We start from the raw sequence: 57671 nt of genomic DNA on the forward strand, positions 1-57671 counted from the left end.
TTGATTCAGTGCTATTCCAGTCCTACTGTGGAAGAAAGTATCAAAAAGGAATAATCATGAAATTCAATCAACTATTGACCGATGAACTAAATCTACTTCTTCAATTCGATTTAAACAGTGCTGCAACCGGTATCAAAGTACACAGCGACGCAGAAGAACATGTACAACTGGCAGTCAGAAGACTTTTCGATAAGGGTTTATGTACTCTAAATGATGGTGGCTATCTAACGGATGAAGGCATTGAAATCGCTGAGCACGCCGAAAAAGTATTGAGAGCCCTTAGTCACTAAATATGACTGCAGTCTTAATTATAGGCGCAGGTTGGCTTGGTCGCCCATTAGCCAAACAACTTAGCGCCTCAAACCACACTGTTCACGTGACAAATTCGAGTCATGAGAACACCGAAGAAAGCCTTGAATTCGGTTTATCGGCTCATCAATTACAACTCCCCCTACCTTGCATACAACCTCTAGCATCGCTCATTGAGCAATTGAAAATTGAGGTGGTTATTGGGTGTATTACCCCAGGCTTCAGGCGCAGTGCAACTCCCGATTGGGACAGTTATGCCAATAACTGGCAGCAAATCTGTGACGCAGCAAAGCAAGGTGGCGCCCGTAAAGTCATAATGATTAGCTCTACCGCGGTTTACCCTTCTGTATCGAAAGATATGAAAGAGGATGACGCGAGCCTAGAGTTAGCCCTTGGCAGTAATGATTTTTCCAAAAAAAGCCTCGCTCTGTTGCAAGCTGAGCAAAAAATTATAGAGAGTGGGATGGATTATGTGGTGATCCGCTGCAGTGGATTGGTGGATGAGATTCGCCATCCCTCTCGCTTTGCTATGCGATTACGCTCAGTGAGTCGCAATGCTCCTGCAAACATGCTGCATAGGGTGGATGCTGTTGGTATGGTTGAGTATGCTATGACTCATATTGGGCATGACATCATTAATGCCTCCACGCCAAATACCTGTGATAAAGCGCAGTTTTATCAAGCGGCGATAGACGCTCGATCCCTCAACATTTCCTTGCCTGAAGTGGTTGATACTCCAGACAAGCAAATCGATAGCTCAAAATCCGTCAAACTTGGATATCAGTACCATTTCCAACATACGTTAGATTTGTTGTAAGAGATGGGGATTAACTGGCTTACTACTTACCCAAACTAGGCATCATATCTGCGTTCTTTTTCGAGCAACTGAAGAATAAGGCTGGCAAATAGATTCCCACTAACAACAGTGGGAATGACTCTGCTTTTAGTGTGTTACTATTGATATAAAGATAGGCGTCATGTCCGAGGGTTTTCTGGGCCGGCACTCCGGTCGGGCATCTCTGAAATTCAGCGGAAAGGTAGATCCCCACTAACCACTGTGGAAATGACTTTGCTGTTAGTCTGTCACTTGATTCCTCAGATAAAACGCTATGTACTGCGTTTTATCTGATATCTTGAACTGACTAAACCACCTCAGCCTCATCAATCGTCTCTGAGCCCACCGATTGTTGACCAAAGCCACGCAAGCCAACCACATGCACGTGCTCGTGGTCTTTGAAGACCTTACGCACTAGCTTGTAGGTGGTTCCCTTCTCAGGGCTGATGTTTTCAGGAGCGGCAATCAACAATTGCATATTCAAGCGATCACACAGCTCAAACAGGGTCGCAATGGATTTTGCATCAAGACGCGCTGCCTCATCTAAGAATAACAAGCGACAAGGAACAATATCCTTACTGCGTAAGCGACGTGATTCTTCTTCCCAGCTCTGAACTACCATCAACAAGATAGATTGACCAGTACCGATCGCCTCACCTGTAGAAAGTGCGCCAGATTCCGCCTGTAGCCAACCCTCTGAGCCACGGTTTACCTCAACACCCATTTCTAGGTAGTTGCGGTAATCCAACAGTTCTTCACCCATCACCTGCGGCGAGCGTTGTCCCATGTCGATATGAGGATTCACACGCTGGAATAACTTAGCCATGGCCTCGGAGAAGGTCAGTCTTGAGTTATCAAACAATTGCTGATGAGTCTTGTCTGGACAAGCCAAACTATCCAACAAAATTTGATGACTCTCACGGATCTGCACATTCAATCGCACACCCTTAACCTGACCAAAGTGAATGTTGGACAAGCCTTGGTTCAAGATACGAATACGGTTTTGCTCACGCTGAATGGTTTTCTTGATAATGCTCGATACCGATTCTGAGCTAATCGCCAAGCGGTTCTCACGCTGATTCAGCTCTTCAGTCAGACGGGCAAGCTCTACCTCCATCTCTTCGATAGCTTCTACAGGATCATCGGTGTGGATAATGTCCTGACGAATACGCTCTCTTAGGTATTGGTAGACCGCAATGTAAAACAGCACCTTACGCTCAGGATATGCGGTATCTTCCGATGCGCGCAGTGAATCACGCAAGTCATCTTCATTAGCAACAGCCAAGCGAAGCGCACCCAAAGACTTATCCGACATAGAGCGAAGCTCGCCCTCTGAAAGATACGCCAGTTCACGCTTGTGCAGTCTGCGTTCTACATCATGCTCTCTTGCAAGCTTAAGCACTGAACACCAGCCGGCTTTTGCCGTTACAACAAAGGTACGCAGCTCTGAGTACTCTTTCTGCTGCTTCTTAAGCGCTTTGGTAGAACTGCGAAGCTCCATCTCAGTCGCTGTCAGTGTTTTTTGCATCTGCGCTTGAGCAGTGCGAGAGGTTTCAATGCGTTGATGCAGGCTTTCTTTGCGCGTTTGTGCACGCTCTAGGATGCCCTCATCTAGCGTAATGCCCGCATCCGTCAACTCTTGGCGGAACTCTTGAACGGTTTCCGATTTCGCTTGATGCGAGCTTTTCAGCGTTGCCAGTAGCTGATTGTATTGCTGGAACTGTTGCTGAGCCTGTTTGGAGCCCTCACGGGCACGATCTTTCTCTTGCTCTGCAGTCGCAAGCTTCAGCTTCAGCTGTTCGCTTAGCTCACTGCTTTTATCAAGAAGCTTCACCGAGTCTGCATAGGCAAAGTGCGCTTTGCGCCCCAGTACATTCGACAATGCAAAGGTCTTTTGTTTGTTGAACTGTAGTGCTTGGTCTAAGGCTTCATATTCCGCCTGAATAGCATCAAATTGCTCAGGATCCGCCTCAAGGGCATTCGCAATCGGCTCAAGCTTTTGTAGCGTCTGACCGAACTGGTCTAGGTATCGCTTGCTCTCAGACAATAGCTCTAGTTTTTGCAGAACTTCTTCTAAACGCTCGCTTAAGGACTCGTCTTCAAGCAGGTGCAGAGACGGCGCAATCTTATCAAGCGCTGACAGCGCCTTCTTAGCTTTAGCTAGTGCCGCCTTGTGCTCTGCTTCTGCAGATTGCAGCGCTGATAGTTTTTCAATTAGTGCACTGCGCTGGCTTCGCAATGAGTTAATGCTTTGCTCAGGATCATCCTCGAATGCGACTTGGGCATGGTGTGCCACAAAGTCATTGTATGCTTGGTACAGACGCTGTGCTTTTTGCGCATCAAAAGAGGCTTTAGCGTAGTCTTCGATTAATTGGTCGCGCTCTTCACGAAGCGTCTCCAAACGAGATTCACGTGCCGCTCGACCAAACAGAGGCACTTTAGGGAAGCGTGAGAAACGCAGTTGCTGTTCGCTAACTTGAACACACACTGCACCTTCAAACTCTTCTACCTCAAATTGGCTATCATCGAAGGCATCTACATCACCCTCTAGGATATAAACGTCATCAGGGCAGTCATCAAACTCGACTAGACGCTCCTTCACACCGCTCATGTCCGATACTACGATAGCGTGACGAGCCGGACCATACATAGCGCTAAAGTACGGAGCATCTTCTAGGGTGATGTCGTCATAGATTTCAGAAAGAAGCACACCGCCTAAGCTATCAGCTAGAGCCTTAAGTCGAGCGTCATTGGCGCCGCCTGGTGCACCTAATGCTTCAATCTCTTTTTCAACTTGAGTGCGGCGAATCGCCAGCGCATCCTTACTTGATAGCAAGGCTTTCTCAGATTCCAATACTGATTGCATTGAAGCCATCACTGACTGCGCACTGTTCAGCTCAGCATCCGTTTGGTCACTTAGCTGAGTGAGTGCATCGCTCGCCTTGATCCAGCGAGGCGCTATGGATTCAAAGCGTTGAATCTCAGAATTGATTTGCTGTTCATTGCGACGCATCTCTATCAGGTTTTCACGATCCGATTCAATGCCCATCTCCGCCGTCTCAATGGCCCCAGATTGGCGCTCATATTCCACTTCAAGGTCGGCTTCATCAACCAACAACGTAGCAAATTGCTGCTGATATTCACTCACCAATGTGCGAGCGGCTTGCTGCTTCGCGACGGCTTTGGTCAAGTCTTGTTTCTGTGACTGCCAGTGAGAAAGTTGCTGCACATCATTATTCGCACTCACCGCTTTTGCCAATGCATTCTTCGCAAAGCTGGCAGCGCCACTGCGTTCACAACCTGCGTCAAGACGCTTAACCAACTCAAAGGCCTTATTGAACTGCTCAACACCCGCTGAATTAATATCTAGTTTATGTTTTAGCGATAAAATCTGCTGCGTTTGTGCTTGTTGCTGCGCCGTTAGCTCTGCAATTAATGCTGGGATCTGCTCAACAGACTCAATCTCTAAATCACAAAGCGTGCGTGTTTCTTCAAGGGCTTTTATGGCTTGTTGATATTGCAATGCGCGTGTCTGCTGAACATCAAGGGCTTGTTGGTAATCAGCAAGTTGAGACTTAAGGCTATCCACCTCTTGCTCTGTCAGTTCGCTTTGCTCTTCGGCGGTGATAAGGGCTTCTTGAGCCTCTTCCACGACCATGATTTGCTCTTCAAGACGCTCACTAAGCTCGATCAAGTCTTCTTCATAGCGCGCTATTTTTTGCTGTTGCTGAAGCGCGTTTTGAACCAGTTGCAGATAATCAATAGCCGACTGATGGTCTTGCTCTAGTGCTGAGTGCTCTTCTAGCACCGCCTCAAGCTGCTGTTGAGTGCTATTAAGCAGTGCATTGTTGTCAATGATCTGCTGACGGTTGCTAAACAGCTCAGCGCGTAAACCCAAAGTGGCTTCTAGCTTTGAACGACGCTGATTAGCATGGCGCATGTAATCTGCTGCCACGTAGTTGGTCGACTCGGTTAATAGATGCTTAAACAGGTCACGATCCGCTTGAGTATTCTTGATCGCTTCAAGGGTGATGCGGTTCTCACGCAGCGCTGATTCCATATCTTGGAATGCTTTCTTAACGCCGCCATTTTGTGGCAACAAGTAGTCACGCAAAGAACGCGTAATGGTGCTTGAGATACCACCGTATAGTGATGCTTCAATTAAGCGATAGAACTTCGAACGGTCACTTGAGTTACGCAGTTTCTTTGGCACAACGCCAAAATCAAACATCTGAGCATGGTAATCAGTAATCGAGTTGAAGGCCTTAAATTGAGCACCCTCTATTTGAGCGACACGCTCTTTCACCTCATTTAACTGACACACCTTTGCCTGAGTCTCATTGACTGTCTCAATAAACAGCTGTGCTGCTTTAATTGAGCTTGGCAGTCCTTGGATCACGAACGGCTTGATATCTACTTTCTTGTCACGGCCGGCTATCTGCTGCAACTTAACCGCAAATACCAAGCGCTGATTACGTGAGTTGACAACCTCTAGAGCGGAGTAACAGACACCGGGCTGCAACTTACCGTATAAGCCTTTGTCTCGAGAGGCTTGCGAGCTACCCGCTTCCGTGGTGTTTCTAAAGTGCAGTAGGCTTTGATCTGGGATCAAGGTGGTAATAAACGCCGCCATAGTGGTCGACTTACCCGCACCGTTACCACCAGAAAGTGTGGTCACAAGACCATCGATGTCAAAGGTACGCGCGAAGAAGCCGTTCCAGTTAACCATCGTCAGTGATTGATATTTTCCTCTTTCAATCATGCTTGTTCCTCACTCTCAGACTCATCTAGCAGGGTTCCTTGCTGTACTTCTTCTGAAGGTACGGCCTCACCATCTCTAATTAAACGCATTTGTGCTTGCTGAACATCGTCACCAACACGAACATCAGCGCCAAAACGGAACACCGCTTCACTGATACGGAATTTATCACCCTCGCCCATCGGCAGAAGCATCCCAAGACGCTTCAAACGACGCAGTGACGTACGAACCTTGTCGTACAGCTTTTCTTTATCCAGATCGGTACCTGTTGCCTTGTTGGTCACAAACTTCATTAGTGTCTTGTGATCGGCAATAGACAGCAGTTCTTCAAACATCTCTTGATTGCTAAAGATACCCTCTTGAGCCAAGCGCTCAGGGCTTAGGTATAAGAAACACAACACCTTGCCCACCAGCATATCCAATTCAGATAGCACGCTGCGGTTAATCAATGTTGTTGAGCGGGGCCGTAAGTAGAAAAAGCCTTCTGGGGCGCGAACCAGCTCTGTGTTGTAGCGTTGATAGAACAGCATCAGATCCGTTTCGAAGTCGCACAAAAGCGCGTGGTTATCCATATCGTCTTGAGTAATGTGACGACCAGAGCGAAGCAGGCTATCCAATACTGGAAACAGCGGATTTGCAATCGCTCGTACCAGGTTCTCTGGCATATACAGTTCAGAATTTGTTGATGACATTTGCTTGTACCTTTGCACCATATTCGTTAATCGACTGCCAATCTGGTTGAATGGCCGCGTAGTCTTGTTCTGAGTAACCCAAGCGTACTGCTTGGTCGACTACCATTCGGGCCAAATCAAAATGGCTCGCTTGTGGGTGAGTGGCAAGATAGTTGCGCAGTACCTCACCGAGGTCGATTCTCGCTCCCTGGTTTTTATGATTTTTCAGCATACCTTTAACCTGCTCAGCTAACTCATTGGTTACCTGTAGCATCTCTTGGTACTCGACCTCTGGCGGCAGTTCTCCTAACGCTTCATCGTTCTTGAGCACCATAGATTCATCTCTTAGGTCTCGTAGACGCTCAGCATCCGCAAAGGTCAGCAGCCATGCGTTCGCTCCAAAGTCTTGAATAGACTGGCGAAGTCGTTGGCTAAAGGCGCGGTTTTTATCCATATCGATAGCGGTACGAATAAATTTATGTACGTGGCGGTCATACCCAATCCATAGATCAATGGATTGCTGACCCCAACTAATAATTCGGTCAAGTTTTACCTGCAAGCTAAACAATACTGCATCGATATAGTCCAGCTCTTCATTGCCATACACGATTTGTTGCAGGGTCAATAGCTGAGACTGCAACTCATCGCCAGCAGCCTGCAAGGATGATTGCAGCTCGGTAAGGGTATTTGAGGTTGCCGATAGCAAGGTCTCACATTGACTGATGGCCTCGCGCCAATCTTGATTCAATAGCTCTGCTATTTGCGTTTTTACTTGGCCTTGCTCTTCATCCATGACCCTTTGATTAAGGTCAATCTGATCAAAGATCTCAGCTACCGAAAACTTAAGCGTGCCGTAGATATCTCGTCGCCAGCCTTCAGAGCTCGGTTCGTCTTCGGCAATGGTAACTGCATTGGTGAGCTCTTTACCGGCTAAGGTTAGTTGAATGGATAACTTAAGCTTAGAAAATTGGCGATGCCTCAAGTAATACTCAGAAATACCCACGGCCAAAGGAGACAGGCGATAAATGCTGCTGCCTTCTTGTCCTTCGCTGGTAAATCGACTGAGTAGTCGTTGTGCCACCAAACTGTTAATCGCGTTATTGGCTTTGAATGCTGCGTTGCCAGAGCTTTCAGTACCATTAAACTCGCGCTGAACAATGGCAAATGCGTCGTGCAGTTCGCCTTCACCCAGCTCTTCATCAAAACGCTCTTGACTCAACAAGGCGATACCGACCAAAAAGCTTAAGTGTTCGCTGGTTAAATTAAGGGAGAAATCGTGTTGTTTAACCCACCCGACCAACTCATCTACTGTGACTTGGTCGTTTTGTTGCCCTTCTTGGGAGAGTTGACTCATCCAGTTCCCTACTGTTGTTCCTTCTGAACCCATACATGAATGTATCTTCCTAATGAAAGGTAGGGTTCAGTTCTGCATAATTGCTGTTCAAGTTGCATCAGATCTTCTTGACTGTAATCACCCACATACTGAGTAAATCCAATATAGTCATGAAAAGACCGGATCCCAGATTTACCACAAATGCGCAAATCGCACTGTTGTAGCCATTGGTATACGTCTTCTGGTAACAACCCTTTCTGAGGTTGCAACTTAAACCGTTTACGATGGGGCATTCCCTGCAATACATGAGGTATATTGCCGCAAATTACGTTTTTCATCACCAATCCGTGGTGGTTATAAAACATAATCGAAGCCATGCCGCCTGGGGCTACATGGCTCATTAATTTTTGAAGCGCTTGCTTTGGATCTGCTAGCCATTCCATTACCGCATGAAACAGTACTAAATCTACTGGCTGTTCAAGATGTTGATCCAACTCTTGAACCGGCGCATGAATAAACTGATACTGCTCTAGCAAGCCCTTTTGCGCAATATCTTGCTTAGCTAACGAAAGCATTTCGTTAGACACATCACACAAAATAATTTTGTGGCCTTGCTGCGCCAACTTTTGTGACATTTGAGCTAACCCACCTCCCGCATCAAGTACGGTAAGGGGTTTCGAGTCGCCACCAATCTGGGTTATGATTTGCTGCAAATCCTCCCAGACGATAGTCTGACGTATATTGCCTTTGTCCGAGCCATAAATATTTTCGGCAAATTTGTGGGCAATATCGTCGAAATTACGATCTTGTGTCACTTTTAATTGAGGTATGATGTTATTTAAGAGTGTTTCGTATTGTGTCACAAGGACGTCAAGAATAAAGCGCTGTCGTTGATTTGACTCTTCGATCGACTAAAAAAACGACCAAATGCGGGGCATTTATTCCCGTGACACATTTTTTGCCCCACCTAACCTAGGAATTGGTTTATCCCAACATGTTTGAACTGAAAAAAATCATCACTGCTTTTCTTATGCCACTGCCTGCAATGTTGCTGGTTGGCTTCGTAGGATTGGCACTCGTTATGTTTACCCGAAGGCATAAAGCTGGCTGTATTTTCATCTTTATCTCACTGATATCGATCTTTACTATTTCATTCCAACCCGTTTCAACCTCTCTTCTTAAGCCTTTAGAACGAAAATACACCGCCTTTTTACCACCGTCAGAGAGCCTAGATTATGTCATGGTCCTTGGCAGTGGGCATGTGGTTGACGCTGAGATTCCTCCTACCTCAGAATTAAGCCGAACCGCATTGATGCGCCTAAGCGAAGGCATTCGTATTTTGCGTATGTACCCTGGAGCGAAACTCATTTTATCTGGCTATGACGGAGGCTCAGAAATGAGCCAAGCGCGCATGATGGCAACGGTCGCTTTAGCATTGGGCGTGGCAAAATCCGACATCATTCTATTAGAGACCGCCCAAGATACCTGGGAAGAAGCAAGACAAGCTGCTGGGTTTGTGGGTCAAAAGAGCCTAGCCCTTGTGACTTCAGCTAGTCATATGCACAGAGCATTAGGAGAGTTCCATAGCGCCGGCCTTGAGCCGCTGCCTGCACCTACCAATTACTTGGCACAGTCGAATATCAATCAAGCCTGGGTCAAATACACGCCACAGGCTCGATATCTCGAGCAAACTGAGCGCTATTGGCATGAAACCATGGGAATTTGGTGGCAGAAGATACGAGATCTTGTCAGCTCCAACTAACTGATTCATAATTTAAGATACTATTTAACACGATAAGGCTATCTATACAGATAGCCTTTTCATTTGTGTCAAAGAAACGGATTTATCTATGCAAGAACTAAAACAGTTCAACGAACAACGCGCTGAAATCTACTGGTGGTTTTCAAGCCTGTTCTCTAAAGAACTGACAGAAGAAGATTTGAAGGCCTATCAATCTGCCGAAGTACGTGGATTTCTAGGCGGGTTGGCTGAAAATGAAGAACTGGTTAAGTCTGTAGAACGCGTTGTTGACGCGCTCAACCGTCTTCAAGATAGAGAAGATGCTCAGCTCGAACTCGCTGCAGATTTTTGTGACCTATTCTTAACGTCAGACAAGTATGCTGCACTGCCCTACGCCTCTATCTATCTGGATGACAGTAAATTGCTCAATGGCAAGCCTGCTCAAGATATGGCGCAGTTAATGTTGGAGAAAGGCATTGAAGTGGATAAGAACTTCAACGAACCTGCTGACCACCTCGCCTTAGAATTGGATTTCCTTGGTAACCTGATTATTCGCTCCAATGAGCTAGAACAAGAGTCTCACCTTGAACAAGCACTAGCGGAACAAAAGGCGTTAATAGAAGAGCACATCCTTTCTTGGGTACCGCAATTTTCTGAAAACTGCACTCAATATGATGAGTTTGGTTTTTATTCTTCCGTCGCTGAATTGCTCGTTAACTTCTGTGAATTAGATTGCCGCTATCTGGGCAATGAGTAATAGATTCACATTATGGCCATAAATGCATTGTCAGCACTTGCATTTATGGCTAGACTGCCCGGCGCAATCGTTTGCAGTATAGGCTAAGAGTGCTAACCTCTTCCTAACTTTCCATTTTCAATAACCCTCAGTTTTCTTTACAAGGTATAGCATGGCAACCATTAAAGACGTCGCAAAGCTAGCTGGTGTGTCCACTACCACTGTTTCCCACGTGATTAACAAAACTCGTTTTGTTGCAGAAGCAACGCAAGAACGTGTAATGGACGCAGTAAAAGAGCTTAACTATGCACCAAGTGCAGTAGCTCGTAGTCTTAAATGTAACACCACTCGCACCATTGGCATGTTGGTAACTCAGTCGACGAACCCATTCTTTGCAGAAGTGGTCGACGGCGTAGAAAGCTACTGCTATCGCCAAGGCTATACCCTAATCCTATGTAACACTGGTGGGTTATATGAGAAGCAACGTGACTACATTCGCATGCTTGCAGAGAAGCGCGTTGACGGTATTTTAGTCATGTGTTCTGATCTGACTGAAGAATTGCGTGAAATGTTAGATTCTCACCCAGGTATCCCGAAAGTAGTGATGGACTGGGGCCCTGAGTCTTCATCTGCAGACAAGATCATCGATAACTCAGAGGAAGGTGGCTATCTAGCGACTAAATACCTTGTTAAAAATGGTCATAAGCGAATTGCTTGTCTGACAGGTCAAGCTGAGAAACTGGCGTGCATCGAGCGTATTTCCGGTTATAAGCGTGCTCTAAAAGAAGCGAACATCGATTTTGACGAGAAACGTATTTTTGAAGGCAACTTCGAATGCGATACCGCTGTTGAAACTGCTGACAAGCTGTTTGCTATTCCAGAAGAGCAGCGTCCTACTGCTGTGTTCTGTTTTAACGACATTATGGCATTAGGCCTGATCAGTCGCCTACGCCAACATGGTCTGTTGGTTCCTGAAGATATTTCGATCATTGGCTATGACAATATCGACCTTGCAGCCTACTTTGCTCCGCCACTGACTACGGTTCACCAACCTAAGCGTCGTGTGGGCAAGACTGCATTTGAGATCCTTCTTGAGCGAATCAAAGATAAAGAGCACGACCGCCGTGTCTTTGAAATGCACCCAGAGCTGATTGAACGTGCGAGCGTTCGTAATCTTAATGCTGGGTAAGTTGTAAAATATTTGAGAACGGCAGCCCTAGGGCTGCCGTTTTTGTTTACTAGGCTAAACCCTTACCCATAGCAAACGTCACCCTTGATGATTCCAAACGTATCACCCTAGAGCTTCCAACCCCGTCCTCGAGCGCTTCTATCTAGGGTCTACTACCTTTGGAGCTCTTTAGGTTCCCGATAAAAGCACTCGGGAACGACGGTGTGTTTTGGTTGGTGCGTTTATGGTGTAATTTGAGTTCGAACAGTATCAAAACGGAGCGCCCAAGGGCTCCCAACACCGTCACCCTCGATCGCTTCTATCGAGGGTCTACTACCTTTGAAGCTCTTTAGGTTCCCGATAAAAGCACTCGGGAACGACGGTGTGTTTTAGTTGCTTCGCTTATGCTGTAATTTGGGTCCGTTCAGTATCAAAAAGGAACGCCCAAGATCTCCCAAACACGTCACCCTCGAGCGCTCCTATCGAGGGTCTACTACCTCTGAAGCTCTTTAGGTTCCCGATAAAAGCACTCGGGAACGACGCTGTGTTTTGGTTGATTCGTTCATAGTGGAATTTGGGCCCGTTCAGTATCAAAACAGAACGCCCAAGATCTCCCAAAACGCGTCACCCTCGAGCGCTCCTATCGAGGGTCTACTACCTTTAGAGCTCCTTAGGTTCCCGATAAAAGCACTCGGGAACGACGGTGTGTTTTGGTTGATTCGTTCATAGTGGAATTTGGGCCCGTTCAGTATCAAAAAGGAACGCCCAAGATCTCCCAAACACGTCACCCTCGAGCGCTCCTATCGAGGGTCTACTACCTTTGGAGCTCCTTAGGTTCCCGATAAAAGCACTCGGGAACGACGGTGTGTTTTGGTTGGTTCATTTATGCTGTAATTTGAGTTCGAACAGTATCAAAAAGGAGCGCACAAGATCTCCCAAAACGCGTCACCCTCGAGTGCTTCTATCGAGGGTCTATTACCTCTGGAGCTCTCTAGGTTCCCGATAAAAGCACTCGGGAACAACGGTGTGTTTTGGTTGGTTCGTTTATGCAGTAATTTGAGTCAACCCAACATTAAAATAGAGAACACAGTGCCCCAAAACACATCACCCTCGAGCGCTTCTATCGAGGGTCTACTGCCTTTGGAACTCTTTAGGTTCCCGATAAAAGCACTCGGGAACGACGGTGTGTTTTGGTTGCTTCGTTTATGGTGTAATTTGGGTCCGTTCAGTATCAAAACAGACGCCCAAGATCTCCCAACACCGTCACCCTCGAGTGCTTCTATCGATGGTCTACTGTCTTTGTAACTCTCTAGGTTCCCGATAAAAGCACTCGGGAACGACGGTGTGTTTTGGTTATTTCGTTTATGGTGTAATTTGGGTCCGTTCAGTATCAAAACAGAACGCCCAAGATCTCCCAAACCCGTCACCCTCGAGCGCTCCTATCGAGGGTCTATTACCTCTGGAGCTCTTTAGGTTCCCGATAAAGGCACTCGGGAACGACGGGGGAGGTACACTAAAAAACGACGGGAGTGTGACTTAAGAGAGATTGGCGTGTTCACTCGCGAACAACGAGCATGCGCACACGACTTGATACAAGCTTAACCATCTCACCTTAAAATAATTAATTTGAAAGTTTTTTATTGCTTGTCGTGTCTCTATACTTACTCAGGATGATAAGGGCAGAATCATGAATAAGAAATTGATAATCGGGCTAATTTTAGTGGTTGCTATCGTGCTACTCGGTGCGAATTTTGGTCAATATCTAACCCTAGAAAATGCCAAGGCACAGCAACTGGCATTGAATGCTCAGATCGAAGAAAACTTCGTGCTTTCTGCTGCTCTGTATTTTATTGGGTATGTATTCATTACCGCTTTTTCTATTCCTGGTGCTGCGGTGGTTACGCTGTTAGGTGCTGCCCTGTTTGGCTTTTGGAGTAGCTTATTGTTGGTGTCTTTCGCAAGTACCATTGGCGCTACCTTGGCGTTTTTGAGTAGCCGTTACTTACTACGTGATTGGGTTCAAGCGAAGTTTGGCTCTAAGCTAGAGACCATCAACAAAGGGGTCGAAAAAGATGGCGCATTTTATCTCTTCTCTTTGCGTCTTATCCCTGTATTCCCATTCTTCTTGATCAATTTGCTTATGGGACTTACTCCCATTTCTATCGCCAAGTTTTATCTATTCAGCCAGTTAGGCATGCTTGCAGGGACTATGGTGTATCTAAATGCGGGCACACAATTAGCAGAGATAGACAGCTTATCAGGCATCGTATCACCTACTGTATTAGCTTCATTCGCTTTGTTAGGACTGTTCCCGCTGATTGCCAAATGGGTAATGGGCAAAATCCGCCCGCAGAACGGCTCAAGCGCGGCATAACTGAGGGTCACAATGAAACTATTTGTCGCGCAAAATCCCCCACAAGCTCACATACTTTGTGAGCTTTTGCTTAGTCACAACATTCAAGTTGAAGTACGTGGTGAAGGTATGTTTGGCCTGCAGGGAGAGCTTCCAATGGACGATTCTAGCCTGCCCTATCTTTGGCTTATTGACCATCATAAGCAGGAACAAGCTAAAGCGATCATTGCGGAGTTTGAACGTAATGGCAGTCATTTAGCAAATAGCGAATGGCGCTGCGCTGAGTGTGGGGAAACCAACGAGGGTCAGTTTGCTCTGTGTTGGCAATGTGGTAGCAGTTCGAGTTAGCGAGCGTTTATACCAGTCGTACTAAATAACTGGTCATCCTAGCTTGTTAAAATGCTCGATGACTGCGTTAGAATTTTTGATTGTAGAATAACTACTTATCGAAAAATTCTGCCTTGTCCTCGAGAATTTTTCCTACGCTATTTCTGATCACTTACTTAGTGTGATTGGTCTTACTTTATAATGCTTAACAAACTCTATAAATAACTTCACCCGCGCAGGCAATAGATCTCGGTTAAGGTAAACCATGAAGATGGGGCGAACCATTCTCTGCTCTGCTTCTAATATTTGAATGAGATCCTTATTCGCAATATCTTCTGCCACTAGTGCCTGTGGCTGCAGGATAATCCCTGTCCCTAGTTTCGCTAACATTCGTAAGCTGTTGCCATTATTGCAACTGACAGGGGCAGAGCTTAGATTCAGGGGCTTAATGTTGTAATGGTCTGCAAACGAGGAGCTTGTTCCCCAAGGGGAAAAGGCTAGTACCTTGTGCTTGGCTAGATCGTCTAAACATCTTGGTGTTCCATATTCTTCAAGGTATTGGGGAGAGGCGCAAAACACCATTACCTGCTCATCGACTCGCATGCTGATGAATCCGGAATCCGCTAACTGCCCTACTCTAAAATAAAAATCGAACTTATCATCGATAATGTCAGAAAGCTCATCTGACAGAGTGAGCGCAATCTGTATTTCTGGGTAGTGTAGATTGAACTGGTGAATGAGCGGGCATAATTCGTAGGTACCATAGTTGGTAGGCGCACACACCCGAATAAGGCCGTCAGCATCCGTTGATTGGTGGTTAAGCTCCTGCTCAACCGCTGACAGCTCACTCAGAATATTTCGGCAACTCTTTAAGTAAAGTTCACCCGCCTCTGTAAGGGTTTGCTTGCGAGTATTTCGATTGAGTAGCTTTAGTTTAAGCTCTGCCTCTAGCTGGGAAATAGACTTACTCACCATAGCCACTGAGATGCTCAGTCTATCAGCCGCCTTAGTGAAACTGCCTTCGTCACATACACTGATAAAGGTTTCGATAGCCTTAAACTTGTCCATAAGTCCTCTGCAGTGCCTTATTATTAACTGATAGTAAAAAGTCTTTGAATTGTACTGAGCTTACTCTGAATTCGACCCATTGTTAGTCTTATGACTCTTCAATAGCAAAGGTCTTTTATCAATGAGCTCAATATCAACCTACTACATCATATCTGCACTTACGGTTGCAAGCCCCGGAGCAGCCGTAATATTCACGATTACCAACACGTTAAGTAAAGGATATAGGTCAGCCATTCGAGGCTACCTAGGCGTTGCTATTGGCATTTTAATCGTAGGGTTTATTGCTCATGAGTTACTAGTGCGGGTTGGTGAAAAGCTTCCTGGAGGCGTTGCCACCGTGACAGTGTTTGGAGGTTGTTACTTCTTGTGGCTGGCTTTATCGAACCTTAGAAGACAGCCGGTAAAAGAAACGAGAGTGAAAAAATCAGAGACAGAATTGCTGTCCGGGGTATTGATTAGCTTAACCAACCCTAAGGCACTGCTTTTCTTTACCTCAGTCTTTCCCGTTTACATGAAGGGTAGCGTAGAATATCCGCTGCTAATTGGCATATTTGCCATCAATGTGCTGCTCATACATTCGGCTTACACCTATTTCACCTCGCGAGCACAAAAGAAACTGTCCCTAGGCAATCACCACTGGGAAAAAATCACAGTATTACTGTATCTATTCTTATCTGGGTCTTGTTTTATGTATGCTTTCGAAACGCTGAGGTCAACAGGCTAACTGCTAAGCCATCTTGCTGTCGGTGTTAACCATAGATTGGATAAAGGCAATAGACTTCTGATTAAACTCTTGAGGACGCTCCACATTACACACATGGCCGCAGTCCTCTATTTCAACCAATTGGCTGTTTTGATGAACAGACACCATCTCTTTAACCGGCTTAATGAACATGTAGTCCTTATCGCCCATCAAATAAAGTGTAGGGATATCGAGTTCTTTATCTTTGAAATAGCGCATGATCGGGTTAACGTCAGCCGCAAGCTTAAACCAACGTTTAAACTCTTTTTGGCATAACTTTCTTGCTTCACGAACAAACATTAAGCGAGATTCAACCTGACCTTTCTGTGGCATCACGATCCAGGCAAACAGGCTGTACAGCCACATATAAGGGATGATGTTCTTAAACAAGCCCCCTAGCTTTACCAAAATCTGTGAACGAGTATCAAAGCGTGTTACCGCGCCACCCAGCACCATAGACTTAACGCGCTCTGACGCCATCTCGGCCAAGGTACGCACAATAATGGTCCCTAGCGACATACCAACAAAGTGTGCAGACTTAATCTTCAAATGATCCAAGACATTCACAATGTCTTTAGTCACAGTCTCGAAGGTGTAGCGCTTGCTAATGATGTCTTGAAATAGGGTATTGGATTTGCCATGACCACGAAGGTCAATAAGCAGAATGTTGAAGTGCTCTTTGTAGGCTTTGATTTGCTTAAACCAAATAGAAGAACTGCCACCTGCGCCATGCACAAACACCACCCATTCCTTAGACTCAGGATGGTGGTACGTTTTATGGAATAAGAGTGGGTTAGTTTCAGCTATTGCAGTCATTAATCACTTTGTAAATAAAGCCTATAGTGGCTCGATAGTATCATAATCAGACGCGACACAGACGCATCAGCCGATGCAATTTGTAACAAACGGTGATCTGCTGCACAAGTTAAGGCTAATCATTGCGTTGGAAAAAGAGCGTTAGCGTGCCGAACTCAATACCGAATTTCCTGATGGAAGTTAAATTAAACAGATGCTTCTCATCTTGACGGTAAAGCCAATCATCGAACCCCACCACAACCGTTGAATCGCCGCGAGGTAGCTCAAAGTCATAAGTCCAGCGAAGCGCGTTGCCCACCTCTTCACCGCTAGCGACCCCTATGATGTCGTCAGCCCTGCCTTCATAGGTCCCATCCTCTAACCGAGTAATGACCCACACCCGAGTCGATTCTTCGCCATCGTCAAACACAAAATCTTCGTTAAGAGTTAACACGTTGCCATCAACGCTTCCGCTCAAATCAACTTCAAAACGACGAGTTTGCTTGCCACTGCGGTCTTGCACCATTCCCCAAGCAGTAACGCTTCCTTCAAAATAACCAAACAGATCGAATTTAGGGCCATCCTGCTGGTAATCACTTAGATCAGCACTGCACCCCATGATATGAAGAACACCTATGAGTGCTAAAAACGCTTTAATCTTTCGAGAGATCATCGTTGATTCATCCCTATCAGTTGCTGGCGATGCTTAGGATATTCGGTATTTGGAGATAGCCAGATAGCAAGAAAGGCATCATTCAAAGCCTCATCAGTAATAGTGCCGCGAAGCTGAGTTGAACCGTCTTGCGTAATGTACAAAAACGAACCTGTTTGACCGTCTGTGATATAAACCAGTTGCTCTCCTGTAGCCACATCCGTATAGATCGCATCTAGCCTCTGGGTCCATTGCTCAGACTCCGTTGGAGAATAACCAAGATGAAGCCATTGTTTCTTCGTTTCTTTGAGAAGATGCTTTTTAGAAATATTTCGCTCGTAGGTTATGGCCAATGCAACAGGGTGAGGCGTAATGTCATTGTCTACGGTATAAACACCGTCTGGTGCACGAAGCTCCGAGGTATACACATCAAAGAACATGAAGTTAAGGTCAGCTGAACCCACAGTTGGCCAATGAGTCCATCTATCGACTACGTCAACGTTGTTAGAGCTGTCTTGTACCTCTGAGGCTACTGCTCCAAATGACGATAAACTGGCCAGTAACAAGGCTTTAAGTGTGATGAGTCTCATGATGGTTATGTCCCTTTCCTCGTTTGTCCAACGCTTTAAGGGAGTAGATGATCAGTGCAAAAATTAGGAACCATTCTACGGTCAGAACAACAAAAGTCAGTCCGTCAGAATATGGCCATTGCACCGCACCTAGTTTCAGCCCTGCAAAATAACTGCCGGCTGCTCCAAGCGCTCCTACCATACTTACGATAGGGAGAGGAAAACGGGTCAAAACTGTTTTCATTTGGTAGGCATACCATATAAAAATCACCCACAACAACACCAGCCAGGCTGGTATCCATGGCTGTGGAAACAGGAACAAGCCAATAAGGCCATGAAAGGTATCCAAGACGATGCCGGTAATAACAAACGCTGATAACCAAGCAAGGTTGATCTCTTGTTTCTTGATTGAATAAACAAGCGTTGCCCCCACAGAGAGGAGCAATAGAAAAAAGGTGTTTTCTCTGCCAATGACGGCAAGGAACCACAGGCTTTGAAACCATATGGATTTAATCAGCAGCCCCTTATCCATCATCAATTACTTTGGATTGCGAAATGTTAAGTGGACGGTACTGATGCGTTGAGCAAGAAAGCCGCCCTCACAGTAGCATAGGTAGTAGCGCCACATACGCATGAAGCGTTCATCATAACCAAAGGTCTCTAACTCTTTTTCAGAGAGGTTAAAGCGATGCAGCCACTCGCGAAGGGTCTTGGCATAATCCATCCCTATGTCATGCAGATCGTGCAAAATAAGCTGGCTATGTTCGGTGGTTTGTTGCAATAAGTGTGTGACAGAAGGAAGGAAGCCCCCAGGGAAGATGTATTTTTGGATAAAATCAACGCCCTTGCTGTACGATTCAAAACGTTGATCGGCAATCGTAATAGCCTGAATCGCCATAAGACCACCAGGTTTAAGAAGACTCTGGCACTTTTCGATGTAAGAAGGTAAAAACTCTTGCCCCACCGCTTCTATCATCTCAATGGACACGAGTTTATCGAACTGGCCCTCAAGGTCTCTGTAATCCTGCTTCAAAAGAGTAACTTGATCAGAAAGTCCTTGCTCCTGCACTTTTTGTGCTGCGTAGGCAAACTGTTCTTCTGAAATGGTAGTAGTAGTGACATGACAGCCATAGGCTTTGGCCATGTATATTGCCATGCCGCCCCAACCTGTACCAATTTCAATGACCGAATCACCCGGCTGCAACCTCAGTTGCTGACAAAGCCGGTCCATCTTATTGATTTGAGCTTGCTCTAAGGTGTCTGAACTATTGTTGTAAACCGCTGCAGAGTAGAGCATGTTACTGTCAAGAAAACGAGTGTATAGCTCATTACCCAAGTCGTAATGTGCTCCAATATTTTTTTTTGAATTACTGAGGGTATTTCTGTTTAGCCAGTGACCCACCTTGTACGCCGCTCTTTTGATGAGGCTTTGCTTACTGTTCATATTATCAAGAGAATTGAGGTTCAATGCCATCAACTTCATCACTGCGGTCAGGTCGCTACTGTCCCACCAGCCATCCATATACGCTTCTGCCGCAGCAATGCTGCCACCACTTAGCATTCGAGAATAAAAGTCTGGATGGGATATTTCTATAGAGGCATGAAAACTCTCAGTTGCACAGCCAAACTCTAAAGACTCTGAAACCGATTGCGATTCGAAGCGTTCGATGATGGTTAGCCTGCCATGTTGCAGTTTTTGCAGATGGTTAAGAAGAAGCGCGCGAGCGGAACGCTGTAGAGGCGAAAGTTCCTTTCCAATAACCAGAGATTGTGAATCGTACATTGTGAAAAGCCTCCTGCTTTCTCATTATTTATTCTTTGCTGGATGCGGGTAGATGGGTACTTTCTTAATCCACAACTTCAATGCGTGCCAGTAAATGCCTGTGAGTACTTTTACTGTCAAAATCGGGGTACAGATCAACTGTTTAAGAAGATTTCTACTATTAAAGGCTCTCGCCTTCATTGACAGAGTAGCGTCAAACTCTTTGTTCTCTCTATGGCACTCTAGATGAACCATCAGCTTTTCTGACAGAGGTTTGAGTCGCCACACATATTGCTGCTCTACAGGATTAAAAGGCGATACATGAAACGCCTTATCATGTTTCCAGTTTTCTCCATTTTCTCCCTCAAAGGCATCAATGGCATAGTAGTGTCGCTCGTTCCATGGCGTGTTACTCACCTCAGCCAACAGCATCTGCCACTGCCCTTTACTATCATAAACATAGTAGAAATTGACGGGACTGAAGTAGAGGCCTAGATAACGAAGGTGGACAACGGCGACGACTTTACCGCTAAAGCGTTTTCCTGTTAGCTCAAATACTTTATCTTGAACGGCTGATTTTAGGCATCCTTCTCCCACGTAATCGCTACGATTAAAACGAGCCCAGTGCCACCATTTTTCGCCAAAACCCCATACCGATTTTTTCAGTGATTGGAATTCATCGACATCGATGCTAGGCATAAACAGTGGGTAGTTAAGGGCATGTTCTGTGGGAGAGAAACGTCTGTGCCTCACCGTGCCCACTAAGATTGCGCTATTCATGCTGCGCCTTTCTCTTGCGCATTTTCTTGCAACGCTTCAATACCTTTCACTACCTGCAATGCACTATGCACGCCATCTTCATGGAAGCCATTTCGCCAATATGCGCCGCAGAACCACGTAGAATTATTGCCTTGAAGCTCATCGCTGCGCCCCTGCGCGGCAATTGATTCCCGAGTAAATACTGGGTGGTGATAGATGAAGCTGCGTAGAACTTTATTCTCATCAATATTCGGGCTGTTATTCAGAGATACGCAGAATGTGTGCTCTGACTGAATGTGCTGCAAGATATTCATATCATAGGTCAGGGTCGGTAATCGGTTCTCTTGATCTTGGTCACCAGACAAATAATAGTTCCACGAAGCCCAAGCTTTACTTCGTTTCGGTAGTAGGTTGGTATCAGTATGCAAAACCACTTCATTGGCTTGATAACGCATCTCCCCCAGCACATCAGTCTCTAGCTGTGTTTGCTCCTCTCCAAGGATCTTCAGAGCCTGATCGCTGTGGCAAGCAAAGATCACCTGATCAAATTGCAACCATTCACCGTTCACCAACAATCGAACACCCACCGGTGTTCTTTGCACTTTTTCGACAGGCGAATTGAGCAAAATCTTATCTGAAAACCCTTGAGTTAACGGTTCAATATAGGCTCTTGAGCCCCCGTCTATCACGTACCATTGCGGTCTATTTTTGATGTCAAGCAGGCCGTGGTTGAGGAAAAATCGCAGGAAGAAAGAAAGAGGAAATAGGCGCATGTCTGCAAGGGTGGATGACCAAATTGCCGCGCCCATTGGCAAGATATAGTTTTCACTGAAATAGTCACTAAAATCATGTTCTTCAAGAAAAGAGCCGAGAGTTTGCTCTTCTGGTGAATCATCACCCGCTAAGGACTTTGCAAGTTTATTAAAGCGAAGGATCTCAGCAATAAACGAGTAAAACTTGGGATTAAACCAGTTTCGCTTTTGAGCAAACAGTGTAGATAAAGCATGACCGTTGTATTCCAGCCCATTGCCGTCGTTGCGTACGCTAAAACTCATCTCTGTTGGGTTTCCACGTACGCCTATTTCATTCATCATCTCGATGAAATTAGGGTAGGTACGGTCATTGTAAACGATGAAGCCGGTGTCAACAGTGTAGGGCTTTCCTTCAACCTCAACGTCCACCGTCGCCGTATGGCCACCAATGTAGTCATTCGCTTCAAATAAGGTTAGGTCGTGGTTTTTATGTAGGCGGTATCCACAAGTGAGTCCGGATATCCCTGTGCCTATGATCGCTATCTTCATTACTGTTTGTCCTTAATCAGTTTCTTGGCAAGATGATGCTGTACTGAATACGGCAAGCTTCCCAAAATCCTCAATATCCATGTAAAACGCTTAGGAAAATAGATGTTGGTTTTACCCGACTCTATGCCTTCTCGTATCGCCTTTGCCGCCTCGTCTACTTCAATCATCATCGGCATTGGAAAATCGTTTTTATCGGTTAGTGGGGTTTTCACAAAGCCCGGAAAAACCGTGCTTACCTTGATGCCTTTGGGCGCAAGGTCAACCCCGAGTGTACGAGACAAGTAGCTCACCGCCGCTTTTGACGCACCGTAGGCTTCGGCGCGAGGTAGTGCCATCTCGCTAGCGATAGAGCCCACAATCACTAAATGATGCCCTGTAGCAAAATGATGCTGGGCGCCTTCGATGGCATTGGCCAGTCCGACGACATTTATCGTGAATACGCGCTTTATTAGGGCTGCATCCATTGCCCCATCGTCAATGTATTCGCAGTCTCCAGCATTGAGAACCCAAGTATGTGGAACAGGATCCAAATCGTGAAGGGCTTTCTTGCACGAACTAAGGTCGGTAAGATCAAATTGAAGTGGTTTTACGTGACTGCCTAGAGAGGAGAGCTCCTGCAGTTTTTCAGCGTTTCGTCCGCAGACATAAACCGTCTGCCCGGATTGCGCATAATCTATGGCAAGCTGCTGCCCTATCCCAGAGGTGGCTCCGGTAATCAAGATTGGGTTCATGATTGCCCCAACCTTTTCTTGATGGTCTTAATCACTGAACCCAGCACAGGAAGGTTCTCATAGAGCATCTCTCCCATATCAAAATAATCACGATGATGTATCACCTTGCCATCGCGAAACTCTAGGTGACTAATTCCTTGTACTGAGACCTCACTGCCTCCCTTTAGTTTTGGGTGGCGCAAACGCATAGTCCAAATGATGAAACCCGCATCGCCCGCTTGATGCTTACTCAGAATATCGAAACGGCAATCAATCACGTTCTGATACAAGTTATCAAAATACGACGAGAGCTCATCCCAGCCATTTAATTTATGAGCGGAGTCCTCAAAAATCACGTCTTGATGATAGATTCGAGTAAGGCTGTGAAGAGTGTCTTTACTCAGGCTTTGATATACATCTGCAACAGTATCAATGTTCATCGTCCATTTCCTAATGGCTATGACAGAGCATCCCTCCCCGTCTGGTTTATTCAACCTTTTTGACCTTATAGTTACTGGGTCTAGTTAAAGGTAGTGTATTTTTCAAAAACTTACCTTAACTACGTGTTTTACAAAGCAATAGATCAAAAAAAAGCTTGGTTTTTACACCAAGCTTTTTAATCAATATTCTTGCTAACAAATTAGAATTGCTGAGTGTTTCTCAACGCTTCAATTCGCTTGTCTAATGGGGGATGGGACATAAGCAACTCTGTTAGAGAGCTTTTACCGTTAATACCAAAGGCCATCATTGAGCCCTCAAGCTGAGGTTCATGGCTTGTTTTAAGACGCTCAAGAGCGGCGATCATCTTATGCTTACCCACTAAGTGCGCTGCACCTGCATCCGCATGAAACTCACGCTTACGGCTATACCACATGGTAATGAAGCTTGCCAAGAAACCAAACACTAACTCCAAAACCATAGACACACCGAAGTACACCATCATGTTAGTGCCACCTTCTCCCTCATCGTTGTTGTTATTGGCAACCATGTTGGCAATAAAGCGAGATAGGAAGATAACAAAGGTATTCACCACACCTTGCATTAGCGTCATAGTGACCATGTCACCGTTAGCAATATGGCTTACTTCATGCGCCAGTACCGCTTCAGCTTCGTCTTGAGTCATGCTATTTAGCAGTCCCGTAGACACCGCAACTAATGAATCGTCACGCTTAGCACCGGTTGCAAATGCATTAATGTCTGCAGAATCATAGACGGCTACGGTAGGCATACCGATACCTGCCTGCTGTGCTTGACGAGAAACTGTCTCCAATAGCCAGTGTTCTGTTTGGTTGCGTGGGCTTTCTATCACCTGTCCACCCACCGAACGCAGCGCCATGCTCTTTGACATCATCAATGAAATGAAAGAGCCACCAAAACCAAAGACTGCGGCCAACACTAGTAGACCAGAAAGGCTACCGGATTGTATGCCAGTAAAAGCATAAACAAGGTTCAACACCACACTCAATACTGCAATTACAGCAAGGTTGGTCAGTAAAAATAACGCTACGCGCTTCATTCATTTTCTCCAAAGTAAGAAGCTAGAACTATGTAATTATGGTTCCAATTCAAGACAGTAGACAAAGAAAGAGTATCTTTGTTCCCAGAGGGGTATCTCGATTAGATTTGCAAGTTTCTGCTACCACATTCTATATATGTGGACGCGAAGCGAAAACTCAATAGCAGTAACAATTTGCTACAAAATGAGAGTTCTGATCGCAATTGACGATTTTTTTAGCAAAGTGTCTTGCGTTAAATCAATGAATGGGTATAAATGTTAGCCAAGATATTTATTTTTTAACCAAGCATTAACAAAAAAGGAGTGAGTTATGGCTGATGGTACTAATCATGAAATGGCGTTGGACATACTTCGTTGTCACCTTGGAATGAGCAAAGAAGAAGCCCTCGAAGAGTTAGGCATTTCCGATGCTGAATCTGTAGAGCAACAAGTGCTAAACGCGCAATCGAAACTAGCTCGCGACACTAAATAGCTGAATATGAATAGAAAAAACGCCCTCTTTTTAAGAGGGCGTTTTGTTATTCAATTATCACAAATGCATTTATATGATCGAATCAAGATTGATGTATTTGCTGAGATCTTTTTTCTTAACCCCACGCATGTACGGAATTTCACCAATCTTAGGCGCGCCAATCTGCGACTCTAAGAACGTAATAATGTCGCGGTAGTGCTCTTCACATGGGTTTACTCTGTTGGCCACCCAGCCCACAACCTCTAGGCCATCATTTTTGATTGCTTCTGCAGTCAAAATAGCATGACTTAAACAGCCTAGCTTCACGCCTACTACTAAGATTACAGGTAGCTTCTCATCTGCAACCCATTCAGATAGATAACCATCATCTGTAATAGGCACTCGCCAACCACCAGCACCCTCAACCAATACAAAATCGGCATTTTCCTGATGCTGATGCAGTTTTTCAGAAAGGGGCGCTGTGTCGATTGGTTTATCATCGATTTTCGCTGCTATATGTGGAGATGCAGGTGTCATTAACGCGACTGGATTCACTTCATCGTAAGCAAGCTCAATACTAGCCGCCGCTTGTAGATACAAGGCATCAGAATTGCGAGCACCCTCAGCGGTCATCTCACAGCCTGCAGCAACGGGCTTAAAGCCGATCGTCGACAGCCCTCTTGCATTAAATGCTTGTAACAAAGCTCGTGAAACAACCGTTTTTCCTACATCAGTGTCCGTTCCAGCAATGAAAATTGTCTTGTTCATTTCTTTATTAGCCCTAGGCAAACTTGGTAAGTTGCCGGTAATTTGAGATTGCTCTGAAATAATTGTTGATAGACCTGCTCTAGCTTAACCAATGAACTTTTTTTGGTTAATCCTTGTGAGCGTCCACCTATTTGAGTCGCACCTATGCCTTTTAGATCTTTCATTAGCTCAAAGGCACTATGGTACCAATAGGTCATTTTTGCCAAGTCTACTTGAGAGCCATCACACTTCGATTGAGCCAACGCAATTTTTATAGCCTTTTCAGACACGAACTGCTTCACATGTTGATACTGATCAACATAGCTCCACGCCTGTTTTAGTTCATCCAACGATCCCTCAGCCAATGTGGAGAACAAGACATGCCCTCCCACTTTACATACACGTGTTGATTCTCGGATAGGAACACTCAAATCCTCACACCACTGCAAAGCTAAACTCGAGACAACATAATCAAAGCTATCATCAGCAAAGGGAAGAGCTTCAGCATCACCTAAATAATAGTTAGCCTGCTTTCCACAACGTAGTCTGGCCTGATCTAACATTTTGTCCGATAGATCTAACGCCACAACCTCAGCCCCTCGCCGCAGTAGTTTTTCTGTGAGATAACCTGTACCGCAGCCTACATCCAGAATCTGTTTACCTATCAGGCTTGCCGGCAGTCTTTCGAGTAACTTCTCTACTACGTCTCTTTGAAATCGTGCGTGCTGGTCATAGTTGGAAGCTGCACGACCAAATGCGCTGGCAATGGCCTGTTTTTCTGGCGTAGCAATCAACACTCCATTTGATCCCATGACTAACAACCCTCCTTGGGATACTGACATTCAAACTGCTTTAGCGATTGAGCAAGATGGCTGATCTCTTCAAGTTGATGATTGGCCGATAATGTCACTCGAATTCTAGCCTTCCCTCTAGATACAGTGGGCGGTCTAATTGCCGTCGCCCAAAGCCCTTGCTGGCGCAAGTGACTTGCCATCGACATGGCTCGGTCTGCAGAGCCTGCTAAGTAGGGTTTGATTGGCGTTTGTGTCTCTATAAAACCCGGCAATTCCCCAAGCAGGCTCGAGTAGGCATGTTGTAACTCAGATAATTGATCACGACGCCATTGCTGAGTGCGAGTAATCTGAATTGCTTTGGTCACTGTAACGGCCTGTGCCGGTGGCATCGCCGTTGAATACACAAAGTGACGAGCATACTGACGTAGATATTCGGCTATGGATGAGCTGCACAAGATCGCTGCGCCTTGCACGCCTAGAGCCTTGCCAAAGGTCACCACCAGCAATTGAGGCTTTATCGAAGACTCTGCGCAGCTGCCTTTGCCTTCCTGCCCTAAAACCCCTATGCCATGCGCATCGTCAACCATCAGCCAGCAGTTTTGTTTTTGGCTCTGGATTTGAATATCAACCAGTGGGGCTTTATCCCCATCCATACTAAACACCCCTTCAGTGACCACTAAACCTGAGCCATTGCGCTCAATCAGCTCACTCAATCGCTGAGTACTGTTATGAGGGAACCGGTATTGGTGCGCGGGGCTTAGCATGCCAGCCTCAATCAGTGATGCGTGATTAAGTTTGTCTTGGTATAAGCAATCACCCTTTTCAAGCAGAGCAAAAAGAGCGGCTTGATTGGCACTAAACCCTGAACTAAACAATACCGCCTGTTCATATCCAAGCCAGTCACATAAGGCGTCTTGCAGTTGCTGATGAGCGTGCGAAAACCCTGTCACCATAGGTGAGGCGGCGCTGCCTACACCATGACGATCCACCGCTGTTTTCCACGCCTCTTTCAATGTGTTGTCATTGGCAAGCCCTAGGTAATCATTACTAGAAAAATTAACGAAGCCTTGCTCAGCTATTTTAACCTGCGCTTTATTTCCGCCATGAACAGGGGTTAGGGTTCTAAGTAGCCCTTGTTCAGTTCTTTGTTGCAGTGCACTTGTGATGCGCGATTCAAACAGTGGCATCGTAGAACAGGTCATCTTTTGTTGGTCTTGCAGCCACTCTTTCATTGACCTGTTCGAGCAGTTCATGCTCTTGGATCTGATCAGGTTTCTGGCTGGTTGCTAGGGTATTGATACCCAACTTTTTAAATAGCTGCATATCGCTGTCTTCATCTGGATTAGGTGTTGTCAGGAGCTTGCAACCATAGAAAATGGAGTTAGCGCCAGCCATAAAACACAGTGCCTGCATTTGCTCGTTCATATTCTCTCGACCTGCAGACAAACGCACAGCCGATTCAGGCATCATTATGCGAGCAATGGCAATCAGTTTGATGAACTCAAATGGGTCGACATCGTCAACATCTTGCAGTGGTGTCCCCTTTACTTTCACCAGCATATTAATGGGAACGCTCTCAGGATGAACCGGCAAGTTCGCTAATTCAGCCAATAGACCCGCGCGATCTGCGGTGCCCTCGCCCATGCCAATAATCCCTCCAGAACAGATTTTCATTCCGGCTTCGCGCACATGCGACAAGGTATTTAAGCGGTCTTGGTAGGTTCTGGTGGTGATGATGTTGCCATAATATTCTGGCGAGGTGTCTAGGTTGTGGTTGTAATAATCAAGCCCTGCTGTAGAGAGCTCTGATGCTTGCTCAGGTGTTAACATACCTAAGGTCATGCAGGTTTCTAAACCTAAAGACTTCACACCCTTAATCATATCTGTCAGCAAAGGCATATCGCGCGCTTTAGGGTTCTTCCAAGCGGCGCCCATACAAAAGCGAGTAGATCCTGAGTTTTTCGCCTTCTCTGCAGCTTCTAATACTCGCTCGACTTCCATCAAGCGCTCTTTATCCACATCAGTACGGTAATGGGCACTTTGTGGGCAGTATTTACAATCCTCGGGACAAGCCCCTGTTTTTATGGAAAGCAATGTACTGACTTGAACATAGTTATGTTGCTGGTGCTGACGGTGAACGGTCTGTGCTTGATACAACAGATCCATAAACGGGAGATTAAGTAGTGTCTGGACCTCTTCAACTGTCCAATTATGACGAACTTCCACGCTGTTATCCTTTTCTAAATTCATTGTATAAACGGCATTATTTTTAATGCTCTGTTGCTTGGCTAGTCTAACCTGAAGCGATACACTGTCAACACGGTGAGAATAACTTTGTTTACTAACGAACACTAATTGTACAAATTGAGCTCTTTTATGGATTTAAGCTTCGACAAACAACACCTTTGGCACCCATACACCTCAACTCTGAGGCCCCTCACCTGTTACCCTGTGTCGTCGGCATCCGGTGTTAGATTGCGATTAGAAGATGGCACCGAGCTTATTGACGGCATGTCTTCGTGGTGGTCTGCAATACACGGCTACACACACCCAAAGCTAAACGCAGCGGCTCACCAGCAAATTGACACTATGTCCCATGTCATGTTTGGAGGCATTACCCATGAGCCCGCCATTGAGTTGGGGAAAAAGCTACTCGATCTTGCACCCAAAAATCTTCAGCACATCTTTCTTGCTGATTCAGGTTCGGTGGCAGTGGAAGTGAGCCTCAAGATGGCACTGCAGTACTGGCATACCTTAGGAGAGCGTCGCCCCAAGTTTCTCACCTTACGAGACGGTTATCATGGTGATACCTTCGCTGCGATGTCGGTGACCGATCCTGACAACTCAATGCATTCACTCTACAAAGGCTTTCTACCTGAGCACATCTTTGTAAATTCCCCTCAATGTGGCTTCTTTGATGATTGGGATGAAGCTGATATAGCGCCAATGCTCGATGCCCTTGAGATTCATCATCGCGACATAGCTGCCATCATTTTAGAGCCCATAGTCCAAGGCGCAGGTGGAATGCGTCTTTATCATCCAAGCTACTTAAAGCGCGTGCGAGAGTTGTGTGACCACTACGGCATCTTGCTTATTGCCGATGAAATTGCCACTGGATTCGGGCGAACAGGAAAGATGTTTGCGGTAGAGCATGCTGGCATAGAACCGGACATTCTATGTGTAGGTAAGGCCTTGACCGGGGGCTATATGACCCTCTCAGCAACCCTTGCGACACCCAAGGTTGCTCACACTGTCTGCGGGGGAGAGGCTGGGTGCTTTATGCATGGGCCTACCTTTATGGGGAATCCACTCGCCTGTGCGGTAGGATCGGCCAGTTTAGAAATACTGCAATCAGGTCTTTGGGAGCAGCAAGTGGCTTCCATAGAACAACAGTTTTCGCAATCACTGCGTACGTTATCTCACTATGATCTTGTAAAGGAGACGCGTTACCTAGGTGCTATTGGTGTAATAGAGACACACAAGCCGGTAAATATGGAAAAGATACAAGCACACTTTGTTAAACAGGGAGTATGGATACGCCCTTTTGGGAGGCTGATTTATATTATGCCGCCCTACATTATCAAGCAGGATGAGTTGCAGAGGTTGATAGAGGCTATTGAAAGCGCGGTGCAAGATGAGGGGCTGTTTTTGTAGCTAACCTAAGGGTTGTCGTCCTGGAAGTTGCAGAGCAACTGTCCAGGATCTTAGTTGTTACCTAAGCTAGAATTGTGCGCCCTAAGGCCCTGACTTTCGCCGGGATGACATTTCTCTAATGCTCTTAATCGTCACCTAGAGCTCTATAGATCTTACCGACAATTGCCTCTGAAATCATGATGGCAAACACCACACCGAAGAAGGCAACGATGCCGTTGTATGGGCCACTGAATAACACTGAATCCCCGAACACAAAGTCTATGGCGGCAAGCATCACGAACTTTGAGCCCACCAAGATAATGTAGGTGGTGATACCACGATATACCTTAGGTGCAGTGCCCGGCTTAGACTTAAAGTAATTCGCTAACTTATGCTCTAAACCAATGGATAGCTTCAGTAGTAACTGCAGCAAAATAGCCGCACCTAGTGAGACAATAAATGAGGAAATACTGACGTACTGCCAGAACTCATCGAGTAAGTTAAGTACGGTCAAATCGACCAAAATCGCTAAGGTATAACCGACAAATAGTTTTTGGGGAGTGCTAAAATACTCCAAGCCTTGTTTTTTCTCTTCCATAAGAACCTCCTACAAAACAAAGATTTACAATCCATTAACACATATTCAAAGTAATTAATCCAATACTATTTGCTTAATAGAGAATTCCATTTTCATTAGGCATAAAAAAACCGGCTAACAAGTAGCCGGCTATTCATACAATCAGTAATTAACCAATGTGCGTTTGACCACCCATGTATGGCTGAAGTGCAGCAGGGATCTCAATGCGACCATCTGCTTGTTGGTAGTTCTCTAGGATCGCTACCATGGTACGACCGACTGCTAGGCCCGAGCCATTAAGTGTGTGTAGAAGCTCTGGCTTCTTCTCACCCTTACGACGGAAACGGGCTTGCATGCGACGTGCTTGGAAATCAGCAGTATTCGAGCAAGAAGAGATTTCACGGTACGTTTTTTGTGCTGGAACCCAGACTTCTAGGTCATAAGTCTTGCGAGCGCCGAAGCCCATATCGCCAGTACAAAGAACCACTTTACGATAAGGAAGCTCTAGTAACTGAAGCACCTTCTCAGCGTGCCCTGTTAGTTCTTCCAAAGCATTCATTGAATCTTCTGGACGCGTGATCTGAACAAGCTCAACCTTGTCGAACTGGTGCATACGGATCAAGCCACGAGTATCACGACCGTAAGAACCTGCTTCAGAACGGAAGCATGGAGTATGAGCGGTCATCTTGATTGGCAGGTCGGCTTCATCAACAATGGTATCACGAACCATGTTGGTCACTGGAACCTCAGCAGTTGGAATAAGGGAAAGCTTACGAGGCTCTTCGTCATTCACTTTTTCTGTTAGTGGCTCAGTGTGGAATAGGTCTTCACCAAATTTTGGTAACTGACCTGTGCCAAATAGGCTTTCTGAGTTCACGAGGTATGGCACATACATTTCTGTGTACCCGTGCTCATCGGTGTGCAAATTCAGCATGAACTGCGCAATAGCGCGATGAAGACGAGCAAATTGGCCCTTCATCACGATGAAGCGTGCACCCGTGATCTTAGTTGCGCTAGCAAAGTCTAGTCCACCAGCCATCTCACCAAGATCGACGTGATCTTTTACTTCAAAATCGTACTCTTTTGGCGTGCCCCAACGAGAAATTTCTACGTTCTCGTTTTCGTCTTTACCGTTTGGTACAGAATCATCTGGAAGGTTAGGTACAGACAGAGTGATATCTTCTAGCTGAGCTTGAACTTCTGCTAGTTCGACTTTCTTCGCATCTAGGTCAGAACCAAGAGTACCGATCTGTTTCTTGATCTCTTCAGCGCCCTCTTTATCGCCAGCTGCCATTTTTTGGCCAATTTGCTTGGAGATAGAGTTACGTGAGGATTGCAAGTTTTCAACATCAACCTGAATAGCTTTACGCTTTTCTTCTAGTTGGCGAATGGTATCAACGTCTAAGGTAAAGCCTCGACGCGCTAGTTTTGCTGCTGTTTCGTCCAGCTCTGTACGAAATAATTTAGAATCTAGCATTGCTAATCCTGCGTGTAGTTAACGATAACTCTCAAGGAGCTAAAAGGGTAAAATTTCAATCGAACAAAGATATCTAAAAAACACTACTTTTTGTAGCGCTTTCGTGTGCTTTTTTCGTCTAAAGAATGGAGATAGTTCAGCTTTTCAGCAATTTTTGTTTCTAGGCCACGATTTTCCGGGAAATAGTAGCGAGTCTCGCGCATTTCTGCAGGGAAGTAGCATTCTCCTGCCGCATAAGCGCCGAGTTCATCATGGGCATAACGATACTCCTCACCATAGCCTAATTCTTGCATCAACTTAGTCGGTGCATTACGAAGGTGGTGTGGCACTTCAAGCTCTGATGTATCATCGGCATCTTGTAGCGCTTGTTTCCAGGCTTTATAAACGGCGTTACTCTTTGGCGCGCACGCTAAATAGACTACTGCTTGCGCCAGAGCCCTTTCGCCTTCGGCAGGACCTATGCGTGTAAAACAATCCCACGCACTAATTGCCACTTGCATCGCACGCGGATCAGCGTTGCCAATATCCTCAGATGCGATGGCTAGTAGACGACGGGCAATATACAAAGGGTCGCAACCCGCCTTGATCATGCGAGCACTCCAATACAGGGCCCCATCAGGGTTTGAGCCTCGAATTGATTTATGCACTGCAGAAATCAGGTCATACCAAATATCGCCCTTGTTATCGAAGCGCGCCACCTTAGAGCCTGCCACCTGTGCAAGGAGTTCAAGGTCTATCTGCTTAACTCCGTTGTTCTCCGGAGCCATATCAAACAATAACTCTAGGTAATTTAGCGCCATCCGCGCATCACCGCTGACAAGCTCAGCTAAGCGCTGATCGCTCTCGCCGATAAACTCAGCCTTAAGCTTACCTAAGCCGCGCTCATCATCATTTAAGGCCTGCTGAATCACTTGCTCGATATCTTGCGTATCAAGAGAGGCAAGCTTATACACTCGCGCTCGCGATAGTAGTGCGTTATTTAGCTCAAAAGAGGGGTTCTCAGTGGTTGCCCCGATAAAGGTGACCGTGCCATCTTCAATATGTGGCAAAAAGGCGTCTTGCTGGCTCTTGTTGAAGCGATGCACCTCATCGACAAACAAGATAGTGCGATGTCCCGCCATCTTATTGTCACGAGCCTTCTCGATAGCGGCTCGAATGTCTTTCACCCCAGAAGTCACGGCAGACACGCGCTCTACCCTAGCATCGGCATAGCTTGCCGCTACCTCTGCTAATGTGGTTTTGCCTGTGCCGGGTGGGCCCCATAGGATCATGGAGTGCAGCTGTCCTGCCTGCAAGGCTCGATATAAGGGCTTACCCGGGCCTAAGACATGTTGTTGACCTATGTATTCCTCAAGGGTTCTTGGGCGCATACGCGCAGCAAGGGGACGAAAATCCTCCCCCGTTGAGAAATCAAATTGCATATTGCTCATGATATAGGTTTAGTTACGCTGGTCGTCAACTTCAACCCCATTTGGGATTTCGAATACAAAGCGCGACTTAGCTGGCGTTTGAGCACGGTAGTCATTAAAGGTAAACTTACTGCGCTGACCATCTTGCTCCACCACGTTAAAGCCTGAAATTGCTCCCGCTTTGTTAATGTCAATCTGGAACTGGCCCTGTGTTGAGGTTTCGTCCGTTGGCGTTAAGGTAAAGCGATCGCCATTTTGAATTACGTTGTATTTGTCCCAATCGCTGGCTTTATTGCGGGTTAGCAATACGAACGGCGTTTGCTCTGTAGCTTGCTCTTGCCAGTAAATACTCACTTGTTCTATAAACGGGCTGTAGTACCACAGTGTTTCGCCATCAGACACTAATACATTTTCGTCGGGTGTATTGGTGGTCCAGCGAAAGAGGCTCGGCCTTGCGATCTCAACGGAGCCCGTGCCTTCCATGACAACTTCATCCTCTGGGCTCACTACGGTTTGTGAAAACTGCGCTGTGAAGCCATCGGTTTTATCTAGGCGTTGTACAAGCTCTTGCTGAGGGTTGGCAGACACAGCGCCTGATACCAACACCAATAAACTTACTAATATTTTCTTCATACTACTCTCTGAATACTGGGCCAAGAGGCCCTATTACATATCTTTAATTGGTGGCGGTGCAAGTACCTCTCGGTTACCGTTATGCCCCGGAGCCGATACGATACCTTGCGCTTCAAGTTGCTCTACGATGCGAGCTGCTCGGTTGTAACCGATCTTAAACTTACGCTGCACGCCTGATACCGAGCCACGACGCGTCTCAGTAACATGCTCAACCACTTGGTCAAACAGTGGGTCCGTGTCCTCTTCCCCTTCCATTTTCTCACCCGGAAGCAAGGTTTCTGGCGACGGTTCACCCTTAGTGATTTCATCGATATACTGAGGTTTACCTCGCGCCTTCCAGTCATTCACTACCGCGTGCACGTCATCATCTGAAGCAAACGCGCCGTGTACACGAATGGTATGGCTAGAGCCAGGCGGTAGATACAACATGTCACCCATGCCCAGCAGCGACTCTGCACCACCCTGATCTAGGATGGTTCGTGAATCTGTCTTGGTCGATACCGTAAACGCAACACGGGTCGGAATGTTTGCCTTAATCAAGCCGGTAATCACATCTACTGACGGGCGCTGAGTGGCCAGAATAAGGTGAATACCCGCCGCACGTGCTTTTTGTGCGATACGAGCAATCAACTCTTCAACCTTCTTACCTACGACCATGATCAGGTCAGCAAACTCGTCAACCACCACCACGATGTACGGAAGCTTTTCAAGCAGTGGCGCTTCTTGATCCATGCTGTCGCCTGGTTGCCATAGTGGATCATGGATTGGATGTCCTGCATCCGCAGCCATTTTCAACTTCTCGTTAAAGCCTTTTAAGTTTCGTACGCCAAGAGCGGACATTAGCTTATAACGACGCTCCATCTCTCCCACACACCAGCGCAGGGCATTCGATGCATCCTTCATATCTGTAACCACTTCGGACAACAGATGAGGGATACCTTCGTAGATAGAAAGCTCAAGCATTTTTGGGTCAATCATGATGAAACGCACATCATCTGGTGTTGATTTATACAACATACTCAGAATCATAACGTTTACACCTACAGACTTACCCGAACCTGTAGTACCAGCCACTAACACATGCGGCATCTTAGACAAATCAGCGACAACAGCGTCACCGGCAATATCTTGACCAAGCACCACCGCGGTTGGCGATTTGTTCTCAATAAACTGAGGGCTACAAATCACATCAGATAAAAATACCGTCTGACGGGTCATGTTGGGAAGCTCTAACCCCACATACGGCTTACCAGGAATCACTTCAACGACACGCACCGCCAATGCAGATAGCGAGCGCGCCAAGTCCATAGACAAGCTTGAAATCCTAGAGACTTTGACCCCTGGTGCTAGGTCTAGTTCAAAACGAGTGATGACAGGACCAGGGAAAATACCTACGACTGCGGCCTTAATTTTGTAATCCGCCAGTTTCGACTCAACAAGACGCGCTATGTTTTGCAGTGCTTCTCTATCGATATGGTTTTCACGTTTTTCAGGATGATAAAGCAGTTCCAATGTCGGCATTGGACTGGTTGGCACTGGAAGGTCAGCATCTTTACGAATCAAGAATGGATTTTGAGAGGCCACTTGTCTGGCTTTCTCATCGGCTATTTGCTTGGCAAAGGCTTCGGCATCCGTTAACTCTTCAACGATGACTTCTTCATCATCTTGTTCTTGGTCAGAAGCGGCACTCTGCTCTTCCACCTCATCAAGTGATTCTATGGAGATGCTCGGCTGTGATTTTTCTGACTCTTCAACAATATCAAAGTCAGAAGAGTCTCCGACTAGCTCTGCGTCATGATTGTGTGAATGTTGCTGTTCATCTTCAAGTAGAGGATCACTGTCTAGCGTTGGAGGCTGGAAGCTCGGCTTCTCTTCTACTATCTCTTCTGTGGCAGAAAAATGCTCTTCCACCTCAGGAATCACCATTTCGGGTGTTGGATCTTGGTTAAGCTCAGAGGTCTGTGTAACCGTATCTATTGTCGGTTCTTCAGCATCCGCGTAGTCATTCGCAAGTTGGGCATCGCGCTCAAGCTGATCTATCGGCGCATTGAGGTTACTGGTTCTATCGAACGTGAAGGTTTCTTCTTCGCTGTCCTCAGGCATATAGATCTTGTATGGGGTTTCTTCCGCAAGCGCTTCAGTAGATGGCGCTAGCAACGGATCTTCTGTAATCGGACTCTCTGTATTCTCCAACGTAGGTTGCACAGCTTCTGGAGAAGTATCTGCATAAACCAACTTTTGATCGTCAAGTCGCGTAGGTTCAAGCACCTGCTCTTTATCACCACGGACAAAATTCAAGCATGAGGTCACGCACCATAGGGTGCCCTGACCGATTCGTTCAACAATCGATAGCCAAGAGATACCAGTAAACAAAGTGAAAGATGCACCCCAGAAAAACAGCAGCGCGAGGGTACTGCCTAAGCTGTTGAGCGTTGGGAGTGCCAGACTTGTGATCACATCACCTACTACACCACCGGATGAGAAGTACCAGATATCATCAAAGTTCAGATCTGCCAGGCCACAACTGGTTACAATTAACAGTGCGCCGCCAAGCAGTCGAGTGCCCCATAGCATCAAATCTACAGGTTCTGTGTCTGTGCGTTTACGAAATACAATCCAAGAAAGTAGAACGATAATGGCTGGAACAACGTAGGCCAGAACGCCGAAGGTGAATAACAATGTATCACCTATCCAGGCACCCATTAGGCCACCCGCATTCTTTACTTCCCCACCCCACGCCGTTTGCGACCATGAAGGATCTGCAGCGTTAAAGGTGATCAGTGATACTGCCATAAGGACAGCAAGCAGTACGCCAATGATAAGACACCCTTCTCTGAGGCGTTGAATGCCAGTGAGATTGGGTTTGGCTTTGTGAGGAGACTTGTGAACTACTGTTCGAATTTTGGGATTTCTTTTCAACATATCCATTGCATGCGGGTCTTAGTCGGATAAACGACACGAGCGACTAATGTCGCCCGTGATTATCTTCATTTAAACACATGCTGAGGTAAAAACCCAAATAGAACCTCAGGGAATCAGCAATTTAGCGAGTTTTGATCACTAGGTTATTGCTCTGCTTCACTTCTTCCATGACCACATACGTACGAGTGTCATTAACACCCGGCAGGCGTAGCAGGGTGTCGCCTAGCAATTTACGATAGGCCCCCATATCAGATACACGTGTTTTCAATAGGTAATCGAAGTCACCAGAAACAAGATGACACTCTTGAATATCGTCTAGTTTTTGTACTGCAGTATTAAACTGCTCAAATACATCTGGCGCACCGCGATTCAGGGTGATCTCTACAAAAACTAATAGAGAGGCATCCAAATATTGCGGGTTAAGTTGTGCGGTATATCCTAAAATATAACCTTGACGCTCAAGACGTCTTACCCTTTCCAAGCAAGGGGTTGGCGACAAACCAACACGCTTAGACAGTTCTACGTTAGAAATTCGGCCATCTTTTTGCAGTTCATTAAGAATATTTCTGTCTATACGGTCCAGTTCCTTGGACGGTTTACTCGCTTCTAACATGGTTTTGTTCCACCTTTTTACTTCCTTGCAACAATATACACTACAATATTAAAATATTCAGCATCAAATTTTGAATAAACAGCTCTATACTAGTTGATAACACCCCACATAAGCGATTTATGCAGTTACTATAACTAGAAAACAATAAGGAGTCAGGATGATAATTGGTATCCCTAAAGAGATTAAGAACCATGAGTACCGAGTTGGTATGGTCCCAGCCAGCGTGAGAGAAGTTATCTCTAACGGACACCAAGTTATTGTAGAAACGCAAGCCGGCAGCGGCATAGGTTTCAGCGACGATGACTATATCGCAGCAGGTGCATCCATTCTTCCAACCGCAACGGAAATCTTTGCTCAGGCAGAAATGATCGTGAAGGTAAAAGAACCTCAGGCCATTGAGCGAGCAATGCTTCGCGAAGGGCAAATATTGTTTACTTATTTACACTTAGCTCCTGATTTTCCACAAACTGAGGAACTAATCAATAGCAAAGCGGTATGCATTGCGTATGAAACCGTGACCGACCGCTTAAATCAGCTACCTCTTCTTGCACCAATGTCGGAGGTTGCAGGCAGAATGTCTATCCAAGCTGGTGCACAAGCCTTAGAGAAATCCAATGCTGGTAGAGGCCTTTTGCTAGGTGGAGTACCCGGTGTTGAGCCTGCAAAAGTGGTGATCATTGGCGGTGGTGTTGTTGGCTCAAACGCCGCTCGAATGGCTGTCGGCATGCGTGCTGATGTGACTATCCTTGACCGAAATATTGATACTCTTCGCGCTCTTGATGAAGAGTTCCAAGGACGTGCCAAGGTAGTTTATTCCACTGAAGAAGCACTAAGTCGCCATGTATTAGAAGCCGATCTGGTTGTGGGTGCGGTATTGATTCCAGGTGCTGCAGCGCCAAAACTTGTTACAAAAAAACACATTGAATCAATGAAACCTGGTGCCGCTATCGTGGATGTGGCCATTGACCAAGGTGGTTGCTTTGAAACCTCTCATGCGACAACTCATGCTGATCCAATCTACATTGTCGATGATGTGGTTCACTATTGTGTCGCAAACATGCCTGGCGCAGTAGCAAGAACCTCTACCTTTGCCCTCAATAACGCGACTCTGCCTTACATTATCAAGCTGGCAAATAAGGGTTACAGACAAGCGCTTACTGAAGACAAAGGCTTCTTGAACGGTCTTAACGTCATTCATGGTGTCGTGACATGTAAAGAAGTCGCCGACAACTTCAACCTAGAATACGTTGAGCCTAGCAAGGCCATAGCGCTATTTTCTTAATAACGCTAGACACGCATTGCCGAGGTTTGTTGTCGGTAATCTCTTGGTGGTGAAGATCCCCGATAAGAGCGCTCGGGGATGACAAGACTCGAAACACTCGGGGGTGACAACACCCGAAGCACTTTGGAGTGACAAGACCCGAAAAACTCTAGAGTGACAAGGCCAAAAGCGCTCGGGGAGCTCGACTTTTGAGCAGGAGAGAGAAGCTGTCAGCTACAACACCGCGTGTATGAGAATATTACGCGGTGTTATTTTTTTCTCGCAAAATTCCGTTAGATGAACCTTATAACCGTGCTCTTGCAGATAAAGAGACTTATCTAAGATAAGCCACATCTCTAAAGGTCTATGAAAAGCCATTTGCACTAAGCTGAGTTTTTCCATTCGCGCAAAGCGCTCCTCTCCTAATCTTTGATAACGCTTAAAATCACAATCAGGTAACTCAAAGCCCTTTCGCTGCGCCGCCCACTTACAAAACTCAATGAACCCAAGCTGAAGCTGCGATTTCTTGACGCTTGGAATGGGTTGATATTCGCTCAAACCTAGTTCTTCTCTTAAAAGCTCATCCAACCCGAGTCGATAACTCATTTCTTGGTATCTATGGCGCTCCACTCTCTCGCCGCCGGTGACCGTTTCCTGCAATGGAATACGTAACTCTGACTTAGATAGCGTCAAGGCTGACTGCTTGCCCAGACTCGAAAGAGGCTGATACTGATCGTCTTGTATTAAGTGATAACAACAAGGCGCTATTGATAGTGCGGCTAACTGGTGATCCATCGCGTGCTTCATCAAAGAAACATGCAAATCTCCGCAGGCATGCAAAGCGACGGCGTGTTGCTTGTTATTAAATACATGTTGATGGTCACAGTGAAACGCATCACCCTGAATAAAGGTGACAGGAAGATTTTGCTTGAGAGCCTCGGCCTGACCATATTCGCAAAGTGGCTGTTGCCACTCAAAACTGGTCACCGACTGCCCCGAATGATGAGCGAGTATTCGCCCCAAGAATCCCTTACCGGCACACCACTCCAACCATTCGACACCTGAATGGGCCGAGAGCGCCTGAGACCCCATAGCCGTGATTTGTTCTAGCTTTCTTCCGGGTATTCCAGTAGCAAGATGAGAATCAAGCTCTAGAGGCATGGTCGATGAGTGCTCAAGCGCCACCAAGGGCTCTATATCCTTAAGTTCAGGTATAAATGTTTGTAGCTGCTGATACACACTCGATACGTCGTGCTTTAGGGTATGAGCATCGGACGCAGATAAGCCATCAAGCCAGGTTGCCAATGGCGTATTCGCAAATCGGTGTTGTCGAGAGCGACTCTCGTGAAAAGGCTCAAAACGCCAAAAATGTTGGCATTTAAGCAATAGATGATCGAGCGGTGTAAAATGTGTGAGCATGCTTCCCCCTAAGGTGGTTATTTTAGAGGGAAGCGAATCAATTAGGAATATTTAACGAACCGGAAGCTCAATATCCTTGAACATTTCCGTTATTTCATGATTATTTTTCAACGAAATCGCCTGCTCTACCACTGGACGGGTTAAGTGCGGCGCAAAACGCTCCACAAAATCGAACATGTAGCTGCGCAAGAAAGTGCCTCGTCTAAAGCCAATACTAGTGGTGCTTGCGCCAAAGATATGACTGGCATCAATCGCCACTAGGTCTTTATCTTGCTCTTCATCGATGGCCATACTCGCGATAACGCCAACACCGATCCCCATTCGTACATAGGTTTTGATGACATCAGCATCGGTGGCGGTGAATACGATTCGTGGTGTTAACCCGGCTTTGTTGAAGGCAGCGTCTAACTCCGAGCGCCCTGTAAAGCCAAAGACGTAAGTCACTAGCTGATAAGAGGCAAGGTCTTCAATGGTCACGTTGGCCTTATTAGCCAGCGGATGGTCACGCGTCACCACTATTGAGCGGTTCCAGTGATAGCACGGTAACATAATGGCATCATGGTAAAGGTGCAGAGCTTCCGTCGCGATAGCGAAATTGGCAGTACCCTTGGCAATGGCCTGAGACATCTGTGAAGGTGTCCCTTGGTGCATATGCAGGGACACCTTAGGATATCTCGCAGTAAAGCCTTTGATAACATCAGGAAGTGCGTAGCGGGCCTGAGTATGGGTGGTAGTGATGTTCAAGGTGCCCATTTCTGGATGGGTATGCTCAGAAGCGACCGACTTTATCGATTCCACACGAGATAAGATCTCTCGAGAGATTTTGACAATTTCTTCACCCGCAGGGGTCACCTGAGTGAGGTGCTTACCGCTTCGTTCAAACACTTGTATACCCAATTCATCTTCAAGCAGTCTCACCTGCTTACTGATACCGGGCTGAGAGGTATAAAGACTCTCCGCGGTGGCAGATACATTGAGATTGTGATTAACCACTTCCACTATGTATCTTAATTGCTGTAGCTTCATGCTATGCCTCGTATTCCTTTACATATAATGAATAGTTATAACGTTTTTAGATTAGTATGAAAAGTAGTTTCATTGATATTCATGATATAAGGTCACTATAGACACAGCTAAACAAATTTCTTAGGCTACGGCATCGCTGTAATGACAATGGATCTCTCATGTATCGACACCTTCTCGAACCCATTCATCAATTTCTCAACTGCACTACCCCAACACAATGGATAGAGGAAGCAAAAAAGCCTGAGCGACTGCCTGTGGTGCTTATCGACCACCTATTGTGTGAATTGAAAGCCGGCCAGTCCGCCATGTTCCTGATCCGCAAATACGCAGCAAACAATGAAAGCAAACAGCAGCTACTGGAGTGGTTCAAACCCTATGAAGAATTTGCCTACAAGGGTATTGGTGATCTGAATACCTTGAAAGGTAAAAGTAATATCTCGAAAGGCATTATTGCTCAATCTGATTCACCGTATAGCCAAGACCTTATCGATAAAATGGTGCTGCTGATCAAAGAAGAGCTGCATCACTTCTATCAAGTTCTAGAAATCATGGATAGCCGCGGAATTGAATACAATCACGTACCCGCCAGTCGTTATGCGAAAGGTTTGCTTAAACATGTGAAAACCTATGAGCCACAGACACTAATAGATAAGTTGATTATTGGTGCCTTCATTGAGGCAAGATCGTGCGAGCGCTTTGCCGCTCTAGCGCCACATATGGACGAAGATATACAGAATTTCTATATCTCTCTATTGCGCTCAGAAGCAAGGCACTATCAAGATTATCTAACTTTAGCTCAACAGATTGCCAGTGAAGACATTGGTGAACGAGTGGAATACTTTGCGAAGGTTGAGGCTGAACTAATTACTACACCGGATGTTGAATTTAAGTTTCATAGTGGTGTTCCGGTATAGGAACAAATAGGCAGTCATACTAATTAAATCGTCGTCCCCGAGGCTGGCGTACCAGTCGGGTACCTTTTATAGAGACAGATGCCCGACCGGAGTGCCGGCCCAGAAAAGCACTCGGGCATGACGAGGAATTGCTAACTTTGCCTGTCTTACGCTCGTCATCCTAGAAAGTTCAGAGAACTTATCTAGGATCTTGGAGTGCACTTTGCTGGCTGAAGCACTTTCTAAGGTCCTGAATCAAGTTCAGGATGACGTTTGTTATTGCCTAACTTGGATTAAATTACGCTAGAGTCGCGTTGATCTCGGCTAGTACTTTCGCAGGATCTGCAGCTTGGGTAATTGGTCGGCCGATCACAAGGTAGTCAGAACCTGCTTGAATCGCGTCAACTGGGGTCATGATACGCTTTTGGTCGCCAACGGCAGCACCTGCTGGGCGAATGCCTGGGGTCACCAATTTAAACTCTTTACCTAGCTCAGATTTCAAGAAGCTCGCTTCTTGAGCTGAACATACCACTCCGTCTAAACCACTGTTCTTGGTTAGGTGCGCAAGGCGCAATACCTGAGCTTTTGGCTCAACATCTAAGCCAATACCCGCCAAGTCTGACTGTTCCATGCTGGTGAGTACAGTAACACCAATCAGCAGTGGACGATCTTTACCGTAAGGTTCCAAGATTTCACGTGATGCGGTCATCATACGCTCACCGCCACCTGCGTGAACATTCACCATCCAAACGCCCATTTCAGCTGCAGCGCGAACCGCTTTAGAACAAGTATTTGGGATATCGTGAAATTTCAAATCCAAGAATACAGAAAAGCCTTTTTGATGGAGTTGTTTAACAAACTCAGGGCCAAATAGAGTGAACATCTCTTTGCCTACTTTTAAGCGGCATGAGGCTGGGTCAATTCGGTCTACAAAGTTTAAAGCGTCATTCTTGTTGTCATAGTCTAAGGCAACGATCACTTTTTGATCCATCGAAAGGTCTCCTAGTATGGGCATGGGGGATAAAGCGCGCCTATTCTAACCTTGTCAGTCGAAGATTGTTAGAGTGAAACGCGATTTTATTCGCCGTCTAAGCCTCGGATAGGCTTGATGCTGCCCCAGTTGCGGCAAGATGGGCAATGCCAATGAAGGGCATGAGTTGAATAGCCACATTTGCGGCATCTGTGATGAGGCTTCACCTTCAATTGCTCACCAACCATGGTTTGAAGAGTGCTCAAGCTGTCTTTTGCACGACCCTCTTCTGCCTCTGCAATATGGTAATCAATTAAACGGTAGAACCCCTTCATAGTAGGGTTCTTGATCAGCTGTCGGGTCAATAGCGATTGAGCGGCTGCTGTGCCATCATGCTGAGCGACCACTTGTGCCAACATGAGTTCGACAGACACACCCGCTTTCTTGTCGATACATTTACGAAGAAACTCTAACAGTTCAGGCTCTTGACCCAGGTGGTAATAACAATCAGCTAGGTTTGGTAGCACCTCACTAATAAAGTCGACATCCTGAACTAATACCGACTCTAGATACTTAATGGTCTTAGTGTACTCTTCCGTTTCCATGTAGATACGTCCAAGTGATATGTTGGCACGCACACATTTAGGGTCTTCAGCTAACGCTTTCTTATAGTACTGAATGGATTTGGCTCGCTTGCCAAAGGCCTTTTCATTCAACGCCAGTTCACACCAGTAATGAGAGATACTGGTGCGCATTTTTCTGCGTCCCATTTTCACCAACATACTGGCGTAGTGGATAGCCTTGCCCCACTCCTTGGTTTGTTGATAAATCGCCACCAATTGCTGCAGCGCCTGTTCTCTATGATCAGGCTCTTCCACCAATTGCTCATAGATTTTTTCTGCGCGATCTAGAAAACCCGAGACCATGTAGTCTTTGGCCAACTGCTGCAAAGCAATGTTCTTTTGTTCAATGGTCAGTTCGGTGCGCGAGATGAGGTTTTGGTGAATGCGAATCGCTCGGTCAACCTCGCCACGTGAGCGAAACAAGTTCCCCAAAGCAAGGTGAGTATCTATGGTTTCGTCATCGACCTGAAGAAGTTCGATGAAATGATCCACTGCTTTATCTGATTGCTCAGATAACAGCAGGTTTAGACCATGAACGTACTGTCTGGAAATTTGGTTAGACTGTCTCTGATTATCTTGACGTGCACTACGCTGGCCCATGTACCATCCATAGGCTGCTGCAATTGGTAAGAGTAGAAACAGTAACTCAAGCATCCAATAAACTTACTTCTCTGTTTTGATTGAAGCGGGTACGGACGGGGTAGTCGGTGCAGAAGTCGCCACTTGAGGTGTTAGCTTCTTCAGTTTTCTATTTAGCTTGCGTACTTGCAGTTGAGATTTGAGGTGCATACTGCCAAAAACCAGTCCTGAGATAACGAAGCCAGTTACGAATACGATACCAATCAGCGTAGAAAGATGAAATTCACCTTCCGCGAGCAAGTAGTTAAATGTCACTACTTCTTGGTTTTGTGCGCCTAGAGCCAGCGCAATAAGAAACAGTACCAACACTAACGCTACCTTTAGAATTTTCACTAAGACTACCCTTTTAAAATCAGTGCAATAACAGTGATTATGCAGTAATTCGACACTCTACACCATGCTAAATCGTAAATTATCATCGACTTGAGTATTCACTAATCAAATTGTGAATCCGTATCAACTTGAGTAGCACAACGAAAAAACGGCACTCCATTATGAAGTGCCGTTTTCATTACTCTTTATCACTATAGACTGTCGTTAACGCGCTCACGCAACTCCTTGCCTGGCTTAAAGTGCGGAACAAATTTTCCTTCCAGCTCTACCTGATCGCCAGTTTTAGGATTACGCCCCATACGCGGCTCGCGATAGTGAAGAGAAAAACTACCGAAACCACGAATCTCAATTCGCTCACCCGTTTCTAGAGTGTCGGCCATATGCTCAATAATTTCTTTTACTGCGTCTTCAATTTCTTTGGCAGATAAGTGTGTCTGCTCAGCACACAGTCTCTCAATTAATTCAGACTTTGTCATAGTTTCCCTCATTCACAAATCAAAAAAAGGGAGCCGTATGGCCCCCTCTTAGCGATCATCTTTTAGTTAAAAAAGTGATTATTCGCCTTTAGCAGCCTTGAATGCATCTGCCATAGCGTTACCGAACCCGCCGTCTTCAGCTTTGTTCAGTGAAGCCATTGCTTCTTGCTCTTCAGCTTGATCTTTAGCTTTGATAGATAGGTTGATTACGCGGTTCTTACGGTCTACACCGGTGAACTTAGCTTCAACGCTATCGCCAACACTTAGGATCAGAGACGCATCTTCAATACGGTCACGAGATACTTCAGAAGCACGGATGTAACCTTCAACGCCGTCTACAAGTTCAATTGTAGCACCTTTTGCGTCTACTGCAGTTACAGTACCGTTAACTAGAGCACCTTTTTTGTTATCAGCAACATAGTTGTTGAACGGGTCGTTTTCCATTTGCTTAACGCCAAGAGAAATACGCTCACGCTCTGCATCTACTGCAAGAACAACAGCTGAGATTTCGTCGCCTTTCTTGTAGTCACGTACTGCTTCTTCACCAGCAACGTTCCAAGAAATGTCAGACAGGTGAACTAGACCGTCAATGCCGCCTTCTAGACCGATGAAGATACCGAAGTCAGTGATAGACTTGATCTTACCAGTTACTTGATCGCCTTTCGCTTGAATTTCAGCGAATGACTGCCAAGGGTTAGCTTTACATTGTTTTAGGCCTAGAGAGATACGACGACGTTCTTCGTCAATCTCAAGAACCATAACCTCAACTTCGTCGCCTACGTTCACAACTTTAGAAGGGTGGATGTTCTTGTTAGTCCAATCCATTTCAGAAACGTGTACTAGACCTTCAACGCCTTCTTCGATTTCTACGAAGCAGCCGTAATCAGTAAGGTTAGTAACGCGACCAGTTAGCTTATGAGTCTCAGGGTAACGCTTAGCGATTGCTACCCATGGATCTTCGCCAAGTTGCTTAAGACCTAGAGAAACACGAGTGCGCTCACGGTCAAACTTAAGAACTTTAACTAGGATCTCGTCACCAACGTTCACGATCTCAGATGGGTGCTTAACGCGCTTCCAAGCCATGTCAGTGATGTGAAGTAGACCATCTACGCCACCAAGGTCAACGAATGCACCGTAGTCAGTAAGGTTCTTAACGATACCTTTAACTTCAGTACCTTCTTGTAGAGTCTCAAGAAGTTCGTCACGCTCAACACTGTTTTCAGATTCGATAACAGCACGACGAGAAACAACAACGTTGTTGCGCTTCTGGTCAAGCTTGATAACTTTGAACTCTAGCTCTTTGTTTTCTAGGTGAGCAGTGTCACGGATAGGACGTACGTCTACTAGAGAACCAGGTAGGAAAGCACGGATACCGTTTAGTTCAACAGTGAAACCGCCTTTAACTTTACCGTTGATGATACCAACAACAGTTTCAGCTTCTTCGTAAGCTTTCTCAAGTACGATCCAAGCTTCGTGACGCTTAGCTTTCTCACGAGAAAGTTGAGTCTCACCGAAACCATCTTCAACAGCGTCAAGCGCTACGTCTACTTCAGAACCCACTTCAACTTCAAGTTCGCCAGCAGCGTTCTTGAATTGTTCTGCAGGGATAGCAGACTCAGACTTAAGACCAGCGTCAACAAGAACGAAACCGTTCTCGATAGCTACTACAGTACCTTTAACGATGCTGCCTTGTTGGAATTCAGTTTCGTTTAGAAACTCTTCAAAGAGTTGAGCAAAAGATTCAGTCATTATTTGATCTTCAATATTTAAACGTCCACGGGCATCCTACCGCGTGGGGTTGATAAATTCGCCAGTCATCATCCTTGCGACCAACGTTCCATAATGCCTTGATTACCTGATTGAAGGTGAAATCAAGACAGTTTAGATTCGATAAATTGTAAGGCTTCTTCTACCACTTCTTCAATAGAAAGTTCTGTAGAATCAAGCACTAAAGCGTCTTCCGCCGGACGTAAAGGTGCAACCGCTCTATTGCGATCGCGATGGTCACGTTCTTGGATCTCGCTTAAAAGGTGGTCAATACTAACGCCTAAGCCCTTGCCTTGCAACTGATTAAAGCGTCTTTGTGCACGTTCCTCAGCGCTGGCATCTAGGAAAATCTTTGCCACTGCGCTAGGGAAAACCACTGTTCCCATATCACGCCCGTCGGCAACCAAACCTGGTTCAGCTTGAAACGCTCTCTGACGGCGCAACAAGGCCTCTCTAACACGAGGCAAAGCAGCAACTTTAGAGGCTGCCATTCCTGTTTCTTCTTTTCTTAGTTCGCTCGAAACATCTTCACCTTCCAGTACAACCTGAACGAGGTCGCCCTGAGCGATAAATTGCACATCTAAGTGCGTCGCTAGTGGTACCAAGGCATCTTCTGATTCAATATCAACACCGTGGTGAATTGCCGCTAGCGCTAGGACACGATAAATCGCACCTGAGTCGAGTAATTGGAAGCCTAACTTTTCAGCCAACATCATACATAAAGTGCCCTTACCCGCCCCACTTGGGCCGTCTACGGTAATGACAGGAGAAAGAGAAGACATATTTACTCCAGATGTTTTTCTTGTTGTTATGGGTCTTTGCCCTAAGTGCGTCTCTTTGAACGCGCGGCATATTATAGAGGTAATTACCCCACTCTGCGAGTAATAACACAGAAGATTATACAAGGATGGCTCGCAGGCTAGGTAACCTAGAGAGAGCTATAATAAAACAGTCATAAAAAGGGAGTTTTTATGCCAAATTTATTCTCAGATATTCCCAATGATTTGCCCAACGAGTTATTTAATGACCTACTCAATAATAAACACATCCGCATTGAGCGGATTATCTCTCATGGGCACACCTCACCAGACAAAGGTTGGTATGACCAAGAAGAGCACGAGTGGGTGATCGTGTTAAAGGGAGAAGGTGAAATTGAGTTTGGAAGTGGCAATACTGTAAAGCTAGGCGTTGGGGAGTATCTCAATATCCCTGCTCATGAAAAACATAGGGTGGTCTGGACCACCCATGAAGAGCCAACCCTATGGCTCGCGGTCTTCTATCGCTAGTGCTTAAAGCGTTAATCGCCTAGGCGATTATATCGCTAAACGATTGGGCGTTGACCACGCTGAAACCACTTTAGCAGCACTGAATCGGTCGCTTCTGCAGCCGCTTTTCCAAACTTGTCTGCCAGCTTCTTCTTCTGCACATAATGAACTGCCAGTACAGTTTTATCCTTGCACGCCTCTACCACTAAGTCATCGGATGTTTGCACCTTATCTATCAAACCAAGATCAAGGGCTTGGCTACCATACCAATGCTCACCGGTTGCGACTTTCTCTAGTTCAAGTTCTGGGCGACGTTCACGGATAAAGTCTTTAAACAGCACATGGGTTTCTTCCAATTCTTGTTTAAACTTCTCGCGCGCTTTGTCGGTGTTTTCACCAAACATTGTCAGAGTACGCTTGTACTCACCTGCGGTCATTTGCTCAAACTCAATATCGTTCTTTTTCAGAAGCTTATTAAAGTTAGGGATTTGAGCGATCACACCAATTGAGCCCACAATAGCAAACGGAGCACTGACTATCTTATCTGCCACACATGCCATCATATAACCGCCACTAGCCGCAACTTTGTCCACCGAAATGGTCAATGGGATATTTGCCGCTTTGATGCGATCCAATTGTGAAGCCGCCAAGCCATAGCCGTGCACCATACCGCCGCCAGACTCTAGGCGCACTAACACCTCATCACCTTCACGAGCACACGCAAGTATGGCCGTAATTTCTTCACGAAGATTGGTCACTTCTTTCGCATCAATACTGCCAATAAAGTCCAGTACAAATAAATGCGGTTTACGCTTGGTGTCTAACTCGCCACCTTTAACCGCTTCTTTGATCTCTTTGCCGCGCGCTTTTTCTTCTTCTTTACGCTTCTTTTTCGCCGCTTTATCACGAGCCTTGATAAACGCTTCATCGTGCAGATGATGCTCCATCAGTTCGATATTTTGCTCATGTTGCTCAGATAGGTTGGTCACCTCTAGTGATCCCTTTGTGCCTGATTTAGTTGATGCTGATTTTGCAATCACCAAAACCACAATAATCGCGGCGACAAACGTAACAATTTTGGCCAAAAACAAGCCGTAATCTAACAAAAATTCCAATGTCTTATCCCTGAAGATGAATATTGTTGTATTGTAACGTCCTATTCATATTCGTTAAATCAAAACCGCATACAAAAGGACTCAGATTGTGGATTACGCAGTAGCAACTGACGCTTTAAAAGACAAAGTTATTCTAGTAACGGGGGCTGGAGACGGCATTGGTAAACAAGCAGCCCTCTCTTACGCCCAGCATGGCGCCACTGTTATTTTGCTTGGCCGCACCGTCAACAAGCTAGAGAAAACGTACGATGACATTGTTAGTGCAGGCTATGCCGAGCCAGCTATTGTCCCATTGGATATGCAAGGCGCCACCAAACAGCATTACATTGATATGGCTGAAACCATTGAGGGACAGTACGGTCGCTTAGACGGCTTACTGCACAATGCAGGTGTGCTAGGCATGATCAGTCCGTTTAACCAAATTGAAGAAGATACCTTTGACGAAGTAATGCAGATCAACGTCAAGGCGCAATTTTTAATGACCCAAGCCCTACTACCGTTAGTTAGAAAAGCCGAGTTTGGGCGCATTGTATTTACCTCGTCAACTGTAGGTCACATTGGGCGTGCGCTGTGGGGCAGTTATGCCATTTCCAAATTTGCGACCGAAGGCATGATGCAAGTCCTTGCGGATGAATTAAGCAATACTAATGTGCGCATCAATGCCATCAACCCTGGCGCTACTCGCACGTCAATGCGCGCTGGCGCGTATCCCGCAGAAGATTCAGCAACCCTTAAGACGCCGCTGGATATCATGCCACTTTACCTCTATCTGATGAGTGAGCAGTCTCAGGAAATCAGTGGTTTATGTGTAGACGCTCAACCCAAATAGTTGAGATAACTCACAAGGTACGCTTTGTAACTCCACCCTAGCTGACTTGCTGCTTGAGAGATGCTAAAGATAGACTAAGAAACCCTGTGCAATAAGGAGTAGCTATGCGTACCGTTTTGATTACTGGTGCCAATCGAGGGATTGGCCTTGGTCTTACCATTGCGTATTTAAAAATGGGGACGAGTGTTGTTGCCACCTATAGAAACGAAGCCTCCAGTGAAGAGCTTCTTAGTCTTTGTGAAAAGTACGATAACTTGCGTGTAAGGCATCTAGATGTCACTGATTACGCTGCCGTTAGCGCATTCAAGAATGAATTTGAGCAGCTGGACCTGCTGATCAATAACGCAGGTTACTACGGTCCTAAAGGTTGCAGCTTCGGTGACACCGATGTTGATGAGTGGCGAAAGGTATTAGAAATAAACACCATCGCACCTCTGAAGCTAGTGGAGGCATTATATCCTGTGCTTGAACAGAGCAGTGAGAAACGCATTGCAATCCTCTCCTCTCGTGTCGGTAGTATGCAAGAAAACACCTCTGGTGGTGGCTACATTTATCGTTCGTCAAAGGCTGGGGTTAATTCTGTCGTAAAAAGCCTGCACAACGACTTGAGCCCACAAGGCTATACGCTGTTGGCGCTGCACCCAGGCTGGGTGAAAACTCGCATGGGCGGACCCAATGCACTGATTGATGTTAACCAATCAGTTGCAGGCTTGGTTGAAGTGATAGAAGGATCTGGAGATCAACAATCCGGCGGTTTCTACAACTACGACGGTCAAACTATCGCTTGGTAAGCTGTTGGCAAACACTTTCTAATCACGCAAGCCCCGTTATTTAGCGCCGCCTTTCGAGTAAGATTTCTTCTTACTGGTGCGGCGCTTTTTAAAGGCGGGCTTTTTCACTTCTGGCAAAGAGCGCAAGGAATCTGGGACAGGACCTGATTTGGCGGTATCCATTAGTTGAGACAGTTGCTGCTGCAGTTGACTAATAAAGGGGTGATAGGCCTGCTTTTTCTCGGCCATATCTTGTAGCTGCTTTTCCCAATTCGCGGTCAAGTCTGGATATGTCGAGAGATCTGGTAATGCTTGCACAAGGCCTCTTCCCGCAGGGGTGCTCAGTACGGATTTACCACTTCTCATCAAGAGCGAGCGCTTAAATAAGGTGTCTAGAATACCTGCGCGAGTTGCCTCAGTACCTATGCCATCCGTCTCTCTCAAGATTTTTTTTAGTGAATCGTCTTGAACAAATCGCGCAATACCCGTCATTGCCTGAAGTAGTGTCGCTTCGGTAAAATGCTTAGGTGGCTCAGTTTGCTTTTGTTTGATCTCGCCTTCTCGGCAGATCAATTCTTGTCCCTCTTGCAGCGCTGGGACTAACGGAGCCTGATCTTCCTTATTATGACCATTAGCACCTTGGCGGGCAGGAAATAATACCTTCCAGCCAGGCAGGGTTAACTGACGACCAGAGGCCACAAACCTTCCACCTTGGATATCAAATTCAAGCTTAGATTCAGCGTATTCCGCCGATGGGTAAAACTGCATCAGATATTGGGTTGCGATTAACTGATAGACCTTAGACTCTTGCGCAGGCAAACTGCTTGCCTTTTTCGGTGTCGGGATGATGGCATGGTGAGCATCAACCTTGGCATCATTCCATGCCTTAGAGCGCAGAGACAGATTGGCGTTATCCACCGCTACTTTGTGCTCTGAAGAGTTTGCTAAGATTGCGGCGCAAACAGAAGACGCTTCTTTAAAGTGCTCTTTAGGCAAATAACGACAATCCGAGCGCGGGTAAGTGATCACCTTATATTTTTCATAGAGAGACTGACAGAGATCTAGCACCTGCTGTGCACTCATGCCATAGCGTTTAGAAGCATCAATTTGTAGGGCGCTCAATGAATAAGGCAAAGGCGGCGCTTGCTTGGTCTTTTTCTGCTCTGACTTGACCACTTTAGCGGGCTGGCCCTTGATTCGGTTGGCTACATTTTCCACCAAAGGGCGGCTTAATACGCGGCCATCTTCATCTTGCCACTTTGCGCATGCCTCGCTTGGCACCCATTTAGCTCTGATATCATAGGCTTGGGAACTGTCTTGATACGGTATCAAGGCATGTAAGGTGAAATAGTCTCGCGGTACAAAGCGTTCAATTTCCAGATCGCGACGCACAACAAGGCCAAGAACCGGTGTTTGTACTCGGCCAACGGACAACACCCCGTTGTAGCCGGCTTTTTTACCTAATAAGGTATAGGCACGTGACATATTCATCCCATACAACCAATCAGCACGTGAGCGAGCTAAAGCGGATACAGATAAAGGCACGAACTCTCGGTTACTGCGCATACTAGAGAGCGAGCGCTTAACGGCTGCAAGGTTTAAATCGCTGATCAACAAGCGTTGGGCAGCTTCCTTTTTAGTTTTACTTACCTTGCAATAGTCAAAGACTTCATCCACCAGCAATTGCCCTTCTCTATCGGGGTCGCCAGCATTAACGATTTGTTTTGAGGATTTAAGAAGCTTTTTGACCACAGCAAGCTGCTTAGCAGCGCTTTTGCGAGGGCGTAGTTGCCAAGCATCGGGAATGATGGGGAGATCCGCCAGATCCCACTTTTTATAACGAGGATCATAAGCGTCGGGCTCAACTTGTTCGAGAAGGTGACCAATACACCAAGTGACAACGTCGCCATTTCCACATTCAATGTACCCTTGCCCATTCTTATGGGGTCTGGGAAGTGCGGCGGCGATTGCGCGACCTAGGCTAGGTTTCTCTGCTACAAAAAGTCGAGTCATAAGGAAATTAACTGAAAATAGATTACTGGATAAATATACATACCCAGTAATCTAAGTGCAAGAATGATAAAGGGATTACGCCTGGTAAATAACGCTCAGGATAGGGCTATAGATATTCGACGAACTTATCAAGATCTCGCTCGGGCGCTCTGGCTGGAGTGCACTCTGATGTACCTAAATATAAAAAGCCTACAATCTTGTCTTGTCCTTCAAGACCAAACGCCTTAGCAACATTGGGATCAAACATCCAAGTCCCCGAACGCCAAAAGCCCTGAAAGCCTTGGGCAACGGCTGCCATTTGCATCGTCTGTACAGCGCAACCAGCCGATAAGTACTGCTCAAACTCAGGCACTTTTGGATGTGGCTTGGTTTTCGCAATCACCGTAATCACCATAGGCGCTCGAAATGGCGCCTTAGACAGTTTCTCTATTACTGCTTCCTCAGCCTTCGCTGCAGTTGCCGCTGATACCAAGATATCAGCCAGTTTTTGTAGCCCTTCACCTTGTGAGATAACAAAGCGCCATGGGGTTATTGCCCCGTGATCTGGCGCCCTTAAACCGGCTCTTAAGATATTATCAAGTGCCTCTCCACTTGGGGCCGGCGCAGACAGTCTCGCGATAGAGCGACGGTTTAATAATAGATCGAGTGCTTCCATGTATTTTTCATTCCAGAATCAGTTTTACATTACTCGAATGAGTGTAACATCTAAATGAGACTAGATCTTAATTGCAATCTCAAACCCTTGACGAATAGCGCGAACGGCATCAAGTTCACCGGCTTCACTTGCCCCGCCAATGACATGAACGTGGCCTTCTTTTTCCGCCCATTTATCTTCAAAAGGTCTTACCGACTCTTGGCCAGCACACACCACCACACTATCGACATCTAGGGTTTGCGACTCTCCCTTAACAGATAGATGCAATCCAGTCTCATCCAGCTTCTCATAACTAACCCCGCCAAGTAGATGAACTCCGCGTTTTTGTAGCGTCGCTCTGTGTACCCAGCCGGTTGTTTTTCCTGGTCCCTTGCCAACGGTGCCGTCGCGACGTTGCAGTAACCACACTTCTGTTTTGGAATGGATCTCAGGGAAAGGATACAAGCCACCGTCATGCTTGTACTCTTGATCTATCCCCCATTCATGCATCCACTCTTGTAGCGAATAACGACTAGGTTCTGTGAGCATGGTCGCCACATCAATGCCTACCCCACCTGCGCCTATCACCGCCACCTTGTCGCCGACATAACTTTTCTCGCGAATTAACGTTTGGTAGTCATACACCTTGGTGCTTTCTGCTAAGCCTTCAATCTTGACCTGTCTTGGCTTAACGCCAGTGGCCATGATCACATCGTCGTATTCTTTCAGCACTTGCTCAGTTGCTTCCATATTCAGAAGCAAATTCACGCCATACTTATCCAGCTGGTTGGCAAAGTAACGTATGGTTTCTCTAAACTCTTCTTTGCCTGGGATCTGCATCGCCAGTCTAAATTGACCGCCGATCCTATCGCTCTTCTCGATAAGGTCCACTTGGTGCCCGCGCTTGGCACAATACAAAGCAGCACTGAGTCCTGCCGGTCCCGCGCCGATAACGGCTACACGCTTGCTTTGCGTGGCCTTAATAATGGGATACTCGGTCTCGTAGCACGCTCTAGGGTTGACCATACAACTGGCACGTTTGCCCCCGAAGGCATTGTCTAAACAGGCTTGGTTACAGCCAATACAGGTATTGATTAATTGCGGCTCGCCGTCTGCAGCTTTGCGGATGAATTCAGGATCAGCAAGGAAAGGCCTCGCCATTGACACCATGTCCGCGGCGCCCTGCGCGATGATTTCTTCAGCCTGCTCTGGGCTGTTGATTCGGTTGGTTGCTATGACAGGGATAGATACATGCGGTTTGACCTTGTTGGTCACCCAAGTAAAAGCGCCTCTTGGCACTGAGGTGACTATGGTCGGAATGCGCGCTTCATGCCAGCCTATACCAGTGTTGATTATAGTGACGCCAGCTTTCTCGAGCTCTTTAGCCAGCAAAATCACATCATCTAGGGTGCTCCCCTCCTCAACCAAATCCAGCATCGAAAGACGGAAGATAATAATAAAGTCATCTCCTGCAGAACGACGAATAGCCTTCACTATTTCAAGCGGAAAGCGCATACGGTTCTTATAACAACCACCCCAGTTATCAGCGCGCTTATTGGTGCGCTTACAGATAAATTGATTAATTAGGTAGCCTTCAGAGCCCATGACCTCAACGCCATCGTAGCCCGCCTGCTTCGCTAAGGCTGCACTGTTGGCGTAATCTTCGATAGTATTTTCTACCTGCCTTGAGCTCATCTCACTGGGTGCAAACTTAGCAATAGGAGCTTTAGCTGGAGTAGAGCTTTGAGTTAAAGGGTGGTAGCCGTAACGCCCAGCATGCAGCAATTGAAGGGCTATTTTACCATCGTAGCGATGCACAGCTTCGGTGATCACCTTGTGCGCCTCAGCGTGTTTTGGTCGGCTAAATTGTGCAGCTGTTGGATAGAGACGACCACGCAGGTTAGGAGAGAAGCCCCCGGTTACTATTATACCTACTCCGCCTTTGGCACGTTCCTCGTAAAAAGCCGCCAGCTTTTGCAGGCCTTTTGCACTGTCTTCTAGCCCTGTGTGCATTGAGCCCATTAAAACTCGGTTTCTTAATTGGGTAAAACCTAGGTCAAGTGGTCGAAGTAGGTTTGGGTACATAGCATCCCCTGTTTGCTTAATTCATCCTGGTCTGACCACGATAAAACGGGTTCCCTCATATGGCAAATATATTTTTACAATTCCGCAACATTCGTTAAGGTAATCACAATCTTTGCGATTAACGTATACGATATCTAAGAGTGCAGAATAATCTGTCACAGCAAACCTGTAGGTCTATGATTTTATTTGACTCTTTTGAGCAACATTTCGCACTGAGAGGTTTGTGATTGGACCGATTATCACTTAGCATTAAGAATCATTTCCCCTAAATCTCTGATTGTTGAAGGATCAGGCGGAGAACACAATGAAAACACTGTTTCGCTTCATCGGTAAGATAATTAAAGGCATCTGGAAGGTCATCACTTTCATTCGCCTCGCTCTCGCCAACCTTTTATTCATCGCAGCTATCGTCTTTATTTACTTCAGCTTCTCGCAGATTAGCTCCAAAGATGAAGCTGTTCCTGTCGAAAAAGAGCCCAAAGCTCTAGTGCTGAACATCTCTGGGAAAATCGTCGAACAGCGACGCTTCGTAAATCCTATGGATTCGTTAACTGGCTCGCTACTGGGTAACGAGATACCTCGAGAAAATGTGCTCTACGACATCAGAGAGACTATTCGCCATGCGGCTTCAGATGAAAACGTTTCAGGTCTTGTCCTCAGCTTGAAGAAAATGCCAGAAACGAATCTTACCAAGCTACGTTATATTGCTAAGGCGCTTAATGAATTCAAAGCCAGCGGAAAACCTATTTACGCCATTGGAGATTTCTACAACCAGAGCCAATATTATCTAGCGAGTTATGCCGATAAAATCTACGTAGCTCCAGATGGTGGCGTATTACTTCGCGGATACAGCTCTTATTCTCTTTATTACAAAACCTTGCTAGAAAATCTAGACGTTACGACGCACGTCTTTAAAGTGGGGACTTATAAATCCGCGGTTGAACCCTTTACTCGCAACAACATGTCTGCACCAGCCAAAGAAGCGGCTAGTGTTTGGCTAGGCCAACTTTGGGGAGCCTATGTCGATGATGTTGCCAGCAACAGAGGCATTGAAAAATCTGTGCTCAATCCAAGTATGGATACCTTCTTGAAGGAGTTTGAGCAAGCTGATGGCAGCCTAGCTCAGTTAGCAATGCAACTCGGTATGGTCGATGAATTAGCGACTCGCCAACAAGCAAGAGACGCGATGATCGAAGCCTTTGGGGGCGATGATGAAAATGGCTTTAAATCGGTTGGGTATTACACCTACAAAGACGAAGTGATCCAAGAGCCCGCACTTACTGATAATGAAATTGCCATCGTTGTCGCCAGTGGCGCCATTATGGATGGCCCACAGCAAGGCAATTCGGTGGGCGGTGATACGACAGCCGCACTGATTCGAAAAGCTCGCCTCAATGACGACGTCAAAGCATTGGTACTTCGCGTTGACAGTCCAGGAGGTAGCGCTTTTGCTTCTGAGGTGATTCGAAATGAACTGATTGCATTCAAGGAAACAAATCGTCCAGTCGTTGTGTCTATGTCTAGCCTAGCCGCATCTGGGGGATATTGGATTTCGATGTCTGCCGACGAAATCATGGCGCAACCAACAACCTTAACGGGCTCCATTGGTATCTTTAGTGTGGTGACCACCTTTGAGAAAGGCTTTAACAAGTACGGGGTCTACAGCGATGGATTAGGTACTTCTCCCTTCTCTGGTATTGGCATTGCTTCCGGTCTAAACGACGGAGCGAAGCGGGCTATGCAATTAGGTATCGAAAATGGTTACCGACGCTTTACAGGCCTTGTCAGTGAGAATCGAGGCATAGATGCGAACGCCGTTGAAAAAATAGCGGAAGGACGCGTTTGGACTGGTCAAGATGCGGTGGATAAAGGCCTTGTGGATTCTATCGGTGATTTTGATGACGCCATTGCTCGCGCAGCAAGCTTAGCGGAGATAGATACTTACTCCCTTAATTGGTTACAGAAATCTTTGTCACCTGCTCAGCAGTTTTTGCAGGACTTCAGCAAGCGAATCTCCGTCTCTTTGGGTCTAGACGTTAATATGTGGCTTCCAAGCGCATTACAGCCTATTGCCTCGCAAGTTCAGCAAGATCTGAGCGTGATGCAACAGTTTAACGATCCAAACGGTTACTACACCTTGTGCCTGCCCTGCCAAGTACAATAGGCATTTAAATAGTAAGTACTAACAGCC

General features: G+C 46.2%; 53 protein-coding genes. 16 read left to right on the forward strand and 37 right to left on the reverse strand.

Features of this window, described 5'->3' with window-relative positions; translation table 11 throughout:
- Nucleotides 1-56 precede the first annotated feature (56 nt).
- Nucleotides 57-290, forward strand: a complete 234-nt coding sequence (locus D5I41_RS16835; RefSeq protein WP_119010797.1) for a TIGR02647 family protein — start codon at nucleotides 57-59, stop codon at nucleotides 288-290.
- A gap of 2 nt (nucleotides 291-292) precedes the next feature.
- Nucleotides 293-1126: an NAD-dependent epimerase/dehydratase family protein gene (locus D5I41_RS16840; protein ID WP_119010798.1), complete on the forward strand. Its 834-nt coding sequence runs from the start codon at nucleotides 293-295 to the stop codon at nucleotides 1124-1126.
- Nucleotides 1127-1451: 325 nt separating this feature from the next.
- Here D5I41_RS16840 and mukB read toward each other — a convergent pair whose 3' ends face one another.
- The 4 genes from mukB to cmoM are packed head-to-tail and all read right to left on the reverse strand — an operon-like array spanning nucleotide 1452 to nucleotide 8722.
- A complete protein-coding gene (mukB, locus tag D5I41_RS16845) occupies nucleotides 1452-5906 on the reverse strand; it encodes a chromosome partition protein MukB (RefSeq protein WP_119010799.1) in 4455 nt (1484 codons plus the stop codon).
- Nucleotides 5903-6595, reverse strand: coding sequence for a chromosome partition protein MukE (gene mukE, locus D5I41_RS16850; RefSeq protein WP_119010800.1), 693 nt, complete (start codon nucleotides 6593-6595; stop codon nucleotides 5903-5905). Before mukE ends, mukB begins: the two co-directional genes overlap by 4 nt.
- Nucleotides 6576-7928, reverse strand: a complete 1353-nt coding sequence (gene mukF, locus D5I41_RS16855) for a chromosome partition protein MukF (protein ID WP_162892853.1) — start codon at nucleotides 7926-7928, stop codon at nucleotides 6576-6578. The genes mukE and mukF overlap by 20 nt, the downstream gene beginning before the upstream one ends.
- An 8-nt stretch (nucleotides 7929-7936) precedes the next feature.
- Nucleotides 7937-8722: a tRNA uridine 5-oxyacetic acid(34) methyltransferase CmoM gene (gene cmoM / locus D5I41_RS16860; protein ID WP_162892881.1), complete on the reverse strand. Its 786-nt coding sequence runs from the start codon at nucleotides 8720-8722 to the stop codon at nucleotides 7937-7939.
- A gap of 179 nt (nucleotides 8723-8901) precedes the next feature.
- On the opposite strand from cmoM, the gene elyC reads away from it, so the two are divergent.
- The 5 genes from elyC to D5I41_RS16905 all read left to right on the forward strand — a co-directional run bounded on the left by elyC (nucleotide 8902) and on the right by D5I41_RS16905 (nucleotide 14253).
- Nucleotides 8902-9669: an envelope biogenesis factor ElyC gene (gene elyC / locus D5I41_RS16865; protein WP_017030405.1), complete on the forward strand. Its 768-nt coding sequence runs from the start codon at nucleotides 8902-8904 to the stop codon at nucleotides 9667-9669.
- Between the two features lie 88 nt (nucleotides 9670-9757).
- Nucleotides 9758-10405 (forward strand): molecular chaperone TorD, encoded by a 648-nt coding sequence (torD, locus tag D5I41_RS16870; RefSeq protein ID WP_119010803.1) that lies wholly within the window; start codon nucleotides 9758-9760, stop codon nucleotides 10403-10405.
- 151 nt (nucleotides 10406-10556) lie between these two features.
- Nucleotides 10557-11573, forward strand: a complete 1017-nt coding sequence (gene purR / locus D5I41_RS16875) for an HTH-type transcriptional repressor PurR (protein ID WP_119010804.1) — start codon at nucleotides 10557-10559, stop codon at nucleotides 11571-11573.
- A gap of 1666 nt (nucleotides 11574-13239) precedes the next feature.
- The gene (locus D5I41_RS16900; protein ID WP_119010805.1) at nucleotides 13240-13926 is read left to right on the forward strand and encodes a TVP38/TMEM64 family protein; all 687 of its coding nucleotides are present in this window, start codon (nucleotides 13240-13242) and stop codon (nucleotides 13924-13926) included.
- A 12-nt stretch (nucleotides 13927-13938) separates the two neighbouring features.
- A complete protein-coding gene (locus tag D5I41_RS16905; RefSeq protein ID WP_119010806.1) occupies nucleotides 13939-14253 on the forward strand; it encodes a DUF7577 domain-containing protein in 315 nt (104 codons plus the stop codon).
- Between the two features lie 147 nt (nucleotides 14254-14400).
- On the opposite strand, the gene D5I41_RS16910 is transcribed toward D5I41_RS16905, so the two are convergent.
- On the reverse strand, nucleotides 14401-15300 hold the full coding sequence (locus tag D5I41_RS16910) for a LysR family transcriptional regulator (protein WP_119010807.1): 900 nt from the start codon (nucleotides 15298-15300) through the stop codon (nucleotides 14401-14403).
- A gap of 121 nt (nucleotides 15301-15421) precedes the next feature.
- Between D5I41_RS16910 and D5I41_RS16915 the strand changes: the two genes are divergently transcribed.
- Nucleotides 15422-16024 (forward strand): LysE family translocator, encoded by a 603-nt coding sequence (locus D5I41_RS16915; protein WP_119010808.1) that lies wholly within the window; start codon nucleotides 15422-15424, stop codon nucleotides 16022-16024.
- A 3-nt stretch (nucleotides 16025-16027) separates the two neighbouring features.
- On the opposite strand, the gene D5I41_RS16920 is transcribed toward D5I41_RS16915, so the two are convergent.
- The 10 genes from D5I41_RS16920 to htpX form a co-directional block, all read right to left on the reverse strand.
- Nucleotides 16028-16858: an alpha/beta fold hydrolase gene (locus D5I41_RS16920; protein WP_119010809.1), complete on the reverse strand. Its 831-nt coding sequence runs from the start codon at nucleotides 16856-16858 to the stop codon at nucleotides 16028-16030.
- Between the two features lie 115 nt (nucleotides 16859-16973).
- Nucleotides 16974-17510: a DUF3833 domain-containing protein gene (locus tag D5I41_RS16925; RefSeq protein WP_119010810.1), complete on the reverse strand. Its 537-nt coding sequence runs from the start codon at nucleotides 17508-17510 to the stop codon at nucleotides 16974-16976.
- Nucleotides 17507-18079, reverse strand: a complete 573-nt coding sequence (locus D5I41_RS16930) for a chalcone isomerase family protein (protein ID WP_119010811.1) — start codon at nucleotides 18077-18079, stop codon at nucleotides 17507-17509. Before D5I41_RS16930 ends, D5I41_RS16925 begins: the two co-directional genes overlap by 4 nt.
- Entirely contained in the window at nucleotides 18060-18593 is a 534-nt protein-coding gene (locus tag D5I41_RS16935) for a DUF2878 domain-containing protein (protein ID WP_235868939.1), read from the reverse strand. Before D5I41_RS16935 ends, D5I41_RS16930 begins: the two co-directional genes overlap by 20 nt.
- A 3-nt stretch (nucleotides 18594-18596) precedes the next feature.
- Complete coding sequence (locus tag D5I41_RS16940) at nucleotides 18597-19841, reverse strand: SAM-dependent methyltransferase (RefSeq protein WP_119010813.1); 1245 nt, start codon at nucleotides 19839-19841, stop codon at nucleotides 18597-18599.
- Nucleotides 19842-19865: 24 nt separating this feature from the next.
- Nucleotides 19866-20600 carry a DUF1365 domain-containing protein gene (locus D5I41_RS16945; protein WP_119010814.1) on the reverse strand — a complete coding sequence of 245 codons (735 nt, stop codon included), beginning with the start codon at nucleotides 20598-20600 and terminating at the stop codon, nucleotides 19866-19868.
- On the reverse strand, nucleotides 20597-21880 hold the full coding sequence (locus D5I41_RS16950; protein ID WP_119010815.1) for an NAD(P)/FAD-dependent oxidoreductase: 1284 nt from the start codon (nucleotides 21878-21880) through the stop codon (nucleotides 20597-20599). The genes D5I41_RS16945 and D5I41_RS16950 overlap by 4 nt, the downstream gene beginning before the upstream one ends.
- Nucleotides 21880-22611, reverse strand: a complete 732-nt coding sequence (locus D5I41_RS16955; RefSeq protein ID WP_119010816.1) for an SDR family NAD(P)-dependent oxidoreductase — start codon at nucleotides 22609-22611, stop codon at nucleotides 21880-21882. The genes D5I41_RS16950 and D5I41_RS16955 overlap by 1 nt, the downstream gene beginning before the upstream one ends.
- Entirely contained in the window at nucleotides 22608-23030 is a 423-nt protein-coding gene (locus tag D5I41_RS16960) for a nuclear transport factor 2 family protein (protein WP_119010817.1), read from the reverse strand. The genes D5I41_RS16955 and D5I41_RS16960 overlap by 4 nt, the downstream gene beginning before the upstream one ends.
- 200 nt (nucleotides 23031-23230) lie before the next feature.
- Nucleotides 23231-24106, reverse strand: a complete 876-nt coding sequence (gene htpX / locus D5I41_RS16965; RefSeq protein WP_119010819.1) for a protease HtpX — start codon at nucleotides 24104-24106, stop codon at nucleotides 23231-23233.
- Nucleotides 24107-24416: 310 nt separating this feature from the next.
- Here htpX and D5I41_RS21285 point away from each other — a divergent pair, with 310 nt between their 5' ends.
- Entirely contained in the window at nucleotides 24417-24578 is a 162-nt protein-coding gene (locus tag D5I41_RS21285) for a hypothetical protein (protein ID WP_162892854.1), read from the forward strand.
- A gap of 69 nt (nucleotides 24579-24647) precedes the next feature.
- Here the strand turns inward: D5I41_RS21285 and bioD are convergent, their stop codons facing one another.
- Genes bioD through bioB form a run of 4 tightly spaced genes read right to left on the reverse strand, consistent with a single transcriptional unit; the run spans nucleotide 24648 to nucleotide 28324 of the window.
- Nucleotides 24648-25325, reverse strand: coding sequence for a dethiobiotin synthase (bioD, locus tag D5I41_RS16970; protein WP_119010820.1), 678 nt, complete (start codon nucleotides 25323-25325; stop codon nucleotides 24648-24650).
- Nucleotides 25322-26116, reverse strand: a complete 795-nt coding sequence (gene bioC, locus D5I41_RS16975) for a malonyl-ACP O-methyltransferase BioC (protein WP_119010821.1) — start codon at nucleotides 26114-26116, stop codon at nucleotides 25322-25324. Before bioC ends, bioD begins: the two co-directional genes overlap by 4 nt.
- A gap of 2 nt (nucleotides 26117-26118) precedes the next feature.
- Complete coding sequence (locus tag D5I41_RS16980; RefSeq protein ID WP_119010822.1) at nucleotides 26119-27285, reverse strand: 8-amino-7-oxononanoate synthase; 1167 nt, start codon at nucleotides 27283-27285, stop codon at nucleotides 26119-26121.
- A complete protein-coding gene (bioB, locus tag D5I41_RS16985; protein ID WP_119011537.1) occupies nucleotides 27272-28324 on the reverse strand; it encodes a biotin synthase BioB in 1053 nt (350 codons plus the stop codon). Before bioB ends, D5I41_RS16980 begins: the two co-directional genes overlap by 14 nt.
- A gap of 150 nt (nucleotides 28325-28474) precedes the next feature.
- On the opposite strand from bioB, the gene bioA reads away from it, so the two are divergent.
- On the forward strand, nucleotides 28475-29752 hold the full coding sequence (gene bioA, locus D5I41_RS16990) for an adenosylmethionine--8-amino-7-oxononanoate transaminase (RefSeq protein ID WP_119010824.1): 1278 nt from the start codon (nucleotides 28475-28477) through the stop codon (nucleotides 29750-29752).
- A 124-nt stretch (nucleotides 29753-29876) separates the two neighbouring features.
- On the opposite strand, the gene D5I41_RS16995 is transcribed toward bioA, so the two are convergent.
- From D5I41_RS16995 to lrp, 6 genes are all read right to left on the reverse strand, one after another.
- Nucleotides 29877-30329 carry a hypothetical protein gene (locus D5I41_RS16995; RefSeq protein ID WP_119010825.1) on the reverse strand — a complete coding sequence of 151 codons (453 nt, stop codon included), beginning with the start codon at nucleotides 30327-30329 and terminating at the stop codon, nucleotides 29877-29879.
- Between the two features lie 148 nt (nucleotides 30330-30477).
- Nucleotides 30478-31785, reverse strand: a complete 1308-nt coding sequence (serS, locus tag D5I41_RS17000; protein ID WP_065598835.1) for a serine--tRNA ligase — start codon at nucleotides 31783-31785, stop codon at nucleotides 30478-30480.
- 83 nt (nucleotides 31786-31868) lie between these two features.
- Nucleotides 31869-33215, reverse strand: coding sequence for a replication-associated recombination protein A (locus D5I41_RS17005; RefSeq protein WP_119010827.1), 1347 nt, complete (start codon nucleotides 33213-33215; stop codon nucleotides 31869-31871).
- Between the two features lie 9 nt (nucleotides 33216-33224).
- On the reverse strand, nucleotides 33225-33827 hold the full coding sequence (gene lolA / locus D5I41_RS17010; protein WP_119010829.1) for an outer membrane lipoprotein periplasmic chaperone LolA: 603 nt from the start codon (nucleotides 33825-33827) through the stop codon (nucleotides 33225-33227).
- Between the two features lie 33 nt (nucleotides 33828-33860).
- Entirely contained in the window at nucleotides 33861-36755 is a 2895-nt protein-coding gene (locus D5I41_RS17015; RefSeq protein WP_119010830.1) for a DNA translocase FtsK, read from the reverse strand.
- Nucleotides 36756-36870: 115 nt separating this feature from the next.
- Nucleotides 36871-37362 carry a leucine-responsive transcriptional regulator Lrp gene (gene lrp / locus D5I41_RS17020; RefSeq protein ID WP_017027685.1) on the reverse strand — a complete coding sequence of 164 codons (492 nt, stop codon included), beginning with the start codon at nucleotides 37360-37362 and terminating at the stop codon, nucleotides 36871-36873.
- A 157-nt stretch (nucleotides 37363-37519) separates the two neighbouring features.
- Between lrp and ald the strand changes: the two genes are divergently transcribed.
- Entirely contained in the window at nucleotides 37520-38644 is a 1125-nt protein-coding gene (gene ald / locus D5I41_RS17025) for an alanine dehydrogenase (protein WP_102321521.1), read from the forward strand.
- A 213-nt stretch (nucleotides 38645-38857) separates the two neighbouring features.
- Here ald and D5I41_RS17030 read toward each other — a convergent pair whose 3' ends face one another.
- A complete protein-coding gene (locus D5I41_RS17030) occupies nucleotides 38858-40042 on the reverse strand; it encodes a methyltransferase (protein ID WP_119010831.1) in 1185 nt (394 codons plus the stop codon).
- Between the two features lie 51 nt (nucleotides 40043-40093).
- Nucleotides 40094-41068 carry an HTH-type transcriptional regulator CysB gene (cysB, locus tag D5I41_RS17035; protein WP_119010832.1) on the reverse strand — a complete coding sequence of 325 codons (975 nt, stop codon included), beginning with the start codon at nucleotides 41066-41068 and terminating at the stop codon, nucleotides 40094-40096.
- A 158-nt stretch (nucleotides 41069-41226) separates the two neighbouring features.
- Between cysB and miaE the strand changes: the two genes are divergently transcribed.
- Nucleotides 41227-41982 carry a tRNA isopentenyl-2-thiomethyl-A-37 hydroxylase MiaE gene (gene miaE / locus D5I41_RS17040; protein WP_119010833.1) on the forward strand — a complete coding sequence of 252 codons (756 nt, stop codon included), beginning with the start codon at nucleotides 41227-41229 and terminating at the stop codon, nucleotides 41980-41982.
- 277 nt (nucleotides 41983-42259) lie between these two features.
- On the opposite strand, the gene pyrF is transcribed toward miaE, so the two are convergent.
- The 6 genes from pyrF to cmk form a co-directional block, all read right to left on the reverse strand.
- On the reverse strand, nucleotides 42260-42952 hold the full coding sequence (gene pyrF, locus D5I41_RS17045) for an orotidine-5'-phosphate decarboxylase (protein WP_119010834.1): 693 nt from the start codon (nucleotides 42950-42952) through the stop codon (nucleotides 42260-42262).
- 86 nt (nucleotides 42953-43038) lie between these two features.
- The gene (lapB, locus tag D5I41_RS17050) at nucleotides 43039-44208 is read right to left on the reverse strand and encodes a lipopolysaccharide assembly protein LapB (protein ID WP_119010835.1); all 1170 of its coding nucleotides are present in this window, start codon (nucleotides 44206-44208) and stop codon (nucleotides 43039-43041) included.
- A 9-nt stretch (nucleotides 44209-44217) separates the two neighbouring features.
- Nucleotides 44218-44526: a LapA family protein gene (locus tag D5I41_RS17055; protein WP_119010836.1), complete on the reverse strand. Its 309-nt coding sequence runs from the start codon at nucleotides 44524-44526 to the stop codon at nucleotides 44218-44220.
- Nucleotides 44527-44717: 191 nt separating this feature from the next.
- Nucleotides 44718-45002 carry an integration host factor subunit beta gene (gene ihfB / locus D5I41_RS17060; RefSeq protein WP_119010837.1) on the reverse strand — a complete coding sequence of 95 codons (285 nt, stop codon included), beginning with the start codon at nucleotides 45000-45002 and terminating at the stop codon, nucleotides 44718-44720.
- A gap of 78 nt (nucleotides 45003-45080) precedes the next feature.
- A complete protein-coding gene (gene rpsA / locus D5I41_RS17065; RefSeq protein ID WP_017027840.1) occupies nucleotides 45081-46751 on the reverse strand; it encodes a 30S ribosomal protein S1 in 1671 nt (556 codons plus the stop codon).
- A gap of 122 nt (nucleotides 46752-46873) precedes the next feature.
- Complete coding sequence (gene cmk, locus D5I41_RS17070) at nucleotides 46874-47551, reverse strand: (d)CMP kinase (protein WP_119010838.1); 678 nt, start codon at nucleotides 47549-47551, stop codon at nucleotides 46874-46876.
- A 189-nt stretch (nucleotides 47552-47740) separates the two neighbouring features.
- On the opposite strand from cmk, the gene D5I41_RS17075 reads away from it, so the two are divergent.
- Nucleotides 47741-48055 carry a cupin domain-containing protein gene (locus tag D5I41_RS17075; protein ID WP_119010839.1) on the forward strand — a complete coding sequence of 105 codons (315 nt, stop codon included), beginning with the start codon at nucleotides 47741-47743 and terminating at the stop codon, nucleotides 48053-48055.
- 35 nt (nucleotides 48056-48090) lie between these two features.
- Here D5I41_RS17075 and sohB read toward each other — a convergent pair whose 3' ends face one another.
- Nucleotides 48091-49149 carry a protease SohB gene (gene sohB, locus D5I41_RS17080; RefSeq protein WP_119010840.1) on the reverse strand — a complete coding sequence of 353 codons (1059 nt, stop codon included), beginning with the start codon at nucleotides 49147-49149 and terminating at the stop codon, nucleotides 48091-48093.
- A gap of 88 nt (nucleotides 49150-49237) precedes the next feature.
- Between sohB and D5I41_RS17085 the strand changes: the two genes are divergently transcribed.
- Entirely contained in the window at nucleotides 49238-49978 is a 741-nt protein-coding gene (locus tag D5I41_RS17085) for a YciK family oxidoreductase (RefSeq protein WP_119010841.1), read from the forward strand.
- 104 nt (nucleotides 49979-50082) lie between these two features.
- Nucleotides 50083-50769, forward strand: a complete 687-nt coding sequence (locus D5I41_RS17090; protein ID WP_119010842.1) for an SDR family oxidoreductase — start codon at nucleotides 50083-50085, stop codon at nucleotides 50767-50769.
- 36 nt (nucleotides 50770-50805) lie between these two features.
- Here the strand turns inward: D5I41_RS17090 and D5I41_RS17095 are convergent, their stop codons facing one another.
- From D5I41_RS17095 to D5I41_RS17105, 3 genes are all read right to left on the reverse strand, one after another.
- Nucleotides 50806-52761, reverse strand: a complete 1956-nt coding sequence (locus D5I41_RS17095) for a DNA topoisomerase III (RefSeq protein ID WP_119010843.1) — start codon at nucleotides 52759-52761, stop codon at nucleotides 50806-50808.
- Between the two features lie 106 nt (nucleotides 52762-52867).
- Complete coding sequence (locus D5I41_RS17100; protein ID WP_119010844.1) at nucleotides 52868-53416, reverse strand: NAD(P)H nitroreductase; 549 nt, start codon at nucleotides 53414-53416, stop codon at nucleotides 52868-52870.
- 60 nt (nucleotides 53417-53476) lie between these two features.
- A complete protein-coding gene (locus tag D5I41_RS17105) occupies nucleotides 53477-55480 on the reverse strand; it encodes an NADPH-dependent 2,4-dienoyl-CoA reductase (protein ID WP_119010845.1) in 2004 nt (667 codons plus the stop codon).
- A gap of 304 nt (nucleotides 55481-55784) precedes the next feature.
- Here D5I41_RS17105 and sppA point away from each other — a divergent pair, with 304 nt between their 5' ends.
- Nucleotides 55785-57644: a signal peptide peptidase SppA gene (gene sppA, locus D5I41_RS17110; protein ID WP_119010846.1), complete on the forward strand. Its 1860-nt coding sequence runs from the start codon at nucleotides 55785-55787 to the stop codon at nucleotides 57642-57644.
- The last annotated feature ends 27 nt before the right edge of the window (nucleotides 57645-57671 follow it).

The sequence above is a fragment of the Vibrio superstes genome, assembly GCF_003569005.1.
Classification (GTDB): Bacteria; Pseudomonadota; Gammaproteobacteria; order Enterobacterales; family Vibrionaceae; genus Vibrio; species Vibrio superstes.

Bases quoted from the DNA above. Each gene is read 5' to 3' on its own strand.
- D5I41_RS16900 (WP_119010805.1), top strand. From the start codon at position 13,240: ATGAATAAGAAATTGATAATCGGGCTAATTTTAGTGGTTGCTATCGTG.
- D5I41_RS16960 (WP_119010817.1), bottom strand. From the start codon at position 23,030: ATGAACATTGATACTGTTGCAGATGTATATCAAAGCCTGAGTAAAGAC.
- D5I41_RS16835 (WP_119010797.1), top strand. From the start codon at position 57: ATGAAATTCAATCAACTATTGACCGATGAACTAAATCTACTTCTTCAA.
- bioD (WP_119010820.1), bottom strand. From the start codon at position 25,325: ATGAACAAGACAATTTTCATTGCTGGAACGGACACTGATGTAGGAAAA.
- miaE (WP_119010833.1), top strand. From the start codon at position 41,227: ATGTATCGACACCTTCTCGAACCCATTCATCAATTTCTCAACTGCACT.
- bioC (WP_119010821.1), bottom strand. From the start codon at position 26,116: ATGGGATCAAATGGAGTGTTGATTGCTACGCCAGAAAAACAGGCCATT.
- ald (WP_102321521.1), top strand. From the start codon at position 37,520: ATGATAATTGGTATCCCTAAAGAGATTAAGAACCATGAGTACCGAGTT.
- bioA (WP_119010824.1), top strand. From the start codon at position 28,475: ATGGATTTAAGCTTCGACAAACAACACCTTTGGCACCCATACACCTCA.
- pyrF (WP_119010834.1), bottom strand. From the start codon at position 42,952: ATGGATCAAAAAGTGATCGTTGCCTTAGACTATGACAACAAGAATGAC.
- lolA (WP_119010829.1), bottom strand. From the start codon at position 33,827: ATGAAGAAAATATTAGTAAGTTTATTGGTGTTGGTATCAGGCGCTGTG.
- D5I41_RS16940 (WP_119010813.1), bottom strand. From the start codon at position 19,841: ATGTACGATTCACAATCTCTGGTTATTGGAAAGGAACTTTCGCCTCTA.
- elyC (WP_017030405.1), top strand. From the start codon at position 8,902: ATGTTTGAACTGAAAAAAATCATCACTGCTTTTCTTATGCCACTGCCT.
- D5I41_RS17090 (WP_119010842.1), top strand. From the start codon at position 50,083: ATGCGTACCGTTTTGATTACTGGTGCCAATCGAGGGATTGGCCTTGGT.
- serS (WP_065598835.1), bottom strand. From the start codon at position 31,785: ATGCTAGATTCTAAATTATTTCGTACAGAGCTGGACGAAACAGCAGCA.
- cmk (WP_119010838.1), bottom strand. From the start codon at position 47,551: ATGTCTTCTCTTTCTCCTGTCATTACCGTAGACGGCCCAAGTGGGGCG.
- mukF (WP_162892853.1), bottom strand. From the start codon at position 7,928: ATGAGTCAACTCTCCCAAGAAGGGCAACAAAACGACCAAGTCACAGTA.
- D5I41_RS17100 (WP_119010844.1), bottom strand. From the start codon at position 53,416: ATGGAAGCACTCGATCTATTATTAAACCGTCGCTCTATCGCGAGACTG.
- D5I41_RS16980 (WP_119010822.1), bottom strand. From the start codon at position 27,285: ATGCCACTGTTTGAATCGCGCATCACAAGTGCACTGCAACAAAGAACT.
- cysB (WP_119010832.1), bottom strand. From the start codon at position 41,068: ATGAAGCTACAGCAATTAAGATACATAGTGGAAGTGGTTAATCACAAT.
- D5I41_RS16910 (WP_119010807.1), bottom strand. From the start codon at position 15,300: ATGGACAAGTTTAAGGCTATCGAAACCTTTATCAGTGTATGTGACGAA.
- D5I41_RS16915 (WP_119010808.1), top strand. From the start codon at position 15,422: ATGAGCTCAATATCAACCTACTACATCATATCTGCACTTACGGTTGCA.
- D5I41_RS17005 (WP_119010827.1), bottom strand. From the start codon at position 33,215: ATGAGCAATATGCAATTTGATTTCTCAACGGGGGAGGATTTTCGTCCC.
- D5I41_RS16950 (WP_119010815.1), bottom strand. From the start codon at position 21,880: ATGAAGATAGCGATCATAGGCACAGGGATATCCGGACTCACTTGTGGA.
- D5I41_RS16925 (WP_119010810.1), bottom strand. From the start codon at position 17,510: ATGATCTCTCGAAAGATTAAAGCGTTTTTAGCACTCATAGGTGTTCTT.
- D5I41_RS16955 (WP_119010816.1), bottom strand. From the start codon at position 22,611: ATGAACCCAATCTTGATTACCGGAGCCACCTCTGGGATAGGGCAGCAG.
- D5I41_RS17105 (WP_119010845.1), bottom strand. From the start codon at position 55,480: ATGTACCCAAACCTACTTCGACCACTTGACCTAGGTTTTACCCAATTA.
- D5I41_RS16935 (WP_235868939.1), bottom strand. From the start codon at position 18,593: ATGATGGATAAGGGGCTGCTGATTAAATCCATATGGTTTCAAAGCCTG.
- D5I41_RS17095 (WP_119010843.1), bottom strand. From the start codon at position 52,761: ATGACTCGACTTTTTGTAGCAGAGAAACCTAGCCTAGGTCGCGCAATC.
- D5I41_RS16995 (WP_119010825.1), bottom strand. From the start codon at position 30,329: ATGGAAGAGAAAAAACAAGGCTTGGAGTATTTTAGCACTCCCCAAAAA.
- mukB (WP_119010799.1), bottom strand. From the start codon at position 5,906: ATGATTGAAAGAGGAAAATATCAATCACTGACGATGGTTAACTGGAAC.
- lrp (WP_017027685.1), bottom strand. From the start codon at position 37,362: ATGTTAGAAGCGAGTAAACCGTCCAAGGAACTGGACCGTATAGACAGA.
- torD (WP_119010803.1), top strand. From the start codon at position 9,758: ATGCAAGAACTAAAACAGTTCAACGAACAACGCGCTGAAATCTACTGG.
- ihfB (WP_119010837.1), bottom strand. From the start codon at position 45,002: ATGACAAAGTCTGAATTAATTGAGAGACTGTGTGCTGAGCAGACACAC.
- D5I41_RS17075 (WP_119010839.1), top strand. From the start codon at position 47,741: ATGCCAAATTTATTCTCAGATATTCCCAATGATTTGCCCAACGAGTTA.
- D5I41_RS21285 (WP_162892854.1), top strand. From the start codon at position 24,417: ATGGCTGATGGTACTAATCATGAAATGGCGTTGGACATACTTCGTTGT.
- D5I41_RS16945 (WP_119010814.1), bottom strand. From the start codon at position 20,600: ATGAATAGCGCAATCTTAGTGGGCACGGTGAGGCACAGACGTTTCTCT.
- lapB (WP_119010835.1), bottom strand. From the start codon at position 44,208: ATGCTTGAGTTACTGTTTCTACTCTTACCAATTGCAGCAGCCTATGGA.
- htpX (WP_119010819.1), bottom strand. From the start codon at position 24,106: ATGAAGCGCGTAGCGTTATTTTTACTGACCAACCTTGCTGTAATTGCA.
- sppA (WP_119010846.1), top strand. From the start codon at position 55,785: ATGAAAACACTGTTTCGCTTCATCGGTAAGATAATTAAAGGCATCTGG.
- mukE (WP_119010800.1), bottom strand. From the start codon at position 6,595: ATGTCATCAACAAATTCTGAACTGTATATGCCAGAGAACCTGGTACGA.
- D5I41_RS16920 (WP_119010809.1), bottom strand. From the start codon at position 16,858: ATGACTGCAATAGCTGAAACTAACCCACTCTTATTCCATAAAACGTAC.
- rpsA (WP_017027840.1), bottom strand. From the start codon at position 46,751: ATGACTGAATCTTTTGCTCAACTCTTTGAAGAGTTTCTAAACGAAACT.
- D5I41_RS16840 (WP_119010798.1), top strand. From the start codon at position 293: ATGACTGCAGTCTTAATTATAGGCGCAGGTTGGCTTGGTCGCCCATTA.
- D5I41_RS16930 (WP_119010811.1), bottom strand. From the start codon at position 18,079: ATGAGACTCATCACACTTAAAGCCTTGTTACTGGCCAGTTTATCGTCA.
- D5I41_RS17015 (WP_119010830.1), bottom strand. From the start codon at position 36,755: ATGGATATGTTGAAAAGAAATCCCAAAATTCGAACAGTAGTTCACAAG.
- D5I41_RS17030 (WP_119010831.1), bottom strand. From the start codon at position 40,042: ATGCTCACACATTTTACACCGCTCGATCATCTATTGCTTAAATGCCAA.
- purR (WP_119010804.1), top strand. From the start codon at position 10,557: ATGGCAACCATTAAAGACGTCGCAAAGCTAGCTGGTGTGTCCACTACC.
- D5I41_RS16905 (WP_119010806.1), top strand. From the start codon at position 13,939: ATGAAACTATTTGTCGCGCAAAATCCCCCACAAGCTCACATACTTTGT.